At 67.1% G+C, this 56,678-nt stretch carries 49 protein-coding genes (1 of these 49 running past the window's edge); 27 read left to right on the top strand and 22 right to left on the bottom strand.

All coding sequences use genetic code 11. From position 1 onward, the window contains the following. From AC5P66_RS18780 to AC5P66_RS18765, 4 genes are all read right to left on the bottom strand, one after another. Positions 1-1,948, bottom strand: partial view of a M2 family metallopeptidase gene (locus AC5P66_RS18780; RefSeq protein ID WP_005418284.1) — the 5' portion only. Its footprint begins 17 nt before the window's first position; the window shows 1,948 of its 1,965 coding nt (coding positions 1-1,948); the start codon lies at positions 1,946-1,948; its stop codon lies beyond the left edge, outside the window. A gap of 597 nt (positions 1,949-2,545) precedes the next feature. Beyond that, the gene (locus AC5P66_RS18775) at positions 2,546-4,195 is read right to left on the bottom strand and encodes a phosphoethanolamine transferase (protein ID WP_099494615.1); all 1,650 of its coding nucleotides are present in this window, start codon (positions 4,193-4,195) and stop codon (positions 2,546-2,548) included. Continuing rightward, a complete protein-coding gene (locus AC5P66_RS18770) occupies positions 4,192-4,959 on the bottom strand; it encodes a phosphatase PAP2 family protein (RefSeq protein ID WP_049414679.1) in 768 nt (255 codons plus the stop codon). Before AC5P66_RS18770 ends, AC5P66_RS18775 begins: the two co-directional genes overlap by 4 nt. Before the next feature lie 113 nt (positions 4,960-5,072). Next, positions 5,073-6,776 carry an ArnT family glycosyltransferase gene (locus AC5P66_RS18765; protein WP_495216546.1) on the bottom strand — a complete coding sequence of 568 codons (1,704 nt, stop codon included), beginning with the start codon at positions 6,774-6,776 and terminating at the stop codon, positions 5,073-5,075. Between the two features lie 130 nt (positions 6,777-6,906). Here AC5P66_RS18765 and AC5P66_RS18760 point away from each other — a divergent pair, with 130 nt between their 5' ends. The 3 genes from AC5P66_RS18760 to AC5P66_RS18750 all read left to right on the top strand — a co-directional run bounded on the left by AC5P66_RS18760 (position 6,907) and on the right by AC5P66_RS18750 (position 10,264). Beyond that, on the top strand, positions 6,907-7,620 hold the full coding sequence (locus AC5P66_RS18760; protein WP_049414681.1) for a response regulator transcription factor: 714 nt from the start codon (positions 6,907-6,909) through the stop codon (positions 7,618-7,620). Further along, entirely contained in the window at positions 7,607-8,893 is a 1,287-nt protein-coding gene (locus tag AC5P66_RS18755) for a sensor histidine kinase (RefSeq protein ID WP_005418277.1), read from the top strand. The genes AC5P66_RS18760 and AC5P66_RS18755 overlap by 14 nt, the downstream gene beginning before the upstream one ends. 120 nt (positions 8,894-9,013) lie before the next feature. After that, on the top strand, positions 9,014-10,264 hold the full coding sequence (locus AC5P66_RS18750; RefSeq protein WP_099494614.1) for a DUF819 family protein: 1,251 nt from the start codon (positions 9,014-9,016) through the stop codon (positions 10,262-10,264). A gap of 427 nt (positions 10,265-10,691) precedes the next feature. Here AC5P66_RS18750 and AC5P66_RS18745 read toward each other — a convergent pair whose 3' ends face one another. Continuing rightward, complete coding sequence (locus tag AC5P66_RS18745; protein WP_005410613.1) at positions 10,692-10,916, bottom strand: YbdD/YjiX family protein; 225 nt, start codon at positions 10,914-10,916, stop codon at positions 10,692-10,694. Next, a complete protein-coding gene (locus tag AC5P66_RS18740; protein ID WP_049414685.1) occupies positions 10,916-12,997 on the bottom strand; it encodes a carbon starvation CstA family protein in 2,082 nt (693 codons plus the stop codon). The genes AC5P66_RS18745 and AC5P66_RS18740 overlap by 1 nt, the downstream gene beginning before the upstream one ends. Positions 12,998-13,212: 215 nt before the next feature. On the opposite strand from AC5P66_RS18740, the gene AC5P66_RS18735 reads away from it, so the two are divergent. After that, positions 13,213-14,064: a pirin family protein gene (locus AC5P66_RS18735; RefSeq protein ID WP_049414686.1), complete on the top strand. Its 852-nt coding sequence runs from the start codon at positions 13,213-13,215 to the stop codon at positions 14,062-14,064. Between the two features lie 128 nt (positions 14,065-14,192). Here AC5P66_RS18735 and AC5P66_RS18730 read toward each other — a convergent pair whose 3' ends face one another. The 4 genes from AC5P66_RS18730 to AC5P66_RS18715 form a co-directional block, all read right to left on the bottom strand. Further along, a complete protein-coding gene (locus AC5P66_RS18730) occupies positions 14,193-14,651 on the bottom strand; it encodes a hypothetical protein (RefSeq protein ID WP_495216544.1) in 459 nt (152 codons plus the stop codon). Between the two features lie 196 nt (positions 14,652-14,847). Continuing rightward, complete coding sequence (gene aqpZ, locus AC5P66_RS18725; protein WP_032954396.1) at positions 14,848-15,567, bottom strand: aquaporin Z; 720 nt, start codon at positions 15,565-15,567, stop codon at positions 14,848-14,850. Between the two features lie 121 nt (positions 15,568-15,688). Next, entirely contained in the window at positions 15,689-16,552 is an 864-nt protein-coding gene (locus AC5P66_RS18720) for a pirin family protein (protein ID WP_005418267.1), read from the bottom strand. Between the two features lie 647 nt (positions 16,553-17,199). Further along, complete coding sequence (locus tag AC5P66_RS18715) at positions 17,200-19,263, bottom strand: 3-hydroxyacyl-CoA dehydrogenase NAD-binding domain-containing protein (RefSeq protein ID WP_049416256.1); 2,064 nt, start codon at positions 19,261-19,263, stop codon at positions 17,200-17,202. Positions 19,264-19,498: 235 nt separating this feature from the next. Between AC5P66_RS18715 and rpoE the strand changes: the two genes are divergently transcribed. The 9 genes from rpoE to recO all read left to right on the top strand — a co-directional run bounded on the left by rpoE (position 19,499) and on the right by recO (position 28,151). Continuing rightward, on the top strand, positions 19,499-20,119 hold the full coding sequence (rpoE, locus tag AC5P66_RS18710) for an RNA polymerase sigma factor RpoE (RefSeq protein ID WP_049416254.1): 621 nt from the start codon (positions 19,499-19,501) through the stop codon (positions 20,117-20,119). Further along, a complete protein-coding gene (locus AC5P66_RS18705) occupies positions 20,116-20,997 on the top strand; it encodes a sigma-E factor negative regulatory protein (RefSeq protein WP_099494612.1) in 882 nt (293 codons plus the stop codon). The genes rpoE and AC5P66_RS18705 overlap by 4 nt, the downstream gene beginning before the upstream one ends. A gap of 74 nt (positions 20,998-21,071) precedes the next feature. Next, entirely contained in the window at positions 21,072-22,604 is a 1,533-nt protein-coding gene (locus AC5P66_RS18700) for a DegQ family serine endoprotease (protein ID WP_099487554.1), read from the top strand. Between the two features lie 182 nt (positions 22,605-22,786). Next, on the top strand, positions 22,787-24,580 hold the full coding sequence (gene lepA / locus AC5P66_RS18695; RefSeq protein ID WP_049416245.1) for a translation elongation factor 4: 1,794 nt from the start codon (positions 22,787-22,789) through the stop codon (positions 24,578-24,580). 54 nt (positions 24,581-24,634) lie between these two features. Further along, positions 24,635-25,429: a signal peptidase I gene (gene lepB, locus AC5P66_RS18690; protein ID WP_014038087.1), complete on the top strand. Its 795-nt coding sequence runs from the start codon at positions 24,635-24,637 to the stop codon at positions 25,427-25,429. A gap of 37 nt (positions 25,430-25,466) precedes the next feature. After that, entirely contained in the window at positions 25,467-25,850 is a 384-nt protein-coding gene (locus AC5P66_RS18685) for a DUF4845 domain-containing protein (protein ID WP_014038086.1), read from the top strand. Beyond that, entirely contained in the window at positions 25,840-26,520 is a 681-nt protein-coding gene (rnc, locus tag AC5P66_RS18680) for a ribonuclease III (protein WP_014038085.1), read from the top strand. The genes AC5P66_RS18685 and rnc overlap by 11 nt, the downstream gene beginning before the upstream one ends. After that, positions 26,517-27,413: a GTPase Era gene (era, locus tag AC5P66_RS18675; RefSeq protein ID WP_005410599.1), complete on the top strand. Its 897-nt coding sequence runs from the start codon at positions 26,517-26,519 to the stop codon at positions 27,411-27,413. Before rnc ends, era begins: the two co-directional genes overlap by 4 nt. 18 nt (positions 27,414-27,431) lie before the next feature. Continuing rightward, positions 27,432-28,151 carry a DNA repair protein RecO gene (gene recO, locus AC5P66_RS18670; protein WP_049445198.1) on the top strand — a complete coding sequence of 240 codons (720 nt, stop codon included), beginning with the start codon at positions 27,432-27,434 and terminating at the stop codon, positions 28,149-28,151. Positions 28,152-28,860: 709 nt separating this feature from the next. Here the strand turns inward: recO and AC5P66_RS18665 are convergent. Next, positions 28,861-29,589 (bottom strand): response regulator, encoded by a 729-nt coding sequence (locus AC5P66_RS18665; RefSeq protein ID WP_049438913.1) that lies wholly within the window; start codon positions 29,587-29,589, stop codon positions 28,861-28,863. Between the two features lie 127 nt (positions 29,590-29,716). Here AC5P66_RS18665 and rlmD point away from each other — a divergent pair, with 127 nt between their 5' ends. The 9 genes from rlmD (at position 29,717) to AC5P66_RS18620 (ending at position 37,070) form a co-directional block, all read left to right on the top strand. Further along, positions 29,717-31,051 (top strand): 23S rRNA (uracil(1939)-C(5))-methyltransferase RlmD, encoded by a 1,335-nt coding sequence (gene rlmD / locus AC5P66_RS18660; protein WP_049413033.1) that lies wholly within the window; start codon positions 29,717-29,719, stop codon positions 31,049-31,051. Between the two features lie 34 nt (positions 31,052-31,085). Beyond that, entirely contained in the window at positions 31,086-31,571 is a 486-nt protein-coding gene (locus tag AC5P66_RS18655) for a CYTH domain-containing protein (protein WP_031270571.1), read from the top strand. A gap of 116 nt (positions 31,572-31,687) precedes the next feature. Then, the gene (locus tag AC5P66_RS18650) at positions 31,688-32,380 is read left to right on the top strand and encodes a DsbA family oxidoreductase (RefSeq protein WP_263467916.1); all 693 of its coding nucleotides are present in this window, start codon (positions 31,688-31,690) and stop codon (positions 32,378-32,380) included. Between the two features lie 163 nt (positions 32,381-32,543). Further along, positions 32,544-33,551, top strand: coding sequence for a beta-N-acetylhexosaminidase (gene nagZ / locus AC5P66_RS18645; RefSeq protein WP_049413037.1), 1,008 nt, complete (start codon positions 32,544-32,546; stop codon positions 33,549-33,551). Further along, positions 33,551-34,105, top strand: a complete 555-nt coding sequence (locus tag AC5P66_RS18640; RefSeq protein ID WP_005418223.1) for a hypoxanthine-guanine phosphoribosyltransferase — start codon at positions 33,551-33,553, stop codon at positions 34,103-34,105. The genes nagZ and AC5P66_RS18640 overlap by 1 nt, the downstream gene beginning before the upstream one ends. 81 nt (positions 34,106-34,186) lie before the next feature. Next, positions 34,187-34,933, top strand: a complete 747-nt coding sequence (locus tag AC5P66_RS18635; protein WP_005418222.1) for an S-methyl-5'-thioinosine phosphorylase — start codon at positions 34,187-34,189, stop codon at positions 34,931-34,933. Positions 34,934-35,021: 88 nt separating this feature from the next. Beyond that, positions 35,022-35,228, top strand: coding sequence for a cold-shock protein (locus AC5P66_RS18630; RefSeq protein WP_005410590.1), 207 nt, complete (start codon positions 35,022-35,024; stop codon positions 35,226-35,228). A 125-nt stretch (positions 35,229-35,353) separates the two neighbouring features. After that, positions 35,354-36,622 (top strand): FAD-dependent oxidoreductase, encoded by a 1,269-nt coding sequence (locus AC5P66_RS18625; protein ID WP_099495838.1) that lies wholly within the window; start codon positions 35,354-35,356, stop codon positions 36,620-36,622. Between the two features lie 178 nt (positions 36,623-36,800). Beyond that, entirely contained in the window at positions 36,801-37,070 is a 270-nt protein-coding gene (locus AC5P66_RS18620) for a hypothetical protein (RefSeq protein WP_049413041.1), read from the top strand. 1 nt (position 37,071) lies between these two features. On the opposite strand, the gene pdeM is transcribed toward AC5P66_RS18620, so the two are convergent. The 4 genes from pdeM to AC5P66_RS18600 are packed head-to-tail and all read right to left on the bottom strand — an operon-like array spanning position 37,072 to position 42,761. Continuing rightward, positions 37,072-37,713: a ligase-associated DNA damage response endonuclease PdeM gene (pdeM, locus tag AC5P66_RS18615; protein ID WP_049413042.1), complete on the bottom strand. Its 642-nt coding sequence runs from the start codon at positions 37,711-37,713 to the stop codon at positions 37,072-37,074. Continuing rightward, entirely contained in the window at positions 37,703-40,162 is a 2,460-nt protein-coding gene (locus AC5P66_RS18610) for a ligase-associated DNA damage response DEXH box helicase (RefSeq protein WP_263467917.1), read from the bottom strand. Before AC5P66_RS18610 ends, pdeM begins: the two co-directional genes overlap by 11 nt. Further along, positions 40,159-41,766 (bottom strand): ATP-dependent DNA ligase, encoded by a 1,608-nt coding sequence (locus tag AC5P66_RS18605; RefSeq protein ID WP_049437994.1) that lies wholly within the window; start codon positions 41,764-41,766, stop codon positions 40,159-40,161. Before AC5P66_RS18605 ends, AC5P66_RS18610 begins: the two co-directional genes overlap by 4 nt. Continuing rightward, positions 41,763-42,761, bottom strand: coding sequence for a ligase-associated DNA damage response exonuclease (locus AC5P66_RS18600; protein ID WP_099494541.1), 999 nt, complete (start codon positions 42,759-42,761; stop codon positions 41,763-41,765). The genes AC5P66_RS18605 and AC5P66_RS18600 overlap by 4 nt, the downstream gene beginning before the upstream one ends. Before the next feature lie 113 nt (positions 42,762-42,874). On the opposite strand from AC5P66_RS18600, the gene AC5P66_RS18595 reads away from it, so the two are divergent. Continuing rightward, positions 42,875-44,512 carry an acyl-CoA dehydrogenase family protein gene (locus tag AC5P66_RS18595; RefSeq protein ID WP_049437998.1) on the top strand — a complete coding sequence of 546 codons (1,638 nt, stop codon included), beginning with the start codon at positions 42,875-42,877 and terminating at the stop codon, positions 44,510-44,512. A 188-nt stretch (positions 44,513-44,700) separates the two neighbouring features. Here AC5P66_RS18595 and AC5P66_RS18590 read toward each other — a convergent pair whose 3' ends face one another. From AC5P66_RS18590 to AC5P66_RS18580, 3 genes are all read right to left on the bottom strand, one after another. Then, on the bottom strand, positions 44,701-45,111 hold the full coding sequence (locus tag AC5P66_RS18590; RefSeq protein WP_049413055.1) for a hypothetical protein: 411 nt from the start codon (positions 45,109-45,111) through the stop codon (positions 44,701-44,703). Positions 45,112-45,267: 156 nt separating this feature from the next. Then, positions 45,268-45,609, bottom strand: coding sequence for a hypothetical protein (locus AC5P66_RS18585; protein ID WP_049413058.1), 342 nt, complete (start codon positions 45,607-45,609; stop codon positions 45,268-45,270). A gap of 124 nt (positions 45,610-45,733) precedes the next feature. Beyond that, positions 45,734-46,909: a thiolase family protein gene (locus tag AC5P66_RS18580; protein WP_495216542.1), complete on the bottom strand. Its 1,176-nt coding sequence runs from the start codon at positions 46,907-46,909 to the stop codon at positions 45,734-45,736. 182 nt (positions 46,910-47,091) lie between these two features. On the opposite strand from AC5P66_RS18580, the gene AC5P66_RS18575 reads away from it, so the two are divergent. Continuing rightward, positions 47,092-49,935, top strand: coding sequence for a S8 family serine peptidase (locus AC5P66_RS18575; RefSeq protein ID WP_495216541.1), 2,844 nt, complete (start codon positions 47,092-47,094; stop codon positions 49,933-49,935). A 47-nt stretch (positions 49,936-49,982) separates the two neighbouring features. Here the strand turns inward: AC5P66_RS18575 and AC5P66_RS18570 are convergent, their stop codons facing one another. Beyond that, positions 49,983-51,080: a Glu/Leu/Phe/Val dehydrogenase dimerization domain-containing protein gene (locus AC5P66_RS18570; protein WP_049413064.1), complete on the bottom strand. Its 1,098-nt coding sequence runs from the start codon at positions 51,078-51,080 to the stop codon at positions 49,983-49,985. Between the two features lie 277 nt (positions 51,081-51,357). Here AC5P66_RS18570 and AC5P66_RS18565 point away from each other — a divergent pair, with 277 nt between their 5' ends. Beyond that, positions 51,358-52,434: an HDOD domain-containing protein gene (locus AC5P66_RS18565; RefSeq protein WP_099488487.1), complete on the top strand. Its 1,077-nt coding sequence runs from the start codon at positions 51,358-51,360 to the stop codon at positions 52,432-52,434. A gap of 3 nt (positions 52,435-52,437) precedes the next feature. Here the strand turns inward: AC5P66_RS18565 and AC5P66_RS18560 are convergent, their stop codons facing one another. From AC5P66_RS18560 to AC5P66_RS18550, 3 genes are all read right to left on the bottom strand, one after another. Continuing rightward, positions 52,438-54,030, bottom strand: a complete 1,593-nt coding sequence (locus AC5P66_RS18560) for a phospholipase D family protein (protein ID WP_049414250.1) — start codon at positions 54,028-54,030, stop codon at positions 52,438-52,440. A gap of 86 nt (positions 54,031-54,116) precedes the next feature. Further along, the gene (locus AC5P66_RS18555) at positions 54,117-54,815 is read right to left on the bottom strand and encodes an RNA pseudouridine synthase (protein ID WP_049414248.1); all 699 of its coding nucleotides are present in this window, start codon (positions 54,813-54,815) and stop codon (positions 54,117-54,119) included. Between the two features lie 47 nt (positions 54,816-54,862). Continuing rightward, complete coding sequence (locus AC5P66_RS18550) at positions 54,863-55,363, bottom strand: M48 metallopeptidase family protein (RefSeq protein ID WP_049414246.1); 501 nt, start codon at positions 55,361-55,363, stop codon at positions 54,863-54,865. Positions 55,364-55,426: 63 nt separating this feature from the next. On the opposite strand from AC5P66_RS18550, the gene AC5P66_RS18545 reads away from it, so the two are divergent. Together AC5P66_RS18545 and AC5P66_RS18540 are read left to right on the top strand one after the other, a co-directional pair. Continuing rightward, the gene (locus AC5P66_RS18545) at positions 55,427-55,984 is read left to right on the top strand and encodes a DUF2058 domain-containing protein (RefSeq protein ID WP_049414243.1); all 558 of its coding nucleotides are present in this window, start codon (positions 55,427-55,429) and stop codon (positions 55,982-55,984) included. 170 nt (positions 55,985-56,154) lie between these two features. Continuing rightward, entirely contained in the window at positions 56,155-56,421 is a 267-nt protein-coding gene (locus AC5P66_RS18540) for a DksA/TraR family C4-type zinc finger protein (RefSeq protein WP_049414241.1), read from the top strand. Positions 56,422-56,678 lie beyond the last annotated feature (257 nt).

Raw genomic sequence — 56,678 nt, 5'->3', positions numbered from 1 at the left:
CGGCGTTGGCCTGCCAGCCACACATCTGGCCTTCGTTCTGCTGCTTCAGCCACTCGTTGACCGGAGTGAAGTACTCGATCATCGGGCCGGCATCGAGCTTGTCGGTGCCGGTCAGCTCCTTCAGCGTGGCCTGCCACGGCTGGCTGGCACCCTTGCTCAGCATTGCCCAGTACTTCTGGCCGGCTTCCTTGTTGCCGTAGAAGGTGCACTCATGCAGCGGGCCCTTGTAGCCGGCCGCATCGCACAGGCCCTTGTAGAACTGGAACTGCAGGATGCGCGCCAGGAAGTAGCGGGTGTACGGGGTGTTGCCCGGCACGTGGTACTTCGCGCCCGGATCGAAGAACTCTTCGCCACGGGTACTGGCCGGAGCCACGCCCTGGTACTTGGCCTTCAGGTCCCACCACGCCTTGTTGTAGTTGTCGGCGGTGATCGAACCGTCGAACACGCCCCAGCGCCAGCGGTCGATCATCAGACCGAACGGCAGGAACGACACGCCCGACAGCGCCATGCGCATCTGGTTGTTGATGACCGCTTCGCGGCTTTCGGTCGGTGCATCGACCAGGCCGATCGAACTGAGGTACTTGGGCGTCATCGCCAGCACGATGGTGTCGCCGATCGCTTCATGGAAGCCATCGTTGGCACCGCCCTGGAACAGCGGCGGCAGCGGGTTGTAGGCCAGGTCGTAATAGATGTGGCCCAGCTCGTGGTAGATGGTGGTGAAGTTCTCTTCGTTCGGCTTGATGCACATCTTGGTGCGCACATCGCCTTCCATGTTCATGTCCCAGGCGCTGGCGTGGCAGACCACATCGCGGTCGTCGGGCTTGATGAACTGGGTGCGTTCCCAGTAAGACTGCGGCAGCGACGGCATGCCCAGCGACACATAGAAGTCCTGCGCGCGTTCGGTCATCTGCTTGGCGGTACGCAGTTCGGCCTCGCGCTGCGCCTTGTACTGGGCCGCCACGTTGGCGTCCTTGCCGGCCTTGGCCAGCGCCGCGCTCAGGTTGGTCTGGTACTGTTTTTCCAGCGCAGCGGTGATGTCCAGGCTGCCGGCACCCGGGTACGGTTCCAGCTGATCCCACAGGTTCGACCAGTCCTGCTGCCACATGTTGCCCAGCAGGTGCGCGGCGATCAGGCCGTTGCCCACTTCGGCCTTGTCCTTGCCGTAGGTCTTGTCCAGCTTGCCGCGTGCGTAGCAGTGCAGCTGCTCGTACATCGGCTTGACCTGTTCCCAGAGGCGGTCGGTCTCCGGGCCGATCTGTTCGGGCGGCATGTCATAACCGCTGCGCCACATCTGGCCGGCATCGGTGAAGCCCATGCCCTTGGCACCTTCGTTCACCAGGCCGACGAACTTCTGGTAGTCGCCGCGCATGCTCTTGGTGGTGCTGTGCCAGCCCTGCCAGGCGTCGAGCTGCTTGTCGTAGTCACGGCTGCGCGCCAGCACCTGCTCCAGCTCGCCCAGCTGGCGGCAGGAGTTCGGATCGTTGGCGTCGGTGCAGTACTTGCCGGCACCGTAGCTGCCTTCCATGCGGGTGGCGATCTGGGTCAGCTCGGCCAGCTTGGCCGGGTCGCGTGGTGCAGGCATCGACGACATCAGCTTCAGCAGGTGGATCGCGCGCTTGCTGTCCTCGCTCATCGGCTTGCCGTCGAACTTGGCGGCCTGTTCGATCCAGCTGTTGAGCTGGGTCAGCGAACGCTCGTTGGCCTTGGCCGCGATGCGTTCCGAATCACCGTTGATGTAGGTGGAGGACAGCCACTGCGCCGAGGTCATCTCCGGGTAGGCGGCCTTGAATTCGGCATTGATGCGGGCCACGAACTGGTCGGCGGTTTCACCGGCCGGAGCGCTGCTGCTGGCGGTATCGGTGCCTGGGGCAGCTTCCTTCTTGCAGGCGGCCAGGGCCAGCGTGGCGGCGGCGATTGCCGAGGCCAGCAGGAGATGACGGTGTTTCACGGGCGGTCCTTGGGTGGTGAACGACGGCCGAAGGCTAGTGGGCAGTCGCCGCCACCGCAAGTGGCGGAAGTCGGCCGGGCGGCGCCCGGCACCCGCAGAGGCCTTCAGGCAAGGGCAAAGGCAGAAGCAACAGCAACAGCGGACTATCCGTGGTTTGGCGGGGCGGTGTCGGAGTGCGGGGACGCCGCAAGTACGTCCGTGTAGGCTTGGCAGCCGCATCCATGCAGCTGACACCCCGCACTCCGACACCGCCCCACCTCTGACAGATTCCGTGTGCTGTCGGTAGGTGTCGACGTTGGTCGACACATCTGTCAGATATCGACAATCAAAATGGGGTCAGATCCGTTTTCCTCCGGAAAACGGATCTGACCCCAAGATCGTTCCAACAGATCGCGGAAAACTGTCGAAGGCGGGGTGGGTCCGGTTGCGGGGGCGTGAGCCGCATGGATGCGGCGACCGAGCTTACATGGACGTACTTGCAGCGTCCCCCGCAACCGGATCCACCCCGCCACCCCTCAGGAAACCCGCTTCTGCTGTTGCTTCGGCCGTTGCCGTTGCCCCTGCAGGTGCAGGGCTGCAAGCCCTGCCGAACAACCCTCAACTCTCGCAGTTGGCGAACACGTCGCGATCGCGCTCGTACAGCGAGGTCCTCACCTGCATCAGGCCCAGCACCGACGGGAACAGGTTGTCGTGGTCGGTATACGCCGCTGAACGCTTGCGCACGCACTGCAGGTCCAGCCCACGGCTGCTGGCAAAGCCGGGCGAGAACCACATCGTCATCGGCACCCGGGTCTGCTCGGCCGGTGCGATCGCATACGGCACGCCATGCAGGAACAGGCCCTTCTCGCCCAGCGATTCACCATGGTCGGACAGGTAGATCATCGCCGTGTCGTAGTCCTGCATGCCCTGCAGCGTGCCGATGGTCTTGGTCAGGAAGTGATCGGTGTACAGCACGGCGTTGTCGTAACTGTTGGTGATCTCTTCGCGCGAGCAGCGGCCGATGTCACGGGTGTCGCAGGTCGGGGTGAAGCGGCGGAACGCGGGCGGATAGCGCTCGAAATAGGCCGGGCCGTGGTTGCCCAGCTGGTGCAGCACCACCACCCGGTCGCCGGGCCTGGCCCGCACCTGGGTGGCCAGGTCCTGCAGCAGGATCTCGTCCATGCAGCGGCCATCGGCGCACAGGCCCGGTGTAGTGGCGTCGGACAATGACTGGAAGTCCAGGCCCTCGCACACGCCCTTGCAGCCGGACTGGTTGTCACGCCACAACGGCGCGATGCCGGCGCGGTTCAATACGTGCAGCAGCGACTGGTGGGCGCGGATTCTCTTCTCGTCGTAGTCGTGGCGGCCCCATGGCGAGAACAGGCACGGCAGCGAAACCTCGGTGCTGGTGCCGCACGAATGCATGTCCGGGAAATTGATCACGCTGGCCTGCGCCAGTTCCGGGGTGGTGTTGCGGCCACCGTTGAGGCCCCAGTTCTGCGCACGCACGGTCTCGCCCATGACGATCACCAGCAGGCGCGGCTTGCTGGCCGGCGCTCGCGGAGTGGCCTTGGCGTCGGTGCCGATCGGCAGCTTCGGTGCGCGCTGCACCGGGTTGTCGCCACGCAGCGCACGCGGCATGCCCAGCAGCACGTTGGCCGGGGTGGCGAGGTAACGCACCTCGCGCTGGTTGCGCATCAGTGCTGAAACATCCTGGAACGAGATCAACGCGCCGCCGACGGCGGTCACTGCCGCCACCGCCAGGAAGCCCAGCCGCCACAGCAGGCTGCGGCCCCAGCTGCGGCGACGCAGCTGCACGCGCCACAACACCGCCATCGGCAACACGGCCAGCAACAGTACCGGCCACAGCAGCGACACGGTCATCAGCTCGCGGCTTTCCTTGGGGTCCGTCGCCAGCACGTTGCGCAGCATGTCCGCATCCAGGTAGATGTGGTAGCGGCTCATGTAGTGCGCGGCGAATGCGGTCACCAGCAGCAACAGGCTGATCACTACCTTGGCGTTCCAGCGCCAGACCAGGATGCCCAGCAGCACGCCGTGAGCACCCAGCAGCAACAGCAGCAGCGAAAGCGCGTAGCGCAGGCTGCCTGGATGGCTGGCCATCGCGCTGTGCCAGAACAGGCCATTGCCGGCTACCGCGAAGAACAGGCTGGTCAGTGCGATCAGCGCTTCGGTGGACAGCTGCGGCCGCCAGTTGCGGAGACCTGCGAGAGCGGGGAGGCGGGTGGTGCGATGGACCGATGCGCTCATGCGTTTGCCTCTTGGCGGTTGGCATGGTTCAGTTGACGGTGTGTCAGGACGCGCTTGACGATCAGATAGAGGCCGAGCGAAAGCAGCCAGCAGATCAATGCAGTGGCCACGTCATGCGAAAGGAAATGCGCACCGCGCAGCTGCTGGCTGATGCCGAACACCAAACCGGCGCCGAGGCCGATCCACAACCCGGCCCAGCGCCACGACGGGCGCCATAGCAGGGCGAAATAGTAAAGGCACAGCCAGGCGTAGCCGGCACTGGCGTGCCCGGCCGGGAAGCAGGCCTGCGCGGCCATGCCAGCGGGGCGTGCGGTGAAAAGCCCGATAAATGGCTGGTGGCCGCCGTAGCGCAGCAAGTCCCAGGGGCATTCCATCGGCACCAGTGACTTCAGCAGGGAGATCACGCCGGTGCCCAGCGCCAGGGCAATTACGACATAAAGCAGCGCCCACCGCAGGGTGTGATCGCGTCCTTTACGCCAGTGGTGGAAGCACAGCAGGATCGCGACCAAGGCCGCTGACGTGCTCAGCCATTTGCCGGCCTTGTGCACCACCGTGCGGGTGATCCAGGCGTCCTGTAGCACCCAGCGGCTGCCCTCAAGGCGGAACAGGTGATCGGCCACCCACTGGTCGCCGCCGAACCCCATCAGCAACGTAAACAGAGGCAGACCGATCGCGACAGGCAGCCAAAAGTGAGTTACGGCGAATCTTGACGCCAGTGGCGATGTCGCAAGCGGCGCGATCGAATCAAGGGGACGAACGGGCATGCTGAGGGAAGGCGGGTTCGGGAATCCGCAGTCATGCTCGTCACCTGCATGTCGGAGAAGGGTCGGACGCTCGTTCGCGCCGGGTTAATGATTTCCCCGGCACGAGTCAACGTTCAGTCTTCTTCGGCGGTCGAGCCGGCCCGTTCGGCGTGGCATTGCGGGTCCCAGGCCGTACCGGGAAGCAGTTGCCAACGATTCCTGTTGGCAACACCGATATCGATCACCTTGGCCGGATCCACGCAGGGACTCATCGCCTCGTCCAGCACCAGCAGCCAGCGCTTGTCCGGCGCCTCGCCCACCCATGGGCCGGCGTCGTGCCACTGCTCGGCCCAGGGGCGCTTGAAGCCGAACTCGCGTACCGGGCGGTCAGCCTGCAGCAGGTTCTGCTCGCGCCAGGCGACCAGCGCCAGTTCGGCGTCCGGACCGATCCGCGCGCCGACGCGGCGCATCAGCGCCGATGCCGATGCGTAGGGATCCAGTGCCGGGATCAGCACCAGGCCGTAGAGCATCCACAGCATGCCGTGCGTCAACAGCACCAGTGTCGTGGCGCGGCGCACCCGCAACCAGACGACCAACGTGGCCAGCGCGATGGCGAAGGTCAGCAGGCCATCACCCAGCACCGGCAGCAGCGTATCGGGCATGGCCCGGCGTTCCAGTTGCGCCAAGGCCCACGGGTGCTCGGTCAGCAGCATCACGCCGAGCACGCCGGTGGCCAGCATCAGCACCACGCTGTAGCCGAACAGATAGCGGCGCACGCACAGCCGGCGCAGCAGGCCCGGCAACAACGGCGCAACCGCCAGTGCCATCGCAGGCAGCATCGGCAGCACATAGACCTCGAGCTTGCCCGGGCTGGCACTGAAGAACACCAGCACCAGCAGCGCCCAGCCCAGCAGCAGCCACTGCCGGCGGTCGCCCCGGCGGATGCGGCGCCACCACGGCTTGAACAGCAGCGGCAGCAGCAGGCTGCCCGGCAGCCACAGGGTCAGGATCACCTGCAGGTAGTACCAGGCCGGTTGGCGATGGTGCCAGGCGTTGGCATAGCGGGTACCGGTCTGCTTGAACAACAGTTCATGCGCGTAGGCCTGCAGTTCGGCGCTGGGCGTGTGCAGCAGGGCCCAGCCCAGCGGGGCAAGCCACACCGACACGCCCAGCAGGAAGGCCGGGATCAGCCACAGCAGTGTTGCCGGGTGGGGGCCGTCCACGCTGCGCCCGCGGCGACGCTGGTACAGCCACCAGCCGAACCACGGCAGGACCATCAGCAGCGGTAGGAAACCCACGCCTTTGGTCACCGTGCCGAGGCCAGCGGCGAAACCCGCCAGCCACAAGGCAGCCAGGTTGCGGCGTTCGCACAGGTGGCGCATCAAGCCCCACAAGGCCACCGTGGTCATGCCGACCAGCACCATGTCGATCTGCGCGCGCTTGGCCATCAGGCCAAACTGAAGGGTGCAGAACAGCGCCGCCAGGGCGTACAGGGAATGCCGCGGTGACCACAGTCGGCGTGCCAGATCCGACACCAACCACAGGCTGAGCAGGGCGCCCAGCAGCGACGGCAGCAGGAACGACCACTGCCAGCTGCCGACGATCTCATAGGCCGCCGCCTGCAGCCACATGAAGACCGGCGGCTTCTCCGCATACAGCTCCACGCCCCGGTGCGGCAGCAGCCATTGCCCACTCTCGACCATGGTGCGGGCCGCCAGCACGAAGCGCGGCTCGTCCGGTGGCTGCGGCTGCCGAAGGCCGATCCCCGCTGCCAGCGCAGCAACGATCAACAGCCACAACAGGGGCAGGCGCCAACGGCGGGGCAGGGCTACGGGCACGGCAGGCTCCGGGAGCAAAACGGCCATTCTGAGGTGGCGGGGGTTGGAAAAGCGTCAGAGGAGGCCGCGACGACCGCATTCCGACATGGGCAGCGCTACCATGGTACGAACTTCCGTGGATGTTTCGTGCATGCGTCTGTTGGTGATCGAGGACAACCGCCAGCTGGTGGCCAACCTGTTCGACTACTTCGAGTCGCGCGGGCACGTGCTCGACGTGGCGCCGGACGGCATCACCGGCCTGCACCTGGCCGGCAGCCATCCCTACGACGCGGTGATCCTGGACTGGATGTTGCCGCGCATGGAGGGGCCGGAGGTGCTGCGTCGCCTGCGCGCCGAGCACGCTTCGGAAGTGCCGGTGATCATGCTGACCGCGCGCGACGAACTGCCGGACAAGATCACCGGATTCCGCGCGGGTGCCGACGATTACCTGACCAAGCCGTTCGCCCTGCCCGAGCTGGAAGTTCGGCTGGAGGCGCTGCTGCTGCGTGCGCAGGGCCGGAACCCGCGCAAGCGCCTGCAGGTGGGCGACCTGGTGCTGGACCTGGCGACCCTCGAAGCCCAGCGGGGTGGCCAGGTGCTCCACCTCTACCCGGCCTGCCGCAAGCTGCTGGAGGTGCTGATGCGCGCCAGCCCCGGTGCGGTCACCCGCCAACAGCTGGAGTTCGCCCTGTGGGGCGACGAGCCACCGGATGGTGACCTGCTGCGCTCGCATGTCTACGAGCTGCGCCGCAGCGTCGACGGTCCGTTTGCCGACAAGCTGATCCACACCCTGCCGCGGGTTGGTTACCGCCTTGCGGTGACCGCGGCCGCCGATGCAGGCAAGGATGATGATGAAGGCGCGTAGGCCGGGCCCGCTGTACCGGCGCGTGGTGTGGTGGTTGCTGGGCTACCTGGCCCTGCTGTCGATCGCTGTGTTCAGCGTCGGCAACTACGTGCACGAACACGCCGAACATGCCGCCTGGCGCGCGCTGCTCAACTCCGAACTGGACAGCATCGTCGAGCACGTCGAGCATGAACCGCACTATCGCTGGCAGGATTCGGACACGCTCAGCCTGTACCGCTTCGATGCAGTCAACCTGCCTGACAGCCTGCGTACGCTGCATCCCGGCCTTCACGACGGAGTGATGATCAAAGGCCGGGAGACGGCGGTGATGGTGCGCGAGACCCGGTCCATGGGGCGTGTCGCGCTGGCGCTGGACATTTCCGACTTCCATGACCTGGAGCAGTTCGCCACGCGCTGGGTGATGCTGGCCGGGGTGATCATGATCTTCGTCACCGTGCTGATGGCGTCCTTCGGTATGGAACGCATGGTGCGCCCGTTGAGCCTGCTGGCCCAGCACATCGGCGCATTGCGGCCGGGCGTTCAGGGCCAGCGCATCGAGGTCGACCCGCGCGGCAGTTCCGAGCTGCACACCATCGCCGATGCGCTGAACGACTACCTGGACCGCAACGAGCAGTTCGTCGAGCGTGAGCGGGTCTTCATCAGTACCGCCAGCCACGAACTGCGCACGCCGATCGCAGTGATGACCGGTGCAGCCGAGCTGGCGCTGGAGCAACCGGGCCTGCCCGAACGTGCCCGCCAGCAGATGCAGCGGGTCCTGCGCACGGCACAGAGCGTGGAGCAGCTGATCGAGCTGCTGCTGGTGCTGGCGCGTGATCCTGCGCGCCTGGCCGCGCGTGCCGAGCGCATCGCGCTGGACCAGCTGCTGCCGGAGATCGTCGACGACCATCGACACCTGCTCGGCGACAAGGACCTGAGCATCGGTATCCAGGCCGCGCCGGTGGATATCGTCGCGCCGCTGGCGGTGGTGCAGGCGGCGATCGGCAACCTGCTGCGCAATGCCATCGAAAACAGCGGCCGCGGCCATATCGAGCTGCAGCTGAGTTCGTCGGCGGTACTGACCCTGCAGGACCCCGGGCACGGGATGAGCCCGGAGGAGATCGCGGCGATCCACGCGCGCATGGCCCGCGGCGAGCGTGCCGATCGTGGCAGTGGCATCGGCCTGGACCTGATCGCGCGGCTGTGCGAGCACCTGGGCTGGACGCTGCAGCTGCAGCCCTGCCAACCGCGCGGGACGCGTGTCACCCTGGACTTCGGCGCTTCGCGCCCCGCCTGATCGGATGGCCGACCTGCTCCGCGCTGCGGCATGACCCGGCGTGAAGACAATGTTAATCTCGACCTGCGCCGCTTTATGCGGCGCTTTTTTTTCCCGCTCCTTCGATCGACAGAGGATCCCATGCCGACCGAACCCGCTACTGCCCTGATCAGCAACGATATCGTTGGACTGGGCCTGATTGCCGCCACCCTGGCCCTGATCTTCTGGGCCGCCAGTGGTCCGACCCCGCTGTTGAAGAAGATCTTCGCCTGGGTGCCGGCACTGCTGCTGTGCTACTTCATCCCCGCCATCTACAACACCGCCGGTGTCATCGATGGCCACAACACCTCGCTGTACAACCCGGTCGCGCGTGACGTGCTGCTGCCGGCCGCGCTGGTACTGCTGACCCTGTCGATCGACCTCAAGGGCGTCATCAAGCTGGGGCCGAAGCTGTTGCTCGTGTTCTGTGCCGGTACCGCCGGCATCATGCTCGGCGCCATCGTCTCGTTCCAGCTGATGAAGCTGATCCATCCGGAAACGGTGGCCGGTGATACCTGGGCCGGCATGGCCGCGCTGGCCGGCAGCTGGATCGGTGGCGGCGCCAACATGGTCGCCATGCGCGAAGTGTTCGGCACCGACGCCACCACCTTCGGCCAGTTCGCCGTGGTCGACGTGGCCTGCGCCAGCCTGTGGATGGCGATCCTGCTGTTCCTGGCCAACCGCGCGCAGCAGATCGATACCCGCAACGGGGCCGACACCCGCGCCATCGACGAGATGAAGGCACGCATCAGCGCCTACGAGGCACAGAACGCGCGCATTCCCAGCATGACCGACCTGATGGTGATCGTCGGCGTGGCACTGGGTGGCGTCGGCCTGGCCCACGCCATCGCCGCACCGCTGTCGGGCTGGTTCAAGACCAACGTCAGCTGGGCCAGCCAGTTCAGCCTGGACAGCCAGTTCGTGTGGGTGATCCTGCTGTCCACGGCGATGGGCCTGGGCCTCAGCTTCACCCGTGCGCGCCGGCTGGAAGCCGCAGGCGCTTCGCGGTTGGGCACCGTGTTCCTGTACTTCCTGATCGCCTGCATCGGCATGCAGATGAACCTGTTGTCGCTGCTGGATCGGCCGTGGCTGTTCCTGCTCGGCGCGATCTGGATGGCCACGCACGTGCTGGTGCTGTGGGGGGTGGCCAAGCTGCTGCGCGCGCCGCTGTTCTTCTTCGCGATCGGTTCGCAGGGCAACATCGGCGCAGCCGCTTCGGCCCCCGTGGTGGCTGCGGCGTTCCATCCGACGCTGGCTCCGGTGGGCGTGCTGCTGGGCACGGTGGGCTATGCCACCGGCACCGGGCTGGCCTATGTCACTGGCCTGATCCTGAAGTGGATGGCCGGCGCCTGAGTCCTGAGCTGACGATCATGTTGCGTGTTCACGGCAATTGCCGTGGACACGCTTTCCCCGTGCAGAGCCGAGCCCACGCTCGGCTTTCTTTTTGCCTGCCACCGGATAGATCCACGTCATGCGTGGATGCACTTCATGGGTATCCATGAACAAAGAAAGGACAGATCCGTTTCCCCGCGGAAGCGGATCTGCCCCCTGATGCTTCTTGCCGTCAACGGAAATCTGTCGAAGGTGGGGTGGTGTCGGATGGCGGGGTGTCCGCGGCATGGATGCCGCGGCCAAGCCCCCAAGGACGGGTTTACGGCGTCCCCGCCATCCGACACCACCCCGCCAAATTCACGGAAAACCAGAGCCGACGCTTTCGCCGTTGCAGTTGCAGTTGCCTCTGCGGGCGCCGGGCTGCAAGCCCGGCATCCACACTCAACCCTCAACAGCAGCGACCACCGTTGCGTCCGCCGTAGCGCGCTTCCTGGCGCTCGCGGAAGAACGTCTTGTAGTCCATCGGCTCCTGGTCCGGATGCTTTTCCAGCATATGCCGGACGTAGTTGTCGTAATCAGGAATGCCACAGCACAGGCGTGCGGTCTGCACCAGGCGCCGCCAGATGCGGCGGTGCGCCTGGTACTGGCCGGCGGGAACCAGTTGCGTACTCATCACAGATCCACCATTTCATGCGGCTTCAGCGCCACGTAGGGGGTCTCGCGGTCGCTGCGCTGCGGATTGCGGCGTGCCGCGAGAATGGTCTTGATCGAATACACCAGCACTGCGCCCACGACCAGCAGGAACAGCGCGGTCAGGCCGGTGTTGACGTAGGCATTGACCACGATCTGCTTCATCTGCGCCACCGACTTGGCCGGTGCGGTGATCGTGTCGCTGGCGAGCGCGGCCTGGAACTTGTGTGCCTGTGCCAAGAAACCCTGCGCCGGGTTGCTGTCGAAGATCTTGATGAAGCCGGCATAGGTGGTGCAGATCAGCAGCCACACCGCCGGTACCGCAGTGACCCACGCATAGCGGTCGCGCTTCATCTTGAACAGCACCACCGTGCCCAGCATCAGCGCGATACCGGCCAGCATCTGGTTGGAGATGCCGAACAGCGGCCACAGGGTCTGGATGCCGCCGAACGGATCGACCACACCGGTGTAGAGCAGGTAGCCCCACAGCGCCACGCAGCCGGCGGTACCGATGATGTTGGCGGTCCACGACTCGGTCTTCTTCAGCGCCGGGACGAAGTTGCCCAGCAGGTCCTGCAGCATGAAGCGTCCGGCACGGGTTCCGGCGTCCACTGCGGTCAGGATGAACAATGCTTCGAACAGGATCGCGAAGTGGTACCAGAACGCCATCATCGCGTCGCTGCCACTGGGGATCGCTTCGTGCAGGATCTGAGCGATGCCGACCGCCAGGGTCGGTGCACCGCCTGCACGATGCAGGATGGTCGGCTCGCCGATTGCCGCCGCGGTCGCGGTCAGCTGTTCGGGCGTGATGGTGAAGCCCCAGGTGTTGGTGATGTAGTGCGCCGCCGACGCAGCATCGGCGCCGATCACCGCCGCCGGGCTGTTCATCGCGAAGTAGATGCCCGGATCGATGATCGAGGCCGCGACCAGCGCCATCACCGCCACGAACGATTCCATCAGCATGCCGCCGTAGCCGATGTAGCGCATGTGCGCCTCATTGGCCAGCAGCTTCGGCGTGGTGCCGGAGGAAATCAGCGCATGGAAACCAGAGACCGCACCGCAGGCGATGGTGATGAACAGGAACGGGAACATGCCGCCCTTCCACACCGGGCCGTCGCCACTGGCGGCGAACTGGGTCAGCGCCGGCATCTTCAGTTCCGGCATCACGATCAGGATGCCGACGGCCAGCGCGATGATCGTGCCGATCTTGAGGAAGGTCGACAGGTAGTCGCGCGGGGCCAGCAACAGCCACACCGGCAGCACCGATGCGACGAAGCCGTAGCCGATCAGCATCCAAGTGATCTGGGTGCCGGTGAAAGTGAACGCCGGGCCCCACACCGGGTCGGCGGCGACCTTGCCGCCGTACCAGATCGCGGCCAGCAGCAGGATCAGGCCGACCACCGAGATCTCGCCGATCTTGCCGGGGCGGATATAGCGCATGTACACGCCCATCAGGATGGCGATAGGCATCGTCGCGATCACCGTGAACATGCCCCACGGGCTTTCGGCCAGCGCCTTGACCACCACCATCGCCAGCACCGCCAGGATGATGATCATGATCAGGAACGCACCGAACAGCGCGATGGTGCCCGGTACCTGGCCCATCTCTTCTCTTACCAGGTCGCCCAGCGAACGGCCGTTGCGACGGCTGGACAGGAACAGCACCATGAAGTCCTGCACCGCACCGGCCAGCACTACGCCCACCACCAGCCACAGCAGCCCAGGCAGGTAGCCCATCTGCGCGGCCAGGACCGGGCCGACCAGCGGGCCGGCGCCGGCGATGGCGGCGAAGTGGTGGCCGAACAATACGTGCTTGTTGGTCGGCACGTAGTCCAGGCCATCGTTGTTGATCACCGCCGGCGTGGCCCGGGTCGGATCCAGCTGCATCACCTTGTTGGCGATGAACAGGCTGTAGAAGCGGTAGGCCACCAGGTACAGCGAAACCGCGGCGACGACGATCCACAGCGCATTGATGTGTTCGCCGCGGCGCAGGGCCACGGTGCCCAGACAGAAGGCGCCGAGCAGGGCGAGGGCCGCCCAGCCTATTTTGGAAAACCCTTTCATGAGGTGCTCTCTCCCGGAAAGACAGTCAAAGAGTCCCGCGTGCCCTCGACAGGGTCAATTGGCACAGGACGAATCGGCGGTAGTACTTTGGTCGTACGCTTGTTGTGCTGACGTGCAGCGAACATCAGGGATGGAACAATCGGTTGCGGCGCCGTCCATTGGCGTGTGGCCGTGCGGCGTCCATCTTCAGTGGCATCCATCCAACAGGAGTCGCCATGAGCTTTCCCGAACCGGTCCGCGTGCTGCGGACCATCCGCGGCATGCCCACCTCCGACGGTGCCGGCGTGCGCCTGACCCGCGTCATCGGTGGCCCGACGCTGCCCGACCTCGATCCGTTCCTGCTGCTCGATGAATTCGGCACCGACCGCGCCGAGGACTACATCGCCGGTTTCCCGGAGCATCCGCACCGCGGTTTCGAGACCGTCACCTACATGCTCGACGGACGCATGCGGCATCGCGACAACCATGGCAACGAAGGCCTGCTGACCCCGGGCAGCGTGCAGTGGATGACCGCTGGCCGCGGCCTGGTGCACTCGGAGATGCCCGAGCAGGAAAGCGGGCAGATGCGTGGCTTCCAACTGTGGGTGAACCTGCCGGCGAAGGAGAAGATGACCGAGCCGAAGTACCAGGAGTTCGCGCCTGAGCGGATTCCCGTGGTGCACCCGGAAGCGGGCGTGGAGGTGAAGGTGATTGCCGGCAGCGTGGACGGTACCGATGGCCCGATCGTGCAACCGGCCACCGACCCGCTCTACCTTGACATCACGCTGGCGCCCGACCGTGCCTGGACCTATGCGCTGCCGGAAGGGCACAACGCCTTTGCGTACGTGTTCGAAGGTGGCGTGACCGTGGGTGAGCAGGACGCCGCGCGCGACGTCGCTCGCCAGGAACTGGCGGTGCTGGGCGGCGGCGAGCAGTTGCACGTCTCGGCCGGCAATGAAGGCGCGCGCCTGATCCTGGTGGCCGGCCGTCCGCTGCGCGAACCGGTGATGCGCCACGGGCCGTTCGTGATGAACACGCGACAGGAACTGATGCAGGCCTTCGTCGATTTCCAGGAAGGCAGGTTCTGACGTAATGCCGGCCGCTGGCCGGCAACTGCCTCGCGTAGAGGCGGATCGGGGTGCCGGCCAGCGGCCGGCACTACCGTCGGATCGGGTCGCGCTGCGGGGATGCTGCCAGGCAGTCATCCCCGTCATCCTCAGCGGCCGGCGGCCACGGCCGACGGGGTCAGGGTCATGCCCTGCGCCAGCTGTTGCAGTGACCCCAGCTCCTGCGCGCTGTCCGGATACAGCGAAATCTGCGCGTATCGCCCTTTGTCGAGCTTGACCACGCTGATGCGCCGTTCGGCATACCCCGGCGGTTGCTGGCCGCCCAGGTCGGGCTGGTACCAGTACAGCGATTCGCCGCCGAAGCTGCCTTTTTCCTGGCGCAGCGAGCGGTTCAGCGGAATGGACGGATCACGCGCGCTGAGCATCAGGCTCAGCACTTCGCGGCCATCAGGGGTGCTGGCGCGGCAGACCAGGAAATCGGCCTGCACCTGCTGCTGCCACTGCAGACCGCTGCTGGCCGGCAGCGAAGGACATTCGGACGGCGCCTGCGCGGCGGCCTGGGCCGCGGCGAAAAGCAGGCTCGACAACATGACAGGCACGAACTTCATGCATCCCCCAAGGTGATGAATTGGTTGGCTTCGCCAGCAGAGCCGGCGACCATGGCATCCCATCCCCGGACGCCACCCCGCCCGCATGTGCACGGACGGTCAACTCAACCTTAACGGAACGTGAGCAATCGCACAATTCGCGGTTGCAAGCGCAACCATTGCGGCCGAGGGTCGGCCGCAATGGTTGCTGCGGGGATCAGCGGTCGTTGCCGATCCACTTGTAGATCAGGCCGCCGATCGCGCCGCCCAGCAACGGGGCGACCCAGAACAGCCACAACTGGCTGACCGCACCGCTGCCGGCGAAAAAGGCCACGGCCGTGGAGCGGGCCGGGTTCACCGAGGTGTTGGTGACCGGGATGCTGATCAGGTGGATCAGGGTCAGCGACAGGCCGATCGCCAGCGGGGCGAACCCGGCCGGTGCCTTGCCGTGGGTGGAACCCATGATCACGATCAGGAACACCGCCGTCAGCACCACTTCGCACAGGAAGGCCGCCGCCACGCTGTAGCCGCCGGGCGACAGCGCGCCATAGCCATTGCTGGCGAACGCTCCGGCCTGGCTGCCGTCGATGGCGAAGCCACTGGCGCCGGAGGCGATCTGCAGCAGGATGAAGCCGGCCAGCAGGCCGCCCGCAACCTGGGCGATGATGTACGGCACCAGGTCCTTGGTCGGGAAGCGGCCGCCAGCCCACAGACCGACGCTGACCGCCGGATTGAAGTGCGCACCGGAGATATGGCCGAACGCATAGGCGCCGGTCACCACGGTCAGGCCGAAGGCGAGCGCCACGCCGAGGAAGCCGATACCCAGCGGATTGCCGTCACCACCGAACTTGGCGGCCAGCACTGCACTGCCACAGCCCCCCAGAACCAGCCAGAACGTGCCGAGGAACTCGGCGGACAAGCGTTTACCCATGCTCATGTGTTGCACTCCTTTGACGGTCGAAAGTGTGATTTATGTCACATTTCAATGATCAGCGGGTGACTGTAGCGTCAACGCCGGGTGCAGGAATACACCCTCGGATGTGTGCAGCACGCGATGCTCAGTACTGCGGCAGCGGGATGAACTCCTTGTCGTCGCCGGGAATGGTGCCGAAGCGGCCGGCCTCCCAGTCGTGCTTGGCCTGCTCGATGCGCTCCTTCGAACTGGACACGAAGTTCCACCAGAGGTGGCGCGGGCCATCCAGCGGCTCGCCACCGAACAGCATCGCCTTCACCGGTGTCTTCGCGCGCAGGCGGCCGCGTGCGCCGGCTTCGGGGATGACCAGGTGCTGCGCGGGGATGTCCACGCCATCCAACTGCGCGTCGCCTTCAAGGATGTACAACGCGCGCTCGCGGTGGCCGTCGTCGATGTCGATTTCCGCGTCCGGGTCCAGATCGATCGCCACATTGAGCGTATCGGCGAACACTTTCACCGGCGATTCCTCGCCATAGGCGCGGCCAGCGATCACCCGCAGCCAGGCACCCTTGCGGCGCTGCTCGGGCAGGGTGGCAGCGGCATGGTGATAGAACGCCGGCTCGATTTCCTCGTGCGACTTCGGCAACGCGACCCAGGTCTGCATGCCGTGGATCGGGTTGTCATGGTCGCGGTCCGATTGTGGCGTGCGTTCGGAATGGGCAATGCCGCGGCCGGCGGTCATCCAGTTGACGTCACCGGGGCGAATCACCTGATCGGAGCCCAGCGTGTCGCGGTGGCCGATGGCGCCCGACCACAGATAGGTGACCGTGGCCAGGCCGATATGCGGATGCGGGCGCACGTCGATGGCGGTACCGGGGTGCATCAGTGCCGGGCCCATCTGGTCGACGAACACGAATGAGCCGATGCTGCGGGCCTGCAGGGTGGGGACGGCGCGGCGGACTTCGAGGCCGCCGATGTCGTGCACGCGCGGGGCGATGATGGTGGTCATGCGGGCGTTCTCGCTGGCAGGGATCAGGCGGTCAGCATCGCATGCAGCTGTGACGGGGGCATTCCCCGTATGGGTAACAGGTTGTTCCAGCCAACGGCGCAGCCCCTCGTGGCTGTGGGGGTGGTCGCTGAAGGCGGAAGCAAGATCAAAAGCCGCGCTTGGCCGGGCGGGTGGGTTGCGCAGGACACGCCGTAAACCCGTCCATGGGGGCTCGATGGCGCCATCCATGGCGCCAACGGTCCTGCGCAACCCACCCGCCCGACCTCTGACAGTTTCCGTGTGCGTCCAGCCACGGAGAAGAAAAAAGAAAATCAAAATCAAACGCGGGTCGCTTCGCTCCTGGTGTCGACCAAGGTCGACACCCACCAGTTCGTAATGATCCGTGCCGAACAAGGTCGACACCTACAGCCATCGCAGTTCACCCACCGTCACCGGGAAACTGTCAGGGGTGGGGCGGTGTCGGGTTGCGGGGTGTCCGCGGCATGGATGCCGCGGCCAAGCCCCCAAGGACGGGTTTACGGCGTCCCCGCAACCCGACACCGCCCCGCCCAACAAACAGAAAAGCCAGAGCCGCTTTGGCTCTGGCTTCTGCTGTGGAACTTGACGTTGCCTCTGCGGGTGCCGGGCCGCAGGCCCGGCCGATGAACTCAGACCACCGGTTCGCGCAGGACGGGGTTGTCCCAGCCCGGGCGCGGGGCGAAACGGTCGCCGTGGCGCTGCTGCAGCGCCTTCAGTCGCTCGACGATCGCATCGGCACCGACTGCACGGATGTGCTGGATCGGACCGCCGCGGAACGGGGCGAAACCGGTGCCGAAGATCACGCCGGCATCCAGCAGGTCCGCATCGGCCACCACGCCTTCGTGCAGGCACGCCACTGCCTCGTTCAACAGCGGCAGGATCAGGCGGTCTTCCAGGTCGGCAGGGGCCTGGTAGTCGCTGACCACGTCCGGCTTCTTCGGCTTGCCGTTTTCCCAGGTGTAGATGCCTTGGCCATCCTTCTTGCCACGCTTGTCCGGTTCCACCGTCTGCAGCGCGGCCGGAATCTGCAGGCCCAGGAAGGGCGCCAGTTCGCGGCCGACACCGGCGGCCACGTCCAGGCCGACGGTATCGATCAGTTCGATCGGGCCCATCGGCATGCCGAACTTCACTGCGGCCTTGTCGATCACCGGGCCCGGGATGCCTTCGGCGTAGGCGGTGGCGGCTTCCAGCATGTACGGGAACAGCACGCGGTTGACCAGGAAACCCGGGCTGCCGGCCACCGGCACCGGGAACTTGCCCAGCGCCTTGCAGAACGCGGCCAGGCGGCGCTCGGTCTCCGGCGCCATGCCATCGTGGTGGATGATTTCCACCAGCGGCATCTGCGCTACCGGATTGAAGTAGTGCAGGCCGGCGAACTGCGCCGGGCGCTGGATGTGATCGCGCAGTTCCACCAGTGGGATCGACGAGGTATTGGTGGTCAGCAGAGCATCCTGCTTCATCTTCGGTTCCAGCGTCTGGTACAGCGCACGCTTGGCTTCCGGGTTCTCGATGATCGCCTCGATCACCAGATCCGCTTCGGCAACCCCATTGCCTTCCAGGTCGGCACGCAGGCGTGCGGCCACGGCGGGGCGCTTGCTCTCGTCGCGCACCTTCTTGGCGAACAGCGCCTGCGCGCGTTCCATGGCCGGGTCGATGAAGCGCTCCTCGCGGTCCTGCAGGGTCACCTCGAAGCCCTTGTAAGCGGCCCACGCGGCGATGTCGCCGCCCATCACGCCTGCGCCGACCACGTGCACGTGACGGATGCCGGAATCACCACCGCCCAGGCCCTTCAGTCGCTCGGTGAGGAAGAAGATACGGATCAGGTTGCGCGCGGTCGGTGTACTGGCCAGCTTCACCACGGCGCGCCGCTCGGCGTCCAGACGCGCCTGGATCGGCTTGCCGCCACTGCGTTGCCAGGTGCTGATCAGCGCGTACGGCGCCGGGTACTGGTCCTTCTTCGCCTTGCGTGCGACCTGCTTGACCATCTGCGGCGCCAGCAGCCGGCGTGCCAGCCAGGTGTTGGTGGCCCATGCCGTCGCGCGCTGCTTGAACGGGCGGGTGGTGCCGGACAGGGCCAGCGCCACGGCGGTGTCGAGCACCACCGCCGGCGCCACCACCTTGTCGACCAGGCCGATGCCACGCGCGGCCGAGGCCGACAGGGTACGGCCGGTCAACATCATGTCCATCGCTGCGGGAGCGCCCACCAACTGCGGCAGGCGGGCGCTGCCGCCCCAGCCCGGGAAGATGCCCAGCTGGGTTTCCGGCAGGCCGATGCGGGTGCTGCTGTCGTTGGAGGCCACGCGGTAGCGGCAGGCCAGCGCCAGTTCGGTGCCGCCTCCCAGGCAGTGGCCGTGGATCGCCGCCACGGTGGGGCAGGGCAGCTCGGCCAGCTTCTGATAGGTGGCCTGGCCACGACGGATCGCGTCGTTGACGGTGCCGCGACGGTCGAATTCCTGGAACTCCTTCAGGTCGGCGCCGGCAATGAAGCCGGCCTTCTTCAGCGACTGGACCACCACGCCCCTGGGTGGGTCCAGCGCGATGCGCTCAAGCAGGTCGCCCAGCTCCAGCAGCACGTCCTGCGACATCGCGTTGACGCTGCTGTCCTGACGATCCAGGGAGAGAACCACCACGCCGTCGTCGCGGATCTCGGGGTGCCAGTGGCTGAAGCGGAGACCATCGAAGCCTGAAAGCATGGACGTTCCATCCGGTTGTGTATGGAGAAGCGGCTATGATCCAGAGGTTGTTTCCCTCGCGTCAAATCCCAATAGCAGGGGAGTGGCGCCCCCGGATCCATGGCCATGGACCGGGACGCTAACGGAACGGTGGTTAAAAGCTGGTGCGGCGCCAGGTGATCGGCGACTGAACTTTTCCCGGGATTGGCAGTCTCATTGCCCGACGTCGGTTGGGCTGACAGGAGTGCGGCCCCTCATGGCCGAGGTTGATACACCACAGGAGCTGGATCTGGAACTGGTCCGGCGCGTGCAGCACGGCGAGAGTGCCGCTTTCGATGTCCTGGTGCGCAAGTACCAGCATCGGGTGGTGGCCCTGGTCGGTCGCTACATCGCCGACTGGAGCGAATGTCAGGACGTCGCCCAGGACACTTTCATCCGTGCCTACCGCGCGATCGGGAGTTTCCGTGGCGATGCCCAGTTCTCAACCTGGTTGCATCGAATCGCCGTGAATACCGCCAAAAACTACCTGGCTTCACACAATCGACGGCCGCCGACCGATGACATCGACATCGGCGATGCCGAACAGTTCGACAGTGGTACGCGCCTGCGTGACACCGACACGCCCGAACGCGAGTTGATGCGCCAGGAGCTGGAACAGACGGTGATGAGGGCCGTCAACGCGCTGCCGGAAGAACTCCGGTCAGCGATCACCCTGCGCGAGGTGGAAGGCCTGAGCTACGAGGATATCGCGCAGAAGATGGGGTGCCCGATCGGCACGGTGCGTTCACGGATCTTCCGGGCGCGCGAGGCGATCGACACCGAACTCCGGCCGCTGCTGGACATCGGCAGCGCCACCCGTGAGAAGAGCCGCGTATGACCAGTAACCCGTTCAACGAATCGCAGAACCATCAATCGCCCGCCGGGCAGCGCCTGGACCAGCGCCATCGCGAGCAGCTGTCGGCCCTGGTCGATGGCGAGCTGGGCGCCGATGAAGCGCGTTTCCTGCTGCGCCGGATGGAGCACGACCCCGAGCTGGCCGGTTGCCAGGAGCGCTGGCAGCTGCTGGGCGACGTGATGCGCGGGCAGGCGTCGGCACTGGCTCCGGCCGGGTTCAGCGCCGCCGTGGCTGCCGCCATCGCGGCCGAGCCGACGCCGCAGGCCGAGCCGCGTCGCCAGGTGCGTCGCAGTGGCTGGCGGGCCTGGGGCGGCGGCGCGGCTCTGGCCGCATCGGTTGCTGCGGTCGCCCTGTTCATGGGGGGCGAGAAGCTGAAGGAGGCCACTCCCGGCGAGCCATTGGCCCCCCAGGTGATCGCCAGCCAGGCGGAACTGCCGCCGGCGCCGACCTCGCCGGCCCCGGTGACCGAAGCATCGGTGGATACCGCCGCGATGGCCGTGGCGGCGGCGCCGGCTGTGGCGATGGCCGCTTCCAGCCGTCGCCAGGACGCCCGCCGCGCCAGTGCAACCCGCAGCCAGCAGGCCGCGCGTGCCGCCCAGCGCGATGACGCTCCGCAGCGCGCCATCGCCGCCGTGCAGGCACCGTTGGCCCCGACCGTACCGGTCAACGCGAACCGCAACCTGCCATTCGGTGAGGTCAGCGGGCTGCAGGCCCGGCCGTGGCCGCGCTCCAGCCTGGCGCCGACCGCAGGCGGCGCGCTAAATGCCAGTTTCCCGGCCCGCGTCGGCGGTGCCGCGTTCTACCCGTTCGAGCCGCGCCTGCAGGACGACCTGCCGGTGCCGCCGCGCCCGCGCGACTGAGCCGGGCGCCTTCACGCCCCGCCGTCGGCGGGGCCCGTATTCCTCTTTCCATCCGACCCGGAGGTTGCCGTCCGATGACTCCCCGACTTCGCACGCAGGCCCTTGGCCTGCTGGCCCTGACCCTTCCCCTGGTGGCCTGCGCGCAGGCGCCTGCGCCTGCCGCCCCGGCCCAGCCTGCGCCGGCCGCGGCGCCGCGGGCGCCTGCACAACCGCTGGTCAGTGGCTTGCCCGACTTCACCAACCTGGTCGAACAGGTCGGCCCGGGCGTGGTCAACGTCGACACCACCATCGTCCGCAACAACCGCCAGGCCTCGCGCGGCCCGATGGGCGACGATGACATGCCGGAGTTCTTCCGCCGCTTCTTCGGCCCTGACTTCCCGATGCCAGGGCAGGGGCCGGGTGGGCAGGATGGCGGTCCCAGCATCAAGGGGCGTGGCATGGGATCGGGCTTCATCATCTCGCCCGATGGCTACGTACTGACCAACTACCACGTGGTGGCCGACGCCAGCGAGGTGAAGGTCAAGCTGGGCGACAGCCGCGAGTTCACCGCCAAGGTGGTGGGCAGCGACCAGCAGTACGACGTGGCCCTGCTCAAGATCGATGGCAAGAACCTGCCCACCGTGCGCGTGGGTGATTCCAACACCCTCAAGCCGGGCCAATGGGTTGTCGCGATCGGCTCGCCGTTCGGCCTCGACCATTCCGTTACCGCCGGCGTGGTCAGCGCCGTCGGCCGCAGTACGGGGGGGCCCGACCAGCGCTACGTGCCGTTCATCCAGACCGACGTGGCGATCAACCAGGGCAATTCCGGTGGTCCGCTGCTGAACACCCGCGGCGAAGTGGTCGGCATCAACTCGCAGATCTTCTCGGCCTCCGGCGGCTACATGGGCATCAGCTTCGCGATCCCGATCGACCTGGCGATGAGCGCGGTCGAGCAGATCAAGAAGAGCGGCAAGGTCACCCGCGGCCAGCTCGGCGCGGTGGTCGAACCGATCGATTCGCTGAAGGCGCAGGGACTGGGCCTGCCGGACAGCCGCGGCGCGCTGGTCAACCAGATCGTGGCCGGCAGTGCGGCCGCCAAGGCCGGCGTGCAGGTGGGCGACGTCATCCGCTCGGTCAACGGCAGCGCGGTCAACAGCTGGTCCGACCTGCCGCCGCTGATCGGTGCGATGGCGCCGGGCAGCAAGGTGAACCTGGTGGTTTACCGCGACGGCAAGCCGCATGAGCTCAGTGCCACGCTGACCGCACTGAGCGAGGACGGGCAGGCCAATGCCCGCGGGCCGTCGGCTGGCGGTGGCGAGGCGGCTCCGCAGACCGGTGCCAACGCCCTGCTGGGGCTGGACGTCAGCGACCTGAACGCGGCCCAGCGCAAGCAGTTGGGGCTCAACGGCAATGAAGGCGTGCGCATCACCGGGGTCAAGGGCCAGGCGGCACGCGATGCCGGCCTGTCGCCGGGCATGGTGATCCTGCAGGTCGGCCGCACTGCGGTCGGCAGCGTGGATGCCCTGAACCGGGCGTTGTCCAGCTTCAAGAAGGACGACGTGGTGATGCTGCTGGTCCGCACGGCCAACGGCAACAGCGCCTTCGTGGCGGTCAAGGCCGGCCAGTAAGGCCCTGCCGGGCCGCCTTCGGCGGTGCCTGCCCCGCCCCCCGAAGCCCCGCCCCGGCGGGGCTTCGTCCGTTCTGGACCCGGTCCGATGAGGCAGTTTTCGCGGCCGGGCGCCGGGCATGCGATAATCGACCGTTACCCTGACGACGCCGCGCGCCGCCGCCACCTATGTCTTCTGATTCGATGCGGAACATCCGCAACTTCTCCATCATCGCCCATGTCGACCACGGCAAGTCCACGCTGGCCGACCGCATCATCCAGCTCTGTGGTGGCCTGCAGGCCCGCGAGATGGAAGCGCAGGTGCTCGACTCCAATCCCATCGAGCGCGAGCGTGGCATCACGATCAAGGCGCAATCGGTGTCACTGCCGTACCTGGCCAAGGACGGGCAGACCTATCACCTGAACTTCATCGACACCCCCGGCCACGTCGACTTCTCCTATGAAGTCAGCCGCTCGCTGGCCGCCTGCGAAGGCGCGCTGCTGGTGGTCGATGCGGCGCAGGGCGTGGAAGCGCAGTCGGTGGCCAACTGCTATACCGCAGTGGAGCAGGGCCTGGAAGTGGTGCCGGTGATCAACAAGATCGACCTGCCCACCGCCGACATCGAGCGCGCCAAAGCCGAGATCGAGGCCGTGATCGGCATCGACGCCTCCGACGCCGTGCCGGTCAGTGCCAAGACCGGCCTCAACGTGCAGGACGTGCTGGAGGCGATCGTCCATCGCATCCCGCCGCCGGTGCCGCGCGACACCGACAAGCTGCAGGCGCTGATCATCGACTCGTGGTTCGACAACTACCTGGGCGTGGTCTCGCTGGTGCGCGTGATGCAGGGCGAGATCAAGGCCGGTGACAAGCTGCAGGTGATGTCGACCGGCCGCAACCACCAGGTCGACAACGTCGGCGTGTTCACTCCCAAGCGCAAGGTGCTGCCGGCGCTGCGTGCCGGTGAAGTGGGCTGGGTCACCGCCAGCATCAAGGACGTGCATGGTGCGCCGGTCGGCGACACCCTCACCCTGGCCGGCGATCCGGCGCCGAAGCCGCTGCCGGGCTTCCAGGAAATGCAGCCGCGCGTGTTCGCCGGCCTGTTCCCGGTCGATGCCGAGGACTACCCGGACCTGCGCGAAGCGCTGGACAAGCTGCGCCTGAACGATGCCGCGCTGCGTTTCGAGCCTGAAAGCTCCGAAGCGATGGGCTTCGGCTTCCGCTGTGGCTTCCTGGGCATGCTGCACATGGAGATCGTGCAGGAGCGCCTGGAACGCGAATACAACCTGGACCTGATCAGCACCGCGCCGACGGTGGTGTATGAGGTCCTGAAGACCGACGGCTCGATCATCAACATGGACAACCCGGCCAAGCTGCCGCCGGTGAACCAGGTCGAGGAGATCCGCGAGCCGATCATCCGCGCCAACGTGCTCACGCCCGAGGAGTACATCGGCAACATCATCAAGCTGTGCGAAGAAAAGCGCGGCAGCCAGATCGGCATCAACTACCTGGGCAGCCAGGTGCAGATCAGCTACGAGCTGCCGATGGCCGAGGTGGTGCTGGACTTCTTCGACAAGCTCAAGTCGGTCAGCCGTGGCTATGCCTCGCTGGATTACCACTTCGTGCGCTTCGACGCTGGCCCGTTCGTGCGCGTTGACGTGCTGATCAACGGTGACAAGGTCGACGCACTGTCGCTGATCGTGCACCGCAGCCACGCCGACCGCCGCGGCCGCGAGCTGTGCGAGAAGATGAAGGACCTGATCCCCCGGCAGATGTTCGACGTGGCCATCCAGGCCGCCGTCGGCTCGCAGATCATCGCCCGCACCACGGTCAAGGCGATGCGCAAGAACGTGCTGGCCAAGTGCTATGGTGGCGACGTCTCGCGCAAGAAGAAGCTTCTGGAAAAGCAGAAGGAAGGCAAGAAGCGCATGAAGCAGGTCGGCCGCGTGGAGATCCCGCAGGAAGCGTTCCTGGCCGTACTGCAGATGGACAACAAGTAAGCCCGCACCGGCCTCGCGGGGCCGGTCGTCTGGTGACGTTGCAAAGGACCCTGAATGAAACTGTTTGAGATCCTCCTGGTCGTGCTGACCCTGGCCTCGGGCCTGATCCTGCTCGCCGACAAGCTGTACCTCGCCAAGCGTCGCGCCCAGCGTGCGGGCCTGCTCGATTCCGAGCCGGTGCTGGTGGACTACTCGCGAGCGTTCTTCCCGGTGCTGGCGATCGTGCTGATCGTGCGCAGTTTCATCGCCGAGCCGTACAAGATCCCGTCCAGCTCGATGATGCCGAACCTTCTGATCGGCGATTTCATCCTGGTCAACAAGTTCTCCTACGGCCTGCGCCTGCCGATCAGCAACACCAAGATCGTCCCCTTCGGCGAGCCGTCGCGCGGCGACGTGGTGGTGTTCCACTTCCCCGGCCACAGCGACAACGACCCGGCCAAGGGCGAGAACTTCATCAAGCGCGTGATCGGCGTGCCGGGTGACACCGTGGTCTTCGAGGGCGACGGCGTGATCCTCAATGGCGAACCGCTGAAGTACGACAACAAGGGCATCTACGCCGGCCACAAGGGCCAGGGCGAGGGCGCCAACCTGCTGGTCGAGCACCTGCCGGGCCGTACCCATACCGTGCTGGAGACCGACTATCCACGCGGCCAGGGCCAGTGGACCGTACCGGCCGGCAAGTACCTGGTGATGGGCGACAATCGTGACAACAGCGACGATGGCCGCTTCTGGGGCCTGCTGCCTGAAGAGAACCTGCGCGGCAAGGCCTTCCTGATCTGGCTGAACTGCCAGGGCTGGTTCTGCAAGGATGGCTTCGAGCCGTCGCGGATCGGCTCGAGCATCAACTGAGTACCTTCACATCCAACGCGTATCTGGGGAGAACGCAATGAAGACGATGAACACGCAGCGTGGCATGACCCTGACCTCGTTCCTGGCGGTCCTGATCGTGGTCGGTTTCTTCCTTTACATCGGCATGAAGCTGTTCCCGATGTACCAGGAGTATTACGCGGTGCGCTCGGCGATGAAGAGCCTGGCCAAGGAGCCGGGCGTGGGCAGCATGGAGCCGGCCCGGATCCAGGATCTGTTCTTCAAGCGCCTGTACATCAATTACTCGGAGAACGTGAAGCCGGCCAACGTGAAGTTCGACCGTCGCGACAATGGCTGGACCCTCAAGGTCAACTACGAAGTGCGCCGTCCGCTGGTCGGCAACCTGGATGTGGTTGGCAAATTCGATTCATCCCAGGACCTGACCCGAAGCGGTGCCGAATAAACCTTTCCAACGTGGTGACCTGATCGGTCATCCCTTCCGCGACCCGGCGCTGCTGAAGCAGGCGCTGACGCATCGCAGCGCCGGTGCGCCACACAACGAGCGCCTGGAATTCCTGGGCGACAGCATCGTCAACATGATGGCGGCCGAGGCGTTGTACCGACGCTGGCCCAAGGCTGACGAGGGCGCGATGACCCGTGCCCGCGCCGAACTGGTGCGTGAGGGCGCGCTGGCGGTGATTGGACGTACCCTGGAACTGGGCGAGCGGCTGATCCTGGGCCCGGGCGAAATGAAGTCCGGTGGCCACCGTCGTGATTCGATCCTGGCCGACGCGGTGGAAGCCGTGGTGGCTGCGATCTACCTGGATGCCGGTTTCGAGGCCTGCCGGGCGGTGGTACTGCCCTGGTTCAGCGCTTCGATCGAGGCACTGCCGGCCTCCGGCCGGCCCGAGAAGGACCCCAAGACCCGCCTGCAGGAATGGCTGCAGGCCCGACAGAAGGCGTTGCCGCAGTATGAACTGGTGTCAGAATCCGGTGACGACCACGCCAAGCACTTCCGGGTACGCTGCAACGTAGCCGACCCGGCCGCCAGCACCGAGGGCGAAGGCGCCTCGCGGCGGCTTGCCGAACAACAGGCGGCTGCGGCCGTCCTAGAACAACTGGATTCCAAGTGAGCGAACAAACTCCCCATCATTGCGGCAGCGTGGCCGTCATCGGCCGCCCGAACGTGGGCAAGTCGACCCTGACCAATGCCCTGGTCGGCGCCAAGGTCAGCATCGTCTCCAACCGTCCGCAGACCACGCGCCATCGCCTGCTGGGCATCGCCACCTATCCGGAAGGCCAGCTGGTGCTGGTCGACACCCCCGGCCTGCACAAGGTGCAGAAGCGGGCGATGAACCGGGTGATGAATCGCGCCGCGCGTGGCTCGCTGGAAGGCGTCGATGCCGGCCTGCTGGTGATCGAAGCCGGTCGCTGGGATGAAGAGGACAGCCTGGCGTTCAACGTGCTGCGCGACGCCGGCATCCCGGTGGTGCTGGTGGTCAACAAGATCGATCGCCTGAAGGAAAAGGGCGCGTTGCTGCCGTTCCTGCAGCAGGTGACCGAGGGTCGCGACTTCGCCGCCGTGCATCCGATCTCCGCGCAGAAGCGCAACGGCCTGGAAGCGCTGGTGCGCGACGTGCTGAAGCTGCTGCCGGAAGCCCCGCCGATGTTCGGCGAGGACGAGATCACCGACCGCAGCCAGCGTTTCCTGGCCGGTGAACTGGTGCGTGAGCAGCTGATGCGCCAGCTCGGCGAGGAACTGCCGTACGCCACCACTGTCGAGATCGAGCGCTTCACCGAGGACGGCAACCTGCTGCGCATCGGTGCGGTGATCTGGGTCGAGCGTGAAGGCCAGAAGGCCATCGTGATCGGCAAGGGCGGCGCCCGCCTGAAGGAGATCGGCGCCAAGTCCCGCCTGCAGATGGAGCGTCTGTTCGGGGCCAAGGTGTTCCTGGAGACCTGGGTGCGCGTGCGTGAAGGCTGGTCTGACGATGAGGCCGCGCTGAAGGCCTTCGGTTACGAATAAGCCGCGACGGTCGCTTCGATGATGATCGAGGACGACACCGGCTTCGTGCTGCATGCACGGGCCTACCGCGAGACCAGCCTGCTGGTCGAAGTGTTGAGCGCGCAGCATGGCCGTATCGGCCTGCTTGCGCGTGGCGTGTCCACTGCCAAGGGCCAGGTGCTGCGCGCCGCCCTGCAGCCGTTGCAGTGGATCCGCTTCAGTGCCCAGCAGCGGGGGGAACTGGCCCAGCTGCGCGGCGCTGAAGCATTGGATGCCGCGCCACGCCTGGTCGGCCAGGCGATGCTGGCCGGCTTCTACCTGAGTGAACTGACCCTGCGCCTGGCCCCGCGCCAGGACCCGCTGCCGGAGCTGTACCTCGCCTACGGCGAGGCGCGTGCGCGGCTGGCGGTGGGCGCAGGCCTGGCCTGGACCCTGCGCCGTTTCGAACGCGAGCTGCTGTCTGCGCTGGGCCTGGGTTTCGCGCTGGACAGCGCCAGCGATGGCCAGCCGATCGACCCGGCGGCGCGGTACGAACTGGACCCGCAGGAGGGTGCGCAGCGCCTGCTGAGCGAGCGCGGCGGGGAGCGCCGGGCGGCGGCCACTGGCTCGGCGCTGCTGGCCCTGGCGGCCGACGAAGAGCCGGATGCCGCCGATTTGGCCAGCCTGCGCCTGCCGATGCGGCGGGTGCTGGCCCATCACCTGGGGCCGCGCGGCCTGAAGTCCTGGGAAATGCTCGAGCAGCTCGCGCCGCGCAGGTAGGGGGGGCTTTGGCAGGGCTTGCAGCCCTGCACCTGCCGAGGCCGAAGCCGAATCAACGTCAACGTCAACGGCAAAAGCTGGCTAACCGTGGGTAGGCGGGGTGGGTCCGGTTGCGGGAGACGCCGTAAACCCGTCCCTGGGGGCTTGGCCGCGGCATCCATGCCGCGGACACTCTCGCAACCGGACCCACCCCGCCTTCGACAGATTCTTGCGAGCTGTCGGAACGGCGTGGGGTCGGATCCGTTTTCCGCAGGAAAACGGATCCGACCCCGGATTGATTTCGACACCTGACAGAAATTCATCCACGCATGGCGTGGATGGTCCAACCGTCACCAGAAATCTGTCGGGGGTGGGGCGATGTGGGTGGGCAGGACCGTTGGCGCCATGGGCCCGAGGCATGCCTCGGGCGGGTTGGGCAGGACGCCCAACCCCGGTCTTGCCGTGTGCGCAGGACAGCGCACACGAGCAAGGCGCCATCGAGCCCCCATGGGTGAGGGCGGTTTGTTTGCGAAGCACTGCTTCGCAAGCGCCCGAACGCACAGCCGCCAGCGGCTGGGCCGGACCCCGGAGGGGGGTTTACGGCGTGTCCTGCCCACCCACACCGGCCCGCCCAACAAGCAGAAGGCCAGAGCCGCTCTGGCCCTGGCCTTTGGTGTTGCTCTGGCTTGAAGCATCTGCGGGTGCAGGGCGCAGCCCTGCCGAACAGTCCTCAATGCAGCAGGGCCGCCACCGCCGCGCGGAACCCATCCTGGGCTGGCCTGGATTCCGGTGCATGATGCAGCTGACGCACCGCCCGGCCCAACCGGGCCGCCCCCACGAAGCCACAGCTCGCCTGCAGCCGATGCAACTGGCTGCGCAGCTGGCGCTCGTCGTGCTGGTCCACCGCCTGCTCGACCGCGTCGCGCACACCGGGCAACTCGGCCAGGAACAGCTCGCGCAGGGCGATCAGATGGTTGCGCTGGCCATTGAGCGCGGCCAGGGCTGCGGTCTCGTCCCAGTCCTGTACGGCCAGTTCGACCGCGGCCGGGGCCTGTGCCACGAAGATCCCCGCCGGGCTGTTGACCAGCGCTCGGCGCACGGCCTTCAGCAGCTGGTCGCGGCCCAGTGGCTTGACCAGCGTGTCACTGAAGCCGGCTTCGCGCAGGCGGGCGTGGATGTTGGCATCGCCGTCGGCGGTATGCGCCAGCGCCGGCGTGTCCGGATGTGATCGGCGCAGCTCGCGCAGCAGCTGCGCGCCATTGCCGTCCGGCAGGTTGACGTCGATCAGCCACAGGTCATGCGAGCCGGGCTCGGCACTGGCCAGGGCACTGGCCAGCGAATCTGCGGTGTCCACATCCGCCGGTAACGTTTCCAACGCCGCCTTGAAAAAACCGCGGCTGATGATGTCGTCCTCGACAAGCAGGAAGCGGGGCCGTGCGGCCCGCGGGGTCATCTGCATCAGGGCTGCCTCCATGTCAGCTGTCCCAATCATCAAGCACGGCGGCCACGGGCGCAAGCGGGTCCGGGCCCCATCGGTCAGGATCTGCGACAATACGCCCCCATTTTTGCCCGCAGCCTGTTGCCACGTGGCCCGATCCCGCTCCCGCACCGACCGTACCCCGTTCCAGACCGAGATCCTCGACCTCAGCCATGATGGTCGCGGTGTCGCCCGCCGTGAAGGCGAGGGCGGCAAGGTCACCTTCGTCAGCGGCGCCCTGCCCGGTGAGGTGGTGATGGCTGAACAGACTGCCCGCAGCCGCCATTTCGACGAGGCGCGCACGCTGGAGGTGCTGCAGGCCTCGCCGCAGCGGGTGACCCCCAAGTGCCCCCATTTCGGTACCTGCGCCGGCTGCGTGCTGCAGCACCTGGACGAAGACCAGCAGATCGTCGCCAAGCAGCGCGTGCTGATGGATAACCTGGAGCGGATCGGCCATGTGAAGCCGGGCACCGTGCTTGCGCCGCTGGTCGGCGAGAGCTGGGGCTACCGCCGCAAGGGCCGCTTCTCGGTGCGCCGGGTCGAGAAGAAGGACAAGACCCTGGTCGGCTTCCGTGAACAGGATCCGCGTTTCGTCGCCGACCTCAGCCAGTGCCTGACCGTGATTCCGGAGATCGGCACCAAGGTCGAGGCGTTGTCCACCTTCATCGAAACGCTCGATGGCAAGCGTGACATCCCGCAGATCGAATTCATCGCCGGTGACCAGGCGGTGGTGCTGACCGTGCGCCACCTGCGGCCGCTCAGCGATGCCGACCGCGCGGCCTGGGCCGCCTTCGGCCAGCAGCACGGGTTCGTGATCTACCTGCAGTCCGGCGGCGTGGACACCGTGCAGCCGTTGGACGGGCAGGGCGTGGCGCTGTCGTTCCGGCTGGCGCCGTGGGATGTCGAGCTGGCGTTCCGCCCGTTGGATTTCATCCAGGTCAACGCCAAGCTCAACGAGAAGATGATCGCCCACGCCCTGGACCTGCTGCAGCCGGGTGAGGACGAGCGCGTGCTGGACCTGTTCTGCGGCCTGGGCAACTTCACCCTGCCGTTGGCCCGCCGTGTGCGTGAAGTGGTGGGTGTGGAAGGTGATGCCGGCCTCGTCGCGCGTGCGCGTGAGAACGCCGAGCGCAACGGCCTGGCGAACGCGCAGTTCTTCAGCGCCGACCTGACCCAGGACCAGCGCAGCACGGCGTGGATGCGCCAGGGCTTCGACAAGCTGCTGCTGGATCCGCCGCGCTCGGGCGCGATCGAAGTGCTGCAGCAGCTGCCGCTGAAGCAGTTCAAGCGCATCGTCTACGTCAGCTGCCACCCGGGCTCGCTGGCGCGCGATGCCGGCTATCTGGTCAACGAGCAGGGCTTCACCCTGGTCAGCGCCGGTGCCATGGACATGTTCCCGCACACCGCGCACGTGGAAAGCATCGCGGTATTCGAAAAGCGCTGAGCCGCTGTCATCACCCGTGGCGCATAATTGCGCCATGGGCATCGAGATCGAACGCAAATTCCTGGTCAGCAGCGATGGCTGGCGCACCGCCGCGCATCGGGTGATCCCGATGGCGCAGGGCTACATCAACGACATGGGCGCGCTCGATCGCGGCACCCAGAACGCCTCGGTGCGCGTGCGCATCGAAGGCGACCACGCCGCGCTGAACCTGAAGTCGCGCACCCTCGGCCATACCCGGCAGGAGTTCGACTACCCGATCCCGGTGGAGGACGCGCGCGCACTGCTGGCGCTGTGCGTCGGCGGCCTGATCGACAAGCGCCGCCATCTGGTCGAACACGCCGGCCTGACCTGGGAAGTGGACGAGTTCCTCGGCGACAACGCCGGCCTGGTGGTGGCCGAAGTCGAGCTGGAAAGCGCCGACCAGGCCATCGACCTGCCGGACTGGGTCGGCGCCGAAGTGACCGATGACGCCCGCTACTACAACGTCGCGCTTGCCAGCCGCCCGTATTCAGAGTGGTGAAAACCCCAAGAAAAGGGGACGGAGGGGATTAAGTCGTCTTTACCCCGCCTGTGCGGAAAGCGACTTAATCCCCTCCGTCCCCTTTTATCGGGGGAGGCGGTCCCCATGTCGTGGACATGAGAATCGACATCTACTCCGACGTGGTCTGCCCCTGGTGCTGGATCGGCAAGCATCGTTTCCAGCAGGGGGTGCAGTTGCTGGGCCCGAACGCGCCTGACCTCGATATCCACTGGCAGCCGTTCCAGCTGGACCCGGATGCGGACGCCACCCCGGTGCCGCTGCGCGAGGCCTATGCGCGCAAGTTCGGGGGCGTCGAGCGCACCGAGCAGATCCTCGGCCAGACCCAGACCACCGCGCGCGCGGAGGGGTTGCCGATGGATTTCAACCAGGGCCAGGTGCGGGTGACCACGCTGCCGGCGCACCGGGTGCTGTGGCTGGCCGGCGAGCAAGGCGTGCAGGATGCGGTGGGTGAAGCGCTGTTCCGCGTCCACTTCGAACATGGGCAGAACCTGGCGGACCCTTCGGTGCTGATCAAGGCCGGCGTGGCAGGCGGCCTGGACGGTGGCGAAATCGCGCAGATGCTGGCCTCCGACCGCGGCCTGGCCGAGGTCGACGCCAAGCTGGCGCAGGCCCATGCACTGGGCATCTCTTCGGTGCCGACCTTCGTGATCGATGGCAAGTGGGCGATTTCCGGGGCGCAGCCACCCGAAGCCTTCGCCAACGCCCTGCGCCAGATTGCTGCCGAGCAGGGGGCGTCGGCTGCCGCAGCCGGTGACGAGGCCTGCGGCCCGGACGGCTGCAAGGTCTGAGCAGGTCGGCGTCAGACCCCCTGCGGGGATCTGACGCCGGGGTCGGATCTCCGCAGGGGCTCTGACCCCCACGTTTCCCTTTTGCCTTGACCACTGCGCCTGTCGGCCGGTTCTGCGACAATGCGGCACTGCGCCATGCGGGCGCGCGTTGTGGAGATCGACCATGCTGCTGATCGGCGTTGCCGGCACCGAACTGACCGCCCAGGAACGTGACTGGCTGCAGCACGACGCCGTGGCCGGGGTGGTGCTGTTCAAGCGCAACTTTGCGTCGCGCCAGCAGGTGACCGATCTGAGCGCGGCCATCCGTGCCGCTGCCCCGCGCCCGCAGCTGATCTGCGTGGACCAGGAGGGCGGCCGCGTACAGCGCTTCCGCGAGGGTTACAGCGATCTTCCGCCGCTGCAGGACATTGGTGCCCTGTACGCCACCGACCCGCAGCAGGCCCTGGCGCTGGCCGAGCAGCACGCGTGGCTGATGGCCAGTGAAGTCCGCGCCAGCGGCCTGGATCTCAGCTTCGCCCCGGTGGTCGACCTTGGCCGCGGCAACCGCGCCATCGGCAACCGTGCCTTCAGTGAAGACCCGCAGGTCGTGGCCGCGTTCACCGCAGCCTATGTGCGCGGCATGCACGCGGTCGGCATGGCCGCCACGCTCAAGCATTTCCCCGGCCACGGCACCGTGCTGGAGGACACCCACGTGGATACCGCGATCGATCCACGCGCGCTGGACGAACTGCGCGCGCAGGACCTGGTGCCGTTCCAGGCCGGCATCGCCGCGGGTGCCGATGCGGTGATGATGGCGCACGTGATCTATCCGCAGGTGGCACCGGAGCCCGCCGGCTATTCCCCACGCTGGATCCAGGACGTCCTGCGCGGCGAACTCGGCTTCCGCGGCGTGGTGTTCTCCGATGACATCGGCATGGCCGCCTCGCACAGCGCCGGCGGCGTGCCGGCACGCGTGCACGCGCACCTGGACGCCGGCTGCGACGTGGTGCTGGTCTGCCATCCGGAACTGGTCGATGAAGCCCTGCATGCGGTGCAGGGACGCTCCCTCAATACTGCTGCGCTGCTGGGCCTGCTCGGCCGCGGCGCGCTCGGCTGGGACGGCCTGCTGGCCGATGCCCGCCATGGCGACACCCAATCCCGTCTGCTTGAAACCCTTGGAAGAACCGTCTGATGCCCAACCTCACCATTTCCCAGGCCCTGGCCCAGGCTGACCTGCTGGTCGACCGCCCCACCATCGACAAGGCCATCGCTGCTATCGCCGACGCCATCGCGCGCGATTACAAGGGCGAGGTGCCGTTGTTCCTGTCGATCATGCATGGTGCGCTGCCGTTCGCCGGCCAGCTGGCGCTGGAACTGGGCGCGCGCGGCCAGGACGTGCAGTTCGATTACCTGCACGCCACCCGCTACCGCGGTGAAACCACCGGCGGTGACCTGGTCTGGAAGCACAAGCCGGCCACCTCGCTGTTCGGCCGCCGCGTGCTGCTGGTCGACGACATCCTCGACGAGGGCTACACCCTGCAGGGCGTTCGCACCTGGTGCCTGGAACAGGGCGCGACCGATGTGCGCATCGCTGCGATGACCGTGAAGAAGCACGACCGTGCGCTGCCTGATGTGACCGCTGATTACGCGGGCATCGAGCTGCCGGACCGCTACGTGTTCGGCTTCGGCATGGACGTCAACGAGACCCTGCGCTGCGTGCCGGCCATCTACGCAATGAAGGAATAACAGCGCGACCGCCCGCGGCGCGTCTTTTCCATCGCCGGCATCCTCGGGTGCCGGCGTTCGTCTTTTCATGGAGTGCTTCGAATGCAACAGATCGCCCTGGCCGTGATCGGCGGTACCGGTGTCTACAACCTGGCCAAGCTTGACGACGTGCAGACCCACGAGGTCGACACCCGCTTCGGCCGCCCGTCCGGTCCGGTGCGCGTGGGCACGCTGCTCGGCCATCGCGTGGCGTTCCTGGCGCGGCATGGCGAGGGGCATTCGCTGCCGCCGCACAAGATCAACTACCGCGCCAACCTGGCTGCGCTGCAGCAGCTGGGCGCGCAGCGGGTGCTGGCATTGAACACGGTGGGTGGCATCACCGAGAACTTCGGTCCGCGCGTGCTCGCCTGCCCGGACCAGATCATCGACTACACCTGGGGCCGCATCAGCACGATCTGTGAAGAAGAAGGCTCCGACGTGGTCCACGTCGATTTCGGCCATCCGTACACGCCGATGCTGCGCAGCAAGATCCTGGCGGCAGCCAAAGTGACCGGTGTCACGGTCCATGACGGTGGCTGCTATGGCGCAACGCAGGGCCCGCGCCTGGAAACCATCGCCGAAATCGCCCGCATGCGCCGCGACGGTTGCGATCTGGTGGGCATGACCGGCATGCCGGAAGCCGCACTGGCACGGGAGCTGGGGCTGGATTATGCCTGCCTGGCGATCATCGCCAACTGGGCCGCCGGCTGCGGTGATGGCGAGGAGATTACGATGGCCGAAGTGCTGGCCAATGTGCAGGCGGCCAGCAACGGACTTCCGGAACTGGTGGGCGAATTGGCGCGGGGGTGATTGTCTTCCCCGAGCAAGCTTTGCATACTCAGCTTGTGCGCGGGTTCAGCGTACACCACCCATTCATTGCATAAGGTCTCGCATCACCATGCCGAACGGTACCGTCAAGTGGTTCAACGACGCCAAGGGATTTGGCTTCATCTCGCCGGAGGATGGCAGCGCCGACGTGTTCGCGCACTTCTCCGCCATCAACTCCAAGGGCTTCCGCAGCCTGCAGGAAGGCCAGCGTGTCACCTATGACGTGACCCAGGGCCCGAAGGGCGCCCAGGCTTCGAACATCACGCCGGCCGAGTGATCCACTCGACAGTGCGTTGAAAACCCCGCTTCGGCGGGGTTTTTTTTGCGCTGCGACAGGAATTGCGCTGCCGTGGGCGGAGGCCCCGCTGGGCATCCGGATTTGCGCTCGGGCACAATGCGCCCATGAAGGAACGACTGCGCATCGCCGTGATCGGCTACGGCACCGCTGGACAAGCATTGTCCATCCTGCTCTCCCGTGATGGCCACGAGGTGGAGATCTTCGAACGTGTGCCCACGCCGGGACCGGTTGGCGCCGGTTTCCTGCTGCAGCCCAGCGGCCTGCAGGTGCTGTGGCAGATGGGCCTGCTTGACGCCGTGCGCGCGCATGCCGCGCCGGTGCATCGCCTGTACGGCGATACGCCGTGCGAACGCACAGTGATGGACATGCGCTACGCCGGCCTGGACGCACGCCTGCACGGCCTTGGCATGCAGCGCGGGGCCCTGTTCTCGTTGCTGGATGATGCGCGCGCGGGTGCGGGCCAGCTGCATGCCGGCGTCAGCATCGCTGCAGTGGACGCCGAGCACGGCCTCCTGCGTGACAGCGAAGGGCGCCTGCACGGTGCGTTCGACCTGGTGGTGGCCGCCGATGGTGCGGCCTCGACGCTGCGCGGCACGATCAAAGACGGTAACGGACTGGATCGCGTGTATCCGTGGGGTGCGCTGTGGTGCCTGTTGCCGGCGGAAGACTGGCCACACCTGCAGGAGCTGCGGCAACGCTACGTGGCCGCGCGCAAGATGATCGGGCTGTTGCCGGTCGGTACGCGGCCTGGTGATGACACGCCGCGCCTGAGCTTTTTCTGGAGTCTGCCACGCGCCGATTTCGAACGTTGGCAGGCCGACGGCATGACGCCCTGGCTGGACGAACTGCATGCGCTGTGGCCGCAGGCCAGTGCACGCTTCTCGCATCTGCGTGACGCCGGCCAGCTGGCACGGGCCGTCTACCGCGACGCGGTGATGACGCGCTGGCATCACGGCCGCATGGTGCTGGCCGGCGACGCCGCGCATGCGATGAGCCCACAGCTGGGCCAGGGCGTGAACATGGCGCTGCTCGATGCGCTGGCGCTGCGCGATGCCTTGCGCGCGCATGGTGGTGGTGCCGCGGCATTGCAGGCCTACCAGGCGCAGCGCAGGGCACACGTTGCGGTCTACCAGCGCTGGAGCCGTTGGCTGACGCCGCTGTTCCAGTCCGATCACGATGCCTGGGCGAAGGCGCGCGACGTGCTGCTCGGCCCGATGGGGCGCCTGCCGGGTGGGCGTGGCCACATGCTGCGTGTGCTCAGCGGTACCCAGCATGGCTGGTTCGGTTCGCTCGCGCTGGATCCGGCTTTCGTCGACGCGTTGGCCACTGCGGTGCAGGTGCCTCGCATCAACGCGATCACGGCCACTGCGTGAAACGCGTCGTCACGTGAATTAACGGTTGCATCACTGCGCATATGCGAGAAGTAGGTTGCACGCGATTGCGCGTCGCCCGTTTTCCTTTCCGTGATCAACATCGCGCGTGGCCCGGGAGGCGCTGCCGTCGCAGCCTGTTGCGGCCCGGATGTGCCGCCTGTTGTCGAAGGAGGATGCCATGTTGTTCGCGGTCGAGGAGCTGGAATCGGAAATCTGCAAGCTGCGCGGTCTGCTGCAGATGCTGCACGAGGACCAGCCCGACGTGCTGGAGGACGTGTTCGAGTTCCATGTCGGCAGCCTGATCAGTCATGCGTCGCCGGAGCACCACACGCGCATCCGCACCTGCGCGCAGGAGATGCTGGCGGCGATCCAGGCCTTGCCGCGGCGACGTGAAGGGGACACGCCTGAGTTCCAGCTGATGCCGCAGCTGGATATCCGTCCGGCCTGATTCAAGCCAGGGGCAGTGCCACCAGGCCGTTGTCCACGCAGGCGACCATCTGTTCGCCGGCAGCGGGAACAGGAACGATTCCGGCGGTGAACGCGGAGAAGGCCGGCAGGAGAGTCATCCTGTCACGCAGCCAGAATGCGGGGAAGCGCCGCCGCAACGGAGGCAAAGCGATCTGTGGATGCAGATGCCCGGCGATCACATGCAGCTCCGCATCGGGCACCGGCTCATGCCGAAGCAGGAACGGTGGCAGCCGTACTTCGTCGTGGATCTGCACCTGCAGCCCGGCATGCGGCAGCTGCCGGTCATGATTTCCGCGCAGGACATGCACGTCCAGTGCGGCATTGCGTTCGCGCCATGCCAGCCATTGCTGGTACCACGCAGCGCGATGCGCCGGGCCATGCAGGATGTCGCCCAGGATCCACACCTCGCGGCAGGCATGCCCGTCCAGCAGCCCCTGCAGGCGTTGCAGGTCCTTGCCGGTACCGCCGCTGGGCAGCGCGATGCCTGCGCGGCGGAATACATCGGCCTTGCCCAGGTGCAGGTCGGCGAGCAGCAGTGCCTGCCGCGCGGGCCAGTACAGTGCACGCGCGCCAAGCAGCACCAGCGACTCGCCTGCGCGCAGCAGCGGCAGTTCATCGGCCATGCCGACGCTCCAGCTGCTGGGCCACGCGTTGCACCCGGGTACGCCAGTCTTCGTTGCTGAACTGCCCGCGCAGGCGTTCGGCCCACAGCGGGAAACCCAACGGCGTGAGTGACGCCGGGCGCTGCACCGAGAGGGTCTGCATCCGAATCCTGGCCAGTACCTGTTGCAGCCCCGGCATGTCGAGGCTGTCATTCAGCACTTCCTGTTCCGCCAGCGCCAGCAGCAGGTGATCCGGGTCGTGCTCGCGCAGTACGTCGTAGAGCAGTCCCGCGGACGCCTGCAGCTGGCGCAGTGCCCTTGGCATGCCACCGGGCAGGCTGGGGACCAGCAGGCCGGCGACGCGTGCAATGCCGCGGAACTGGCGACGCGCCAGCTCGCCCAGGTTCACCGCAGCACGCAGATCATCCAGCAGCTGATCGGTGGCGAACAGCGCCCGCCATTGCGCCGCATCCAGATCGATGGGCTGTGCCGGTGCCAGCACCAGGCCGTGATCGTTCACCGCATAGCCGATGCTGTTGCGCTGCCGGCGGGTACAGCGCAGCGCCAGCAGGGCGGCCAGCGCCTCATGCACGTGGCGGCCAGCAAAGGGATAGACGAACAGGAACTGGCCTTCGCGACGCCGCACATCTTCCACCAGCAGATGGGCTGGGCCGGGAAGCGCCGACAACCGCTGCTGCAGTGCCAGCAAGGGTGCCAGCCAGCGTGATTCGGCGCTGTCGTCAGCACCGGACAGTACCCACTCCAGCTCGCGGCCCAGCGGCATCGACAGCGGCAACTGGCCGCCCTGCCAGCGCGGCACGACCCCCTCACCGCGTCCTCGTGCCAACCGGACGAAGGCGGTCATGTCGCGCAGCTGCACCAGCTCCAGCAGGCGCCCGGCGAACTGGAAGCGGTCGCCACGGCGCAGGCGGCTGGCGAATTGTTCCTCCACGGCGCCCAGGCTGCCGCCGCGCAGGAACTGCACGCGCACGCTGCCATCGCTGCTGATGGTGCCGATCGACAACCGATGGCGCAGTGCCTGGCGACGGTCGTGCATGCGGTACCACCCATCGGCATCACGCACGACCTTGTGGAAATCGGGGTACTGGGCCAGCGCTTGGCCACCCTGCACGATGAATGTGAGCACGGCCTGCCACTGGTCGTCGCCGAGCGACGCGAAGGCATGGGTACGCCGCACCTGCGCCAGCAGGTCGGCGCTGTCGAAGCCGCCCGCCAGGGCGCGGCTGACCGCATGCTGGGCCAGCACATCCAGCGGCAGCGTCGGCGGCCTGCGCGCTTCGACCACGTTCCCGGCCAACGCACGGCGCACCGCAGCGTACTCGGCCAGTTCCAGCGCATGACTGGGCACGCACAGGATGGAACCGCTGGCACCCGGGCGGTGGCGTGCGCGTCCGGCGCGCTGGCGCAGGCGCGCCACGCCCTTCGGGCTGCCCAGCTGCAGCACCTGTTCAACCTCGGGGAAGTCGACGCCGAGGTCGAGGCTGGAGGTGGCAACCACGCAGCGCAGCGCACCCGCGCGCAGGCCATCCTCCACCTGCTGGCGCAGCGCCGGATCCAGCGAGCCGTGGTGCAGCGCAAGCGTGTCCGGTTCTTCCGGCCAGACTGCGGCCAGCGCCTGATGCCACAATTCAGCTTGCGCGCGCGTATTGGTGAACAGCAGGCTGCTGCGTGCCTGCATCAGTGCCTCCAGCACCCGTGGCAGCTGGGCCAGGCCGAGATGCCCGGCCCAGGGGAAATGTTCGCCAGGGTCCGGCAGCACGCTGCGCACGCTCACTGCTCGAGGGCGCACGCCCTGTACGATCGGTGCATCCGGTTGCCCGGGCAGCAGTACATCGCGCGCCTCATCCAGATTGCCCAGGGTGGCCGACAGTCCCCACAGCTGCGATGCAGGCGCGGCCTGGCGCAACACTGCCAGGTTCAACTGCAGCAGCACACCGCGCTTGTTGCCCAGCAGTTCGTGCCATTCGTCCACCACCACACAGCGCAGCCGCCGCATGCGCGGCAGGGTATCCGGATAGCTCAACAACAGCGCCAGCGATTCGGGCGTGGTCACCAGTACGTCGATGCGGCCTTCGCGCGCCTGGCGTCGTTCGCGGTTGCTGGCGTCACCACTGCGCAGGCCGACACGCCAACCCAGCCCCAGCCCATCGACCACGGTCTGCAGCGCGCGCGCGGTGTCGCTGGCCAAGGCGCGCAAGGGGGTCACCCACAGCACCTGCAGCGGGCGTACCGCGCTGGGGCGGCGGGGGGAGGGCGGCGGGTCGATCATGGCCTGCAGCAGCGGCCCCCCGAACATCGCCAGTGTCTTGCCGCTGCCTGTGGGTGTGTGCAGCAGCCCGGATTCGCCAGCGAGATAGTGACGCCACATCGCGCGCTGGAACGGCAGTGAGCGCCAGCCTCTGGACGCGAACCAGTCTTCCAGCCGGCGCAGTGCCTGGCTGCGGTTCATCGTGCCAACGCCTGCAGCGTGGCCAACTGATCGGCTTCGCTGGCTGGCTTGTCGTGGCGCCAGCGCAGGATGCGCGGAAAGCGCACGGCAATGCCCGACTTGTGCCGGCTGCTGCGGTTGACCGCCTCGAAGCCCAGCTCGAAGACGTGTTCGGCGCGAACGCTGCGCACCGGGCCGAAGCGCTCGCGGGTGTTGGCGCGGATCCAGCGATCGAGCGCGAGGATTTCCTTGTCATCCAGGCCCGAATAGGCCTTGGCGACCGGTACCAGCGTGTCGCCGTCCCAGACGCCGAAGGTGTAGTCGGTGTACAGCGTGCTGCGCCGCCCATGGCCGGCCTGCGCGTACAGGAGCACCGCATCGATGGTGAGCGGATCGACCTTCCATTTCCACCAGTCACCGCGGCGGCGTCCGGCCTGGTAGGGCGAGGCATGCCGCTTCAGCATCAGTCCTTCCACACCGCGTTCGCGTGCCACGTCGCGCATTGCCGCCGCCTGAAGCCAGTCGTCGGCGTCAACGCCGGGCGAGAGCTGGATCCGTGCATCGTTCAGTGCACCGACGACCTCGGCGAGACGCGCGCGCCGCTGCTGCAGCGGACGTTCGCGCAGGTCCACGCCATCGAGTTCAAGCAGGTCATAGGCGAGCACCCGCACCGGCGTGTTGCGCAGGGTGGCCGCACCGGGTTTTCGGCGCTGGATGCGCGTCTGCAGCGCGGTGAAGGCACGCGGCAGGTCTGCGGCTTCGTCCCAGGCCAGCAGCTCGCCGTCCAGCACGCAGCCATCGGGAAGCGCCATCGCCGCCTGTTCGATCTCGGGGAAGCGGCCATCCAGCCGCTCTTCGCCGCGTGACCACAAGGCGACCTCGCCGCGCCGGCGCAGCAGCTGCAGGCGGATGCCATCCCACTTCCATTCCAGCAGCCAGTCATCGATCGCACCGAGTCGTTCGGCAGGGTTGCCCTCCAGTGGCGAGGCGAGGAAGAACGGGTAGGGCTGCTGCCGGTCCAGCGGCAGCTCATCCGGCGACAGCAGCTGGGCCAGCAGCCCGGGCGAGGGCACCCAATCGCCCAGCATGCGCTGGGCGATGCGGGCAATATCCAGGCCGGACCACTCGGCCAGCGCCTGCTGCACCAGTCGTTGCGAGACGCCAACGCGCAGGGCGCCGGTCAGCAGCTTGTTGAACACCAGCCGTTCGCTGCTGCACAGCTGCTGCCAGCCGGCCACGACCGCCGCACGGCGCACCGCCTCGGGTTGGTTGGCCACCGCCAGCAGGTGCTGTTCGATCCATTCGGCCAGGGGGCGGTCAGGCGAGGCATGCGGTGGGTCATCCAGCAGCAGTGTCAGCGTTTCGGCCAGGTCACCCACCTGCGCATAGCTGTCCTCCACCAGCCACGGTGGCAACCCTGATTCCTCGGCGATCCACGCGCGCAGTTCGCCACTGGCGGCGATCTTCCTGCGCGCGCCGCCCACCTTGCCACCACTGAGCAGGTACAGCGCCCACGCCGCATCGTGCGCGCCTGCCTGGCCGAAGTAATCGACCAGTGCCGCTCGCTTGTCCAGCGTGGCAGTGCTGCGGTCCAGGCGTTGGTAGAGCGCGGCGAAGGTCTTCATTCCTCGCTCCCGAAATCGGTACGGAAGGCTTCTGCAGCCACGCCGCGTTCGCGCAGGAACGGAATCAACGCATCGGTATTGCCATGGGTGGCGATCACCCGCTGCGCGCCGGTCTGTTCGATCGTCTGCAGCAGTGCTGGCCAATCGGCGTGGTCGGAAATGACGAAGCCACGATCGACGTTGCGGCGGCGACGGTTGCCGCGCAGTTGCATCCAGCCCGAGGCGAAGCCCAGCTGGTGACGGCCGAAGCGGCGCATCCAGGGCGTGCCCGCAGCCGAGGGCGGGGCGAGGATCAACTGTCCGGCGGCATCAGGCTGGCGGCCCTGTTCGGCCACGGTGAGCGTCTCCAGCATCGGTACGCCGGCCTGCCGGTACACCGCCACGCCATTGGCGATGGCGCCATGCAGCCAGGCCGGGCGATCGTCCAGCGGCCGCAGTTCGGCCAGCACCCGTTGTGCCTTGCCCAGTGCATAGCACAGCAGGATCGCAGCCTCGCCGCGTTGTTCGCATTCGCGGCGCCACGCCACGATTTCGGCGGCGACGGCCGAAGTGTCCGGCCAGCGGTAGATCGGCAGGGCGAAGGTGGCTTCGGTGATGAAGGTATCGCAGGGCACCACTTCGAACGGCGCACAGGTTGGGTCAGGCTGCCGCTTGTAGTCGCCGGAAGCGACCCAGACCTGCCGCCCGTCGTCGATGCGCACCTGCGAAGATCCCAGGACGTGACCGGCTGGATGCAGCGATACCTGTACCCGGCCCAGGCGGAACGGCACGCCCTCGACGTGCGCCTGCACCGGCACATCGCCCAGGCGCCAGCGCAGGATCGGCAGGCTGCCTTCGCTGCAGTGGTACTCGCCCATGCCCGGGCGGGCGTGATCGCCGTGGCCATGCGTGATGACCGCGCGCGCTACCGGTCGCCAGGGATCAATGTGGAAATCGCCGGCGGTGCAGTACAGCCCTTCCGGGCGCAGCACCACCAGATCGTCGTTGGTTGCCATGCGATCACTGTGGCCTGCCGCTCGTGCAGACGGTGAGAACCGGCCTGAACACGGGCTTGGCAAGTCATGCGGCACAATCGGACCGCATACCTCTTGCCGCCAGGATGGACCGGATGAGTGGACCGAGCTTCAGCAGCGACGCGCCCTACGAAACCCATGTGGTGTTGAACCAGCCGCCACCGTTCGCGGGGCGCCAGTTGTGGACCGACGACGTGGCGCTGATGGAAGCCGTGCAACGCGAAGGCGCAGGCAGCTTCGCGCCACGGCTGGCGGTCTATGGCGCGCTGGCCGGCGACGAGCTGTACCGGCTCGGCTTCGATGCCAACCGCGATCGCCCACGCCTGCGCACGCATGATGCGCAGGGTCATCGCATCGATACGGTGGAGTTCCACCCGGCCTATCACCAGTTGATGGAAACGGCGAAATCGCACGGTGTCGCCGGTTTGTCCTGGCACGAACCGCAACCCGGCGCGCATGTCGCGCGTGCGGTGTTGAGCTACCTGCACCACCAGGCCGAGGCCGGCACCAGTTGCCCGTTGACGATGACCCATGCAGCAGTAGCGGTGCTGCACACGCAGCCGCACCTGGCCGAGTGGGCACGCAAGGCCGCAGCGCCGGTCTATGACCCGCGCGACGTGCCGGTGGCTGACAAGGCCGGCATCACCCTGGGCATGGGCATGACCGAGAAGCAGGGCGGCTCGGATGTGCGCTCCAACAGCACGCGCGCCGAACCGATCGATGGTGAGCGCTATCGCCTGGTCGGCCACAAGTGGTTCTTTTCCGCACCGATGTGCGATGGCTTCCTGGTGCTGGCGCAGGCGCCGGGAGGACTGACCTGCCTGCTGATGCCGCGTCGGCTGGCCGACGGTGACCGCAATGCGTTCCGCCTGATGCGGTTGAAGGACAAGCTCGGCGATTGGGCCAATGCCTCCAGCGAAGTCGAGTTCTGCGGCGCGCAGGCATGGCGGGTGGGCGAGGAGGGGCGTGGCGTGGCCACCATCATCGGCATGGTGATGATGACCCGCCTGGATTGCATGCTGGGCGCAGCGGCGGAAATGCGCATGGCGTTGGCGCAGGCGTTGCACCACGCACGCCATCGCCGCACCTTCGGCAAGCTGCTGGTCGAGCACCCGTTGATGACCAATGTGCTGGCCGACCTGGCACTGGAATCGGAAGCGGCCACGGTACTTTCGATGCGCATCGCACGCGCAGTGGATCGCGCAGGCGTGGATGCCAACGAAGCTGCGCTGGCACGGGTGGGAACGGCGCTGGGCAAGTACTGGCTGTGCAAGCGCGCGCCGGCCTTCGTCAACGAAGCGCAGGAATGCCTCGGCGGCGCAGGCTATGTGGAGGAATCGATGCTGCCGCGGCTGTACCGGCAGGCGCCGTTGAATTCGATCTGGGAAGGCAGTGGCAACATCCAGTGCCTGGACGTACTGCGCGCGCTGGCACGTGAACCGGAGGCGCTGGCGGCGCTGCGCGCCGAGCTGGCAGCAGTGGCCGATCGTGATGCGCGCTACGCAGCGGCTTTGCAGCGTTGGGCAGCGGCACCGGCACCGGATGAGTCGCAGGCGAGGCTGTTCTGCGAGCGCACTGCGCTGCTGTTGCAGGCCGCGTTGATGTTGCGGGCGGGCAGTCCAATGGCTGAAGCGTTCGTGTGCAGCCGGCTGGAAGGGCAGCATGGGCTGGTGTTCGGGACGCTGCCGGCGGGTGTGGATCTGTCGGCAATGCTGGCGCGCGCGCTGCCGTAGGGCGGCCAACGGCGGAGCCCCCTTGTGGTGGGCGGCGCGGAGTCTGCGTCGTGAGTGGGCTGCGGACGATTTCCGTGGGCGCACACCACGAAATCAACAGAAAATGCGAATTGCAGGAAGCAGAAAAGCCGCGGCAGTGCCGCGGCTTTTCCAGTAGCGCCGAGCCGATGCCCGGCTGCCGGTACGCCTTAGTGCTTGGCTTCTTCCTTGGCGGCGTTGGCCTTTGCGTCATTGGCGACATCACGGGCCTTGTCAGCAACCTTCTGTGCGGCGTCCGCAGTGGCGTCGCTGGCATGTGCAGCGGCGTCGGTGGCGGCATCCTTGGCCTTGTCTGCGGCGTTCGCGGTGGCGTCTGCGGCCTTGTCCAGTGCCTGCTGGGTATCGGCGGCGGCCTGCTCGGAAGCGGCAGCGGTCTTGTCGGCAGCGTTGCGGGTGGCTTCGGCGGCCTTGTCCACGGCGTCACGGGCGGCAGCGCCGGCGCTGTCGGCGGCCTGCTGCGCGTCCTGCTTGGCCTGTTCGGCTTCCGGACCCTTGCAGGCGGCCAGGGCCAGCAGCAGGGAGGCGGCCAGCAGCGTGGTGGTGATCGGGCGAATCTTCATGGCGGTCTCCGCTACTGCAATGGATGGGGACGCCAGCCTATTCATGCCGTTGTGAAGACGGGGTCGCGATCCGAGGTGCGCGCGCAGGCAGCAGGCCAAAGAAAAAGCCGCTGGCGAACCAGCGGCTTTTCCGGAACAGCCTGAAGAAAGAAGTTATTACTTCTTGGCTTCTTCAGCAGCGTCCTTGGCCTGCTCAGCGGTAGCTTCGGCAGCCTTGGCAGCGTCCTTGGCTTCGCCAGCAGCAGCGTCGGTCGCGGCAGCAGCGGTGCTGGCAGCAGCGTCGGTCGCAGCGTCAGCAGCGGTGGCGGCGGTGTTGGCAGCCTGCTGGGCAGCGTCGGCGGTCTGGGCGCCGGCAGCGGCGGCCTGGTCGGCAGCAGCCTGGGCTTCGGTGGCGGCTTCGTTGGCCGAAGCAGCGGCGTCCTGGGCAGCTTCCTGCTTCGAGCAGGCGGCCAGGGCCAGAGCCAGGGACATCGCGACCAGCAGCTTGTTGATGCTCATTGTGTAAATCCTCGTCGTTAGAATTAGGCAACGCGCATGCTGCGCGCCGACAACATGATGACAAGCCAAGATTGGGTGTCAAGCGATCCCGCATTCATTTTTGCGAAATCGTCGTTAAATCTTTTTAAATCAATTCGATGGCGATGGCTGTTGCTTCACCGCCACCGATGCACAGGGTGGCAATGCCGCGCTTGCCACCGCGCGTGCGCAGGGCGTTGACCAGGGTCACCACCAGGCGTGCACCGGAGGCACCGATGGGATGACCCAGTGCGCAGGCCCCGCCATTCACGTTGAGCTTGTCGTGCGGGATGCCCAGTTCACGCATCGGTGCCATCGCCACCACGGCGAAGGCCTCATTGATTTCGAACAGGTCGATCTGGTCCAGCGACCATCCGGTCTTGGCCAGCAGCGTGCGGATCGCGCCGATCGGGGCGGTGGTGAACCACTCCGGTTCCTGCGAATGGGTGGCGTGGCCGACGATGCGCGCCAGCGGGGTAATGCCACGTGCGTTGGCGTCTTCCTCGGTCAGCAGGACCACCGCAGCGGCGCCGTCGGAGATGCTGGAGGAGCTGGCGGCGGTGACGCTGCCGTCCTTCTTGAAGGCCGGGCGCAGGGTCGGGATCTTGGCGATGTCGGAGCGGCCGGGTTGCTCGTCGGTGGCGACCTCGACCTCACCCTTGCGGGTGGCCACCTTCACCGCGACGATCTCGTCGGCGAATGCCCCATTGGCCTGTGCGGCCTGTGCGCGCTTGACCGATTCGATCGCGTAGGCGTCCTGTTCATCGCGGCTGAACTGGTACTTGTCCACGGCGCATTCGGCGAATTCACCCATGGCCTTGCCGTCGTAGGCGTTGACCAGACCGTCGTGGGCCATGTGGTCGATCGCCTGGAAGTTGCCGAAGCGGTTGCCCGTACGCGAGTGGGGCAGCAGGTGCGGGGCGTTGGACATCGATTCCATGCCACCGGCGACCACGATGCTGGCCGAACCGGCCTTGATCAGGTCATGGCCGAGCATGATGGTCTTCATGCCGGAGCCGCACACCTTGTTGAGGGTGGTGGCACCGGTCGACAGTGGAATGCCGGCGGCGATCGCCGCCTGGCGGGCGGGCGCCTGGCCGAGGTTGGCCGGCAGCACGCAGCCCATGAGGACTTCAGAGACGTCGCTGGCCGGCACGCCCGACTGTTCCAGGGCGGCCGCGATGGCGGCCGCGCCGAGGGTCGGGGTCGGCACGCCGTTGAACTGGCCGAGGAAGGAGCCGATGGCGGTGCGCTTGGCGGCGGCGATGACGATGTTGGACATGGCAATCTCGTTGATGCGTAAGCAATGTTCGGAAAGGAGACCGAGGACGTTGGAAGCGCCGCGATTTCCCGGCAGACTGCGTGGGGGTCGACCCAAGTATAGAGGGTCGGGGAGGGCCGCCGCTGGGCGGCACCGCACGCCTGCCGGGATGTAGGCAGGCCAACGTTCATGGGAAGGAATCGATGGAACGCACGATGATGGTGAGGTCGGCGCTGGCGTCGGCGCTGGCGATGGCATTGACGGCATGTGGCGGCGGCGGAGGCGGCGGCAATGTCCGCATCGATCCACCCCCGACCACCCCGACGCCCCCGACCACGCCCCCGCCGACCACACCGCCTCCGGCCAAGCCGCAGGAGCCGGCCTTCGACGCGCACCTGTCCGTGACCAATGCGCGTGCCGCACAGGCCGCCGGCCTGACCGGGCAGGGGGTGCGCATCGGCATCGTCGATTCGGGCGTGCAGCGCAACGCAGTGGCGCTGAACGGGCGCGTGGTCGCCAACCTCAACTACATCGACCCCGCCCGCAACAACCTGCAGGTGGACGACGTGGTGGGCCACGGCACGGCGGTGGCCAGCCTGGCCGCGGGTGCATCGGTGGGATCCTGGCCGGGCGGCATCGCCCCCGGCGCACAGATCGTTTCGGCGCGGATCATCGCCGACAAGCCGCCCGTCGATGACGGCAGCGGCAAGGGCAATTCCTTCAGCGGCCCATTGGGCGTGGCGCAGGTCCACCAGGACCTGATCAGCTACAACGTGAAGGTGATGAACAATTCGTGGGGCGGCCTGTACTGGACCGACCTGCCGACCACCGGGCAGGTGGCGGCCGAGTACCGGCCGTTCGTCATCAACCATGGCGGCCTGGTGGTGTTCGCGGCCGGCAACGATGCGCGCCCTGAGCCGAGCAGCCTGGCCGCGCTGCCCAGCCAGCTGGGCGTTGCCGGCTCGCTGCCGGCGGCCGATCTGGAGCGCGGCTGGCTGGTGGCCACTGCGGTGGATCCGTATGCACCGGGCACGCTGGCCAGCTACGCCAATGCCTGCGGCCAGGCTGCGCGCTACTGCCTGGCGGCGCCGGGCAGCGCGGTCTATCCCGATGCCAACGGCGGCAGCTATTACTGGAACTACGGCACGTCCTTTGCCGCCCCGCTGGTTTCCGGCGCCGCCGCCCTGGTCTGGCAGCGCTACCCGTACTTCGACAACAACCTGGTGCGGCAGACCCTGCTGGGCACCGCCAAGGACATCGGTGCGCCCGGCGTGGATGCGGTGTTCGGGTACGGCCTGCTCGACATCTCGCGGGCGATCAAGGGTCCGGGGCGCTTCGACTGGGGCGATGTGGTCGTCAATGTCGATGCACCGTCCAGTGGTTCGCTGTGGAGCAACGACATCGTCGGCAGCGGTGGCCTGGTCAAGCAGGGCGGGGGAACCCTGGTGCTGGGTGGCAACAACAGCTACAGCGGCGCCACCCGCATCGAGCGCGGCATCCTGTCACTGCAGAACGGCAGCGTGATCCGCTCCAACGTGACGATCCTGGCGCAGCCCGATCCGGATTCGACCGGCCTGCAGTTCAATGGCGGTACGCCGCGCGTGATCGGCAATGTGGTCAACGGCAGCAGCGTGTTCCTGACCACCGGCAACACCACCGGCACCATCGAGGGCAACTACACCCAGCAGGCCGGCGCGCAGCTGATGATCGCGCTCGGTGCCAATGCGCTGCAGGTCACCGGCAACGCCACGATCAACGGGGGCGTGCGCGTGCACGGCTTCGTCTCCGGCTATGTGCCGCAGAACGGCAGCCGCCAGGACCTGATCCACGCCGCCGGCGGCCTCAGTGGCACCTTCAGCAGCCCGGCCACCTCCAGCGGCCTGCAGGGCCTGTCGCTGCTGCAGAGCAGCTATGGCTATGACAGCAACAACGCTTGGTTGAACCTGACCCAGGTCAGCGTCACGGCGGCAGCGACCGGGCTCACGGCCTCGGCGCAGTCGGCTGCGCAACGCGTGGACAGTGCGTTCAGCGCGCTTGATGGCGATACGACGCTGCAGGGCTCGGCCTTCGGTACGGCCGCCGGTGCGCTGCAGTGGACCGGCGGTGGCAGCAAGGGTCTCGAGGCCAGCTTGCAGAGCCTGTCCGGACAGGCGCATGCGCGGGCCGAGTCGGCCACCTTCGACAGCATCGACATGGCACGCCGCGCGATCGCCGAGCGCTTCGATCGCGTGCAGGCGGCGCCGCGCCTGCGCGGGGCCTGGCAGAGCGCGCTCGGCGAAGCCGGGCAGGGCAGTTTCGCCGGCAATGCCGCCGACAGCCGTGGTTGGATGGCCGGTCAGGACCTGCCGCTGGGCAGCAATGGGCTGATGGGTGTGGCCTTTGGCGAAACCCGCAGCAATGGTGGCAGCAGCTTCGGCGGTGATCGTGGGCGTGATCGCCAGGCGCAGGCGCAGCTGTACGCCGGCTGGAACCTGGGCCGGGGCTATGCGCTGGCCCAGGTCGGCAGCGGCCAGTTCACCCGTGCGCTGGATCGCCAGTTGCTGCTGGGCGCCGGCGCCTACGGTGTCTCTGCACGTTACGGCGGACGTTTCAGCAGTGCCAGTGTCGAAGGCGGCTATCGTTTCGGCCGCGCGGGTGCGTCGTTCACACCCTACGTGGGTGCCAGCAGCACGCGCGTGGATACCGATGCATTCAACGAACTGGGCGGGTTCGGCTTCGGCCTGCGCGGAGAGGCCAACCGGGTACAGCGCAGCCTGATGCTGGCCGGTATCCGCGGTGAACGCGGCTGGGGGCGCTGGACCGTGCGCGGGCATGCCGAATGGCAGCAGCGGCTCGATGGTGCCGATGCGGATTGGCAGGCCAGTTTCGTCGGCGTCGATGCCTGGGCGCCACTGGCGGGCTGGAACGCGCCGCGCGGCAGTGCGCTGTTCGGCGTGGCGCTGGAGTCGTGGTGGGGTCGCAACGGCCGCCTGAGCCTGGGCTTCGACCAGCGCGTCGGCGGCGAAGGCGCGCGCCAGGCGGCGTTGCGCTACAGCACCGGCTTCTGAACGGGCGGTCGCGCCGGGTCGAAAGGCCCGGCGCGACATCGGCAGGCTCAGCCGCCGCGCAGGTTGCCCAGGCGCGGGGTGCTGCGGCCCAGCGGCATCTTCAGCTTGCCGATCGACAGGATACGGCTTTCGGCGATGCGGTCGGCTGCGCGCTGCGGCGCGATGTTCTCGCGTTGCGACAGTTCGAAGATGCGGGTGAGGTTGTGGTAGATGCTGCGGATCAGGCGCATCGCGCGTTCGCGGTTGTAGCCATCGATCTCCAGCGACACGTTCATCACGCCGCCCGCGTTGACCGCGTAGTCAGGTGCATACAGGATGCCGCGCGCATGCAGTTCATCGCCGATTTCCAGGCTCGCCAGCTGGTTGTTGGCGGTACCGCAGATGATCTTCGCCTTGATCCGCGGCAGGGTGTCGGCGTTGATCGCGCCTTCCAGCGCGCACGGTGCGAACACATCGGCGTTCACTTCGTGGATCTCGTCCGGCTTGACCGCTTCGGCGCCGAAATCGCTGACCGCGCGATCAACCAGCGCGCTGTCCAGGTCGGTGACATACAGTTTGGCGCCGCGATCGCGCAGCAGCTTGACCAGCTCCATGCCGATGTGGCCCAGGCCCTGCACTGCGATGCTGGTCTTGCCCACTTCCTCATGGCCGAACTTGAAGCGCATCGCCGCCATCAGCGCCTGCAGCGCCCCGTAGGCGGTGAACGGGGCCGGATCGCCGGAGCCGCCATGGACCTGGTGCACGCCGGTCACGAACTGGCTCTCCAGGTAGATGTTCTCCATGTCGTTGACGTCGGTACCGACGTCCTCGGCGGTGATGTAGCGCCCTCCCAGCGAGTCGACATAACGGCCGAAGGCGCGGAACAGTACTTCAGTCTTGTCCACCTTCGGGTCGCCGATGATCACCGCCTTGCCACCACCGACGTTGAGGCCGGCCAGCGCATTCTTGTAGGTCATCGTCCGGCTCAGCCGCAGCACGTCGGCCAGCGCCTCGTCGGTGCTGGCATACGGACGCATGCGCACGCCGCCCAGGGCCGGGCCCAGGGTGGTGTTGTGGATGGCGATGATCGCCTGCAGGCCGGCATCGTGGTTGTGGCAGAACACCACTTGTTCGTGGCCGGTGGTGGCGAGGGTTTCGAATAGCATGGCGTCTCCGATGGCGCGAACAGCGGCGAACTGCAGCGAACGGCCAGTGAACGGTAGGGTCCCAAAACAAAAAAAGCGACGTCGTCATGGCTGGGGGACGGGTCGCGCGGCGCCATTCTAGTCCATTCCCCCGGCCGGTGCCGTCGACATCGCATGCCTTGCGGTTAAAGAAGATGAAAGTGCGGCCGATGCTGCGACGACGGCGGGTGGCCGGATTCGCGTGAAGAGGCAGGCGGTCAGTGACGGCAAGGGCACCACAACGACAGGGCAGGCGGCGATGACAGCGGCCTGGTGGCGATCGCTGCGCAGCTGGCTGGCGCGCTCGACCGGGGCGGCACCGTCGCGGCTGGTTGCTGCGTCCCGCCAGGCGGTGGCCGCCGCAGCGGCGAGCCTGCAGGGCGAGGCGCTGCCCCCGGCCGAGATCGCTGCACATCTGCAACGTGGCCTGCATGCGCTGGCCCTGTACCCGCGTCTGGCCGGTGAATCCACGCCGGTGCAGGCCGCAGGGCTGGGCGAGGCGGTGGCACGCGCGCTGCAGGACCGCGACTGGGCTACCCGGCAGTTGCCGCGCCGTCCGCAGCTGCTGCCGCAGCTGATCCAGACCGTCAACGACGATGCCGCCTCAGCGCGCGTGATGGCCGCGATCATCGGCCAGGACCCGGTGCTGACCGGCAACCTGCTGCGCATCGCCAACAGCCCCGCCTACAAGGTGCACGAGCGGCCCGTGGAAAGCCTGCAGCGGGCGGTGACACTGGTGGGTACCGAAGGCGTGCGGCAGATCATCAGCGCGGTACTGGTACAGCCGGTGATGCAGATGCAGTGCGATGCGTTCCCGCAGTTCAGCACGATCATCTGGGAGCACGCACTGCTGGCCTCGCGCGCGGCTGCGGACCACGCGCGCACGGTTACCTTCGGTGATGCCTTCGCCGCGCAGTGGCTGGGCCTGGTGCAGGGACTGGGCGCGTCACTGGTAATGCGCCAGCTGCTACAGGAAGCGCAGGCCCGCGGCGAGGCCGTGGAGCCGGCGTTGGCCCTGCAGCTGCTGCAGCAGTGGTCGTTACCGTTGGCGCAGCGGGTCGCCGCCGCATGGGAGCTGCCTGAGCCGGTTCACCAGGCCCTGGCGGTGGATGCAGAAGGGGCGCTGGCCGACAGCCTGCGCCTGGCCAGCGCCGCCGCAGCGGCCAGCCTGTTGTGCCGCCATGGGCATGCCAGCCAGAGCCGCATGCTGGCGCTGCTGGAGCAGCTGCCTTCAGCGCCGCCGCACGCATTGCGCTGGATCTGGCGTCGCCTGCATGGGCGCAGCGTGGAAACGCTGGATGAGGCCGGACAGGACCAGGCCGGCCCGACGGCCTGAGTGCTACAGCTGCGATTCGACAGGCAGCCAGCTGATCACCCGCGACAACCAGCGTTTGCGCGCCGTTGCCCCTGGCTCGGCCTCGACCCAGTGCGGTGGCGGCTCGCGCTCCAGCCAGCGCAACCGGCCACGGTCGTCCAGCGCCAGCCACCAGCTGTGCCTGGGGTCTGCCAGGCGCAAGTACTCATCGCGCAGCTGCGCCCCCAGCACCGGGTCGTCGAACAGTACGCCCATTTCGGTGTTGAGGTAGGCCGAGCGCGGGTCGAGGTTGAACGAGCCGACGAAGCCGCGGCGGTCGTCGACCACGAACGCCTTGGTGTGCAGGCTCGCGCCGCTGCTGCCGAACATGCCGGCATCGCCGGACTGCCCCTGCGCCTTCAGTTCGTACAGGTGGACGCCCGCTTCGAGCAACGGCACGCGGTAGTTCATGTAGCCGCCGTGCACGGCAGCGACGTCGTTGGCAGCCAGTGAGTTGGTCACCACGCCGACCTGCACGCCCCGCCCGGCCATGGCCGAAAAGCCATCCAGGCCTTCGTTGCCTGGCACGAAGTAGGGCGAGATCAACAACGTTTTGTGCCGGGCGGCCTGCAGCTCGCTGATCAGGGTCGATACCAGCCAGGCAGCGCGATCATCCCTGCGATGCTTCATCGGCGGGTCCGAGACGATGCGCACTGCTCTGCTCCAGTGCAATGGCTCGGGACTCGGGCGCTGCCGCTGGCGCGATTCGGCCACGCGCGCAAGGTAGGGCCGGGCCACGTCCCGCTGCGCCTCATTATCCGATTCGCGCACCAGCAGGCGCAGCTGTGCATCGGTATGGAAGGCAAGCGCGGATACCGGAATGGCGGCCTCGCTGTTCCAGTAGTCATCGAAGATCCGATTGGCCTGCTCCACGGCAGGGCCGGCGACCAGCAGGTCCAGATCCTGGAAGTTCACATCGGTGCGCGCGCTGAAGTACTCCTCGCCGATGTTGCGGCCACCGACGATCGCGACGCGGCCATCGGCGATCCAGCTCTTGTTGTGCATGCGGTGGTTCACGCTGAAGAAGCGTTGCACCATCTCCACCATGCGCAGGATGCCGGTCCGGTTGCGGAACGGGTTGTAGAGGCGGATTTCGATGTTGGGGTGCCGGTCCAGCGCCATCATCAGCGCGTCCTTGTCCTTGGCATTCATGTCATCGAGCAGGATGCGCACGCGCACACCGCGCTCGGCGGCGTCATGCAGCGCCTTGGCCATAAGGTGGCCGATCAGGTCGTCGTGCCAGATGTAGTACTGCAGGTCCAGGCTGCGGCCAGCGTGCGCGGTGATCATCGCGCGCGCAGCGAAGGCATCCATGCCATCACTGAGGAACGCCACGCCTGATTGCCCGGGATGTGCGTCCTGCAGCGGCACGATCTGCTGGTCGATGTGGGTCTGCGCCGGCTGCAATGGCAGTACGTGCGAGGGCGCGCCCTGTGCCTGTGGCGTGAGATGGTCGGCCAGCAGCAGCCCGGACAGGACCAGCAGCAACAGCACGGCGAGGATGATTGCAGCGACGCGCAACAGGCGTCGCCACAGGGGCATGGGCTGGCTCATGCCTCGATGGTAGAGCCACGCCATGCGTGAAGGAATGCCTGCAGGATCGATAGGGCGTCACGGATGGGGGCGGACCCGTTTCCGCAGGAGGTGGCCCTGACCCGCAGGCCTCAGAACCGCTCGTCGCTGCCCAGGTAACGCCACTGCGCCGGCGGCAGCGGCCCCAATGCCACGCGGCCGATGCGCAGTCGGCGCACGGCCAGCACCTGAAGCCCAGCGGCGGTCACCGCCACGCGCAGCCCCTTGGCGGTCAGCCCCTTGCCGGCAAAGCGCAGGCGCTGCTCGCTTTGCCAGCTGACCTTGGCGCCGCCGGATTCCTGCTGCAGCCGCGCCAGCAGCCACGGTCCCCGCTCGGGGCCGCCTTCGGCCACTTCGATCAGGTATTCCTGTTCGGTGCGGCCCAGATTGCGCTGTAGATGGGCCTGCGTGGCCGGGTCCTGGCTGACCACCACCAGGCCGCTGTCGCTGGCCGGAAGGGCAGCGGCCAGCTGCAGGCCGTGGAAATGGCGCTGCAACGGACGGATGTCGCTGGCGTCGAGTTCGCTGCGGCTGTCACCGCTGACCAGGGCGCACAGGGCATCTGCGGCCACGCCGGCCGGCTTGTGCAGCAGCATGCTGACCCGCTCGGCCTTTTCATCGCTGGCCTGTTCGGCCACCACGATCACCGCGCTGTCGTCGACCGGCCGCTGCGGCTGTTCCACCACCTCCCCATTGACCGTGACCCAGCCGCCTTCGATATAGCGCCGCGCTTCGCCGCGGGGGATGCCGAGCAGGGCGGACAGGCGTTTGTCGAGACGGATCGGTTCCATGGCGGGCAGGTCGGGCAGGGGGCGCGCAGTGTAGCTGCTGCGGCCGGTCAGCGCTGGCTGCGGTTGGCCAGCTCGGTCAGGTACAGACGGGTATCGAACTCCAGCTGCAGGTAATCAGGTTCCATGTGCTGGCACAGCTGGTAGAAGGCCTTGTTGTGGTCGGCTTCCTTCAGGTGGGCCAGCTCATGCACCACGATCATGCGCAGGAACGCCGCTGGCGCCTGGCGGAATACGGTAGCGATGCGGATCTCGCGGCTGGCCTTGAGGCGGCTGCCGTGCACGCGGGAAATGGCGGTATGCGTGCCCAGCGCGTGCTTGATCACTTCCAGCGTGTTGTCGTAGCAGACCTTGTTGAGCGGCACCGACTTGCGCAGGTAGCGATCTTTCAGCTCCTGGGTGTAGTCGTACAGCTGGCGATCGCTGCGCACCTCGTGCGGGTCGGGGTAGCGCTGCTGCAGCCAGGGGCCGAGCTTGCCTTGCGCCAGCAGTTCGCTGACCTGGGCGACCAGGGGTTCGGGGTAGCCGGTGAGGTACTTCAGGACTGCCATGCAGGGGCGGCGGGGCGTCGGTAGAATGGAAGCATCCAAGATTACACGCGGTACGTACCGACCATGGCAAAGCCCAACGCGCTGCAGGAACAATTGCTCAAGGCCGGTCTGGCCAAGAAGTCGCAGGCCAGCGCCGCCGCGCGGGAGCAGGCCAAGGCCCGCCAAGGCAAGGCCGAATCGGCCTCGGCCGAGGTCCAGCGTGAGGCTGAACGTGCCCGTGCCGAGAAGGTCGAGCGCGACCGTGCGCTGGCCGCCGAGCGCAATGCCCAGGCCAGGCAGGCGGAACAGAAGGCGCAGGCGAAGCAGATCATCACGGCCCACGCGGTGCCGTACAAGGGCGACGATGAGTACCGCTTCAGCGATGGCGCGGCAATCCGTACGCTGCTGATCGATCCCAAGCTGCGCAAGGCGCTGTCGGTGGGCGTGCTGGTCATCGTCGCCCACGGCGACGGCTATGCGTTGCTGCCTCGCGCGGCCGCCGAAAAGGTGCGTGAACGCGCGCCCGAAGCCATCATCGTCGACCACGGCCAGCCGGGCTCGACCGCCGAGATCTCCACCGGCAACGCCGAGGACGACGCCTACTACGCGCAGTTCCAGGTGCCCGACGACCTGGTCTGGTAAGCAAAATGGGGACGGAGGGGATTAAGTCGCGATCGACCTCATTGGATCCGTTGGTGTTCTGCTCAGCTTGCTGAAGGCGCGCCGGGCATGGCTCGGCGCCACACAGGCCTGCTCCTTTGTGCGCGGGTGTATCGTCCCCATATCAGGCGACACACCTGCGGAGGAAGACCATGGCCACCGGTTGGGCGGGAGATGGCGCGGTCCAGGACCAGATCGACGCCACCGTCGACGATGCGATCGCCCGCGCGCGCCGCCAGCTGCGGCAGGGCCCGGGCCTTGAACACTGCGAGGAATGTGACGCGCCGATTCCGTTGGCGCGACGTCGTGCTGTGCCGGGAGTTCGCCTGTGCGTGGCGTGCCAGCAGGCGCATGACGAAGAAGAGCAGGCGCATGCCGGCTACAACCGGCGTGGCAGCAAGGACAGCCAGCTGAGGTAAGGGGTGTTCGGCAGGGCTGCGCCCTGCACGCGCGGTAGTGCCGGCCGCTGGCCGGCCACAGCATCAGCAACAGCTGGCATTTCGTGCGGTGGGGGGGCGGTGTCGGAGTGCGGGGACGCCGCAAGTACGTCCTTGTAGCAACTGTGTTGATGGAGGGGCTTGGCCCCTCCAGGAGACGGGCACGGTAGTGCCGGCCGCTGGCCGGCAGCCTTTGGTCTGCGCCCTGGCTGGCCTCAGGCAGGGACCAGCCCGTTTTC

The sequence above is a fragment of the Stenotrophomonas sp. YJH_SMC_122 genome (genome assembly GCF_059369535.1).
This window is presented reverse-complemented; position numbering and strand designations above follow the sequence as displayed.

Excerpts from the sequence above, each read along its gene's own strand:
- AC5P66_RS18665 (WP_049438913.1), bottom strand. The coding sequence starts at position 29,589 with ATGCAGATGACCCCGCGGGCCGCACGGCCCCGCTTCCTGCTTGTCGAG.
- AC5P66_RS18605 (WP_049437994.1), bottom strand. The coding sequence starts at position 41,766 with ATGAAGACCTTCGCCGCGCTCTACCAACGCCTGGACCGCAGCACTGCC.
- nagZ (WP_049413037.1), top strand. The coding sequence starts at position 32,544 with ATGCTGCTGATCGGCGTTGCCGGCACCGAACTGACCGCCCAGGAACGT.
- AC5P66_RS18740 (WP_049414685.1), bottom strand. The coding sequence starts at position 12,997 with ATGAAAGGGTTTTCCAAAATAGGCTGGGCGGCCCTCGCCCTGCTCGGC.
- pdeM (WP_049413042.1), bottom strand. The coding sequence starts at position 37,713 with ATGGCCGATGAACTGCCGCTGCTGCGCGCAGGCGAGTCGCTGGTGCTG.
- AC5P66_RS18545 (WP_049414243.1), top strand. The coding sequence starts at position 55,427 with ATGGCAAAGCCCAACGCGCTGCAGGAACAATTGCTCAAGGCCGGTCTG.
- AC5P66_RS18560 (WP_049414250.1), bottom strand. The coding sequence starts at position 54,030 with ATGGCGTGGCTCTACCATCGAGGCATGAGCCAGCCCATGCCCCTGTGG.
- AC5P66_RS18610 (WP_263467917.1), bottom strand. The coding sequence starts at position 40,162 with ATGAACCGCAGCCAGGCACTGCGCCGGCTGGAAGACTGGTTCGCGTCC.
- AC5P66_RS18635 (WP_005418222.1), top strand. The coding sequence starts at position 34,187 with ATGCAACAGATCGCCCTGGCCGTGATCGGCGGTACCGGTGTCTACAAC.
- AC5P66_RS18580 (WP_495216542.1), bottom strand. The coding sequence starts at position 46,909 with ATGTCCAACATCGTCATCGCCGCCGCCAAGCGCACCGCCATCGGCTCC.
- AC5P66_RS18620 (WP_049413041.1), top strand. The coding sequence starts at position 36,801 with ATGTTGTTCGCGGTCGAGGAGCTGGAATCGGAAATCTGCAAGCTGCGC.
- AC5P66_RS18715 (WP_049416256.1), bottom strand. The coding sequence starts at position 19,263 with ATGCTTTCAGGCTTCGATGGTCTCCGCTTCAGCCACTGGCACCCCGAG.
- rpoE (WP_049416254.1), top strand. The coding sequence starts at position 19,499 with ATGGCCGAGGTTGATACACCACAGGAGCTGGATCTGGAACTGGTCCGG.
- AC5P66_RS18735 (WP_049414686.1), top strand. The coding sequence starts at position 13,213 with ATGAGCTTTCCCGAACCGGTCCGCGTGCTGCGGACCATCCGCGGCATG.
- AC5P66_RS18625 (WP_099495838.1), top strand. The coding sequence starts at position 35,354 with ATGAAGGAACGACTGCGCATCGCCGTGATCGGCTACGGCACCGCTGGA.
- AC5P66_RS18575 (WP_495216541.1), top strand. The coding sequence starts at position 47,092 with ATGGAACGCACGATGATGGTGAGGTCGGCGCTGGCGTCGGCGCTGGCG.
- AC5P66_RS18550 (WP_049414246.1), bottom strand. The coding sequence starts at position 55,363 with ATGGCAGTCCTGAAGTACCTCACCGGCTACCCCGAACCCCTGGTCGCC.
- AC5P66_RS18700 (WP_099487554.1), top strand. The coding sequence starts at position 21,072 with ATGACTCCCCGACTTCGCACGCAGGCCCTTGGCCTGCTGGCCCTGACC.
- AC5P66_RS18685 (WP_014038086.1), top strand. The coding sequence starts at position 25,467 with ATGAAGACGATGAACACGCAGCGTGGCATGACCCTGACCTCGTTCCTG.
- AC5P66_RS18570 (WP_049413064.1), bottom strand. The coding sequence starts at position 51,080 with ATGCTATTCGAAACCCTCGCCACCACCGGCCACGAACAAGTGGTGTTC.
- AC5P66_RS18600 (WP_099494541.1), bottom strand. The coding sequence starts at position 42,761 with ATGGCAACCAACGACGATCTGGTGGTGCTGCGCCCGGAAGGGCTGTAC.
- AC5P66_RS18720 (WP_005418267.1), bottom strand. The coding sequence starts at position 16,552 with ATGACCACCATCATCGCCCCGCGCGTGCACGACATCGGCGGCCTCGAA.
- AC5P66_RS18705 (WP_099494612.1), top strand. The coding sequence starts at position 20,116 with ATGACCAGTAACCCGTTCAACGAATCGCAGAACCATCAATCGCCCGCC.
- AC5P66_RS18630 (WP_005410590.1), top strand. The coding sequence starts at position 35,022 with ATGCCGAACGGTACCGTCAAGTGGTTCAACGACGCCAAGGGATTTGGC.
- aqpZ (WP_032954396.1), bottom strand. The coding sequence starts at position 15,567 with ATGAGCATGGGTAAACGCTTGTCCGCCGAGTTCCTCGGCACGTTCTGG.
- AC5P66_RS18585 (WP_049413058.1), bottom strand. The coding sequence starts at position 45,609 with ATGAGCATCAACAAGCTGCTGGTCGCGATGTCCCTGGCTCTGGCCCTG.
- AC5P66_RS18590 (WP_049413055.1), bottom strand. The coding sequence starts at position 45,111 with ATGAAGATTCGCCCGATCACCACCACGCTGCTGGCCGCCTCCCTGCTG.
- AC5P66_RS18650 (WP_263467916.1), top strand. The coding sequence starts at position 31,688 with ATGAGAATCGACATCTACTCCGACGTGGTCTGCCCCTGGTGCTGGATC.
- AC5P66_RS18640 (WP_005418223.1), top strand. The coding sequence starts at position 33,551 with ATGCCCAACCTCACCATTTCCCAGGCCCTGGCCCAGGCTGACCTGCTG.
- AC5P66_RS18755 (WP_005418277.1), top strand. The coding sequence starts at position 7,607 with ATGAAGGCGCGTAGGCCGGGCCCGCTGTACCGGCGCGTGGTGTGGTGG.
- AC5P66_RS18760 (WP_049414681.1), top strand. The coding sequence starts at position 6,907 with ATGCGTCTGTTGGTGATCGAGGACAACCGCCAGCTGGTGGCCAACCTG.
- AC5P66_RS18750 (WP_099494614.1), top strand. The coding sequence starts at position 9,014 with ATGCCGACCGAACCCGCTACTGCCCTGATCAGCAACGATATCGTTGGA.
- AC5P66_RS18730 (WP_495216544.1), bottom strand. The coding sequence starts at position 14,651 with ATGAAGTTCGTGCCTGTCATGTTGTCGAGCCTGCTTTTCGCCGCGGCC.
- recO (WP_049445198.1), top strand. The coding sequence starts at position 27,432 with ATGATGATCGAGGACGACACCGGCTTCGTGCTGCATGCACGGGCCTAC.
- AC5P66_RS18770 (WP_049414679.1), bottom strand. The coding sequence starts at position 4,959 with ATGCCCGTTCGTCCCCTTGATTCGATCGCGCCGCTTGCGACATCGCCA.
- lepB (WP_014038087.1), top strand. The coding sequence starts at position 24,635 with ATGAAACTGTTTGAGATCCTCCTGGTCGTGCTGACCCTGGCCTCGGGC.
- AC5P66_RS18565 (WP_099488487.1), top strand. The coding sequence starts at position 51,358 with ATGACAGCGGCCTGGTGGCGATCGCTGCGCAGCTGGCTGGCGCGCTCG.
- AC5P66_RS18540 (WP_049414241.1), top strand. The coding sequence starts at position 56,155 with ATGGCCACCGGTTGGGCGGGAGATGGCGCGGTCCAGGACCAGATCGAC.
- AC5P66_RS18745 (WP_005410613.1), bottom strand. The coding sequence starts at position 10,916 with ATGAGTACGCAACTGGTTCCCGCCGGCCAGTACCAGGCGCACCGCCGC.
- AC5P66_RS18595 (WP_049437998.1), top strand. The coding sequence starts at position 42,875 with ATGAGTGGACCGAGCTTCAGCAGCGACGCGCCCTACGAAACCCATGTG.
- AC5P66_RS18655 (WP_031270571.1), top strand. The coding sequence starts at position 31,086 with ATGGGCATCGAGATCGAACGCAAATTCCTGGTCAGCAGCGATGGCTGG.
- AC5P66_RS18775 (WP_099494615.1), bottom strand. The coding sequence starts at position 4,195 with ATGAGCGCATCGGTCCATCGCACCACCCGCCTCCCCGCTCTCGCAGGT.
- AC5P66_RS18555 (WP_049414248.1), bottom strand. The coding sequence starts at position 54,815 with ATGGAACCGATCCGTCTCGACAAACGCCTGTCCGCCCTGCTCGGCATC.
- lepA (WP_049416245.1), top strand. The coding sequence starts at position 22,787 with ATGCGGAACATCCGCAACTTCTCCATCATCGCCCATGTCGACCACGGC.